The organism is Streptomyces sp. JHA26 (assembly GCF_002005565.1).
In the GTDB taxonomy this organism is placed as follows: Bacteria; Actinomycetota; Actinomycetes; order Streptomycetales; family Streptomycetaceae; genus Streptomyces.
Genome location: NZ_BDJC01000037.1, coordinates 1 through 56,590, shown reverse-complemented (window position 1 = coordinate 56,590; position 56,590 = coordinate 1). Strand labels below are relative to the sequence as shown.

At 72.0% G+C, this 56,590-nt stretch carries 47 protein-coding genes, 1 tRNA gene and 3 pseudogenes (1 of these 51 cut by a window edge); 27 read left to right on the top strand and 24 right to left on the bottom strand.

The window, feature by feature from the left end:
- Both JHAT_RS22205 and JHAT_RS22200 read left to right on the top strand, forming a co-directional pair.
- Positions 1 to 814, top strand: the 3' portion of a protein-coding gene (locus JHAT_RS22205) for an SDR family oxidoreductase (RefSeq protein ID WP_077800004.1). 80 nt of this gene lie to the left of the window's left edge; the window shows 814 of its 894 coding nt (coding positions 81-894); the start codon falls outside the window, past its left edge; its stop codon occupies positions 812 to 814.
- An 86-nt stretch (positions 815 to 900) separates the two neighbouring features.
- The gene (locus JHAT_RS22200) at positions 901 to 1,104 is read left to right on the top strand and encodes a hypothetical protein (RefSeq protein WP_077800003.1); all 204 of its coding nucleotides are present in this window, start codon (positions 901 to 903) and stop codon (positions 1,102 to 1,104) included.
- A 99-nt stretch (positions 1,105 to 1,203) separates the two neighbouring features.
- Here the strand turns inward: JHAT_RS22200 and JHAT_RS22195 are convergent, their stop codons facing one another.
- Positions 1,204 to 4,641 (bottom strand): S41 family peptidase, encoded by a 3,438-nt coding sequence (locus JHAT_RS22195; protein ID WP_077800002.1) that lies wholly within the window; start codon positions 4,639 to 4,641, stop codon positions 1,204 to 1,206.
- A gap of 151 nt (positions 4,642 to 4,792) precedes the next feature.
- Between JHAT_RS22195 and JHAT_RS22190 the strand changes: the two genes are divergently transcribed.
- From JHAT_RS22190 to JHAT_RS22170, 5 genes and pseudogenes are all read left to right on the top strand, one after another.
- Entirely contained in the window at positions 4,793 to 5,392 is a 600-nt protein-coding gene (locus JHAT_RS22190; protein ID WP_077800001.1) for a TetR/AcrR family transcriptional regulator, read from the top strand.
- 123 nt (positions 5,393 to 5,515) lie between these two features.
- Positions 5,516 to 7,747, top strand: coding sequence for an MMPL family transporter (locus JHAT_RS22185; RefSeq protein WP_077800000.1), 2,232 nt, complete (start codon positions 5,516 to 5,518; stop codon positions 7,745 to 7,747).
- Positions 7,748 to 7,878: 131 nt separating this feature from the next.
- The gene (locus JHAT_RS22180; protein WP_077799999.1) at positions 7,879 to 8,391 is read left to right on the top strand and encodes a YbaK/EbsC family protein; all 513 of its coding nucleotides are present in this window, start codon (positions 7,879 to 7,881) and stop codon (positions 8,389 to 8,391) included.
- Positions 8,388 to 9,223, top strand: a pseudogene (locus JHAT_RS22175) (EamA family transporter). Before JHAT_RS22180 ends, JHAT_RS22175 begins: the two are co-directional and overlap by 4 nt.
- 56 nt (positions 9,224 to 9,279) lie before the next feature.
- Positions 9,280 to 9,555 carry a DUF1876 domain-containing protein gene (locus JHAT_RS22170; RefSeq protein ID WP_077800023.1) on the top strand — a complete coding sequence of 92 codons (276 nt, stop codon included), beginning with the start codon at positions 9,280 to 9,282 and terminating at the stop codon, positions 9,553 to 9,555.
- Between the two features lie 39 nt (positions 9,556 to 9,594).
- Here the strand turns inward: JHAT_RS22170 and JHAT_RS22165 are convergent, their stop codons facing one another.
- From JHAT_RS22165 to JHAT_RS22150, 4 genes are all read right to left on the bottom strand, one after another.
- Positions 9,595 to 10,779, bottom strand: a complete 1,185-nt coding sequence (locus JHAT_RS22165; RefSeq protein ID WP_077800022.1) for a serine hydrolase domain-containing protein — start codon at positions 10,777 to 10,779, stop codon at positions 9,595 to 9,597.
- A 100-nt stretch (positions 10,780 to 10,879) separates the two neighbouring features.
- The gene (locus JHAT_RS22160) at positions 10,880 to 11,638 is read right to left on the bottom strand and encodes an energy-coupling factor ABC transporter ATP-binding protein (protein WP_077799998.1); all 759 of its coding nucleotides are present in this window, start codon (positions 11,636 to 11,638) and stop codon (positions 10,880 to 10,882) included.
- A complete protein-coding gene (cbiQ, locus tag JHAT_RS22155; RefSeq protein ID WP_077799997.1) occupies positions 11,626 to 12,387 on the bottom strand; it encodes a cobalt ECF transporter T component CbiQ in 762 nt (253 codons plus the stop codon). Before cbiQ ends, JHAT_RS22160 begins: the two co-directional genes overlap by 13 nt.
- 1 nt (position 12,388) lies before the next feature.
- Positions 12,389 to 13,465: an energy-coupling factor ABC transporter permease gene (locus tag JHAT_RS22150; RefSeq protein WP_077799996.1), complete on the bottom strand. Its 1,077-nt coding sequence runs from the start codon at positions 13,463 to 13,465 to the stop codon at positions 12,389 to 12,391.
- Between the two features lie 191 nt (positions 13,466 to 13,656).
- On the opposite strand from JHAT_RS22150, the gene JHAT_RS22145 reads away from it, so the two are divergent.
- Complete coding sequence (locus tag JHAT_RS22145) at positions 13,657 to 14,031, top strand: SsgA family sporulation/cell division regulator (protein WP_077799995.1); 375 nt, start codon at positions 13,657 to 13,659, stop codon at positions 14,029 to 14,031.
- Positions 14,032 to 14,096: 65 nt separating this feature from the next.
- Here the strand turns inward: JHAT_RS22145 and JHAT_RS22140 are convergent, their stop codons facing one another.
- The 3 genes from JHAT_RS22140 to JHAT_RS22130 all read right to left on the bottom strand — a co-directional run bounded on the left by JHAT_RS22140 (position 14,097) and on the right by JHAT_RS22130 (position 19,551).
- Positions 14,097 to 15,836 (bottom strand): penicillin-binding transpeptidase domain-containing protein, encoded by a 1,740-nt coding sequence (locus JHAT_RS22140; protein WP_077799994.1) that lies wholly within the window; start codon positions 15,834 to 15,836, stop codon positions 14,097 to 14,099.
- A gap of 195 nt (positions 15,837 to 16,031) precedes the next feature.
- Entirely contained in the window at positions 16,032 to 17,669 is a 1,638-nt protein-coding gene (locus tag JHAT_RS22135) for a penicillin-binding transpeptidase domain-containing protein (protein WP_077799993.1), read from the bottom strand.
- A gap of 136 nt (positions 17,670 to 17,805) precedes the next feature.
- Positions 17,806 to 19,551 (bottom strand): dolichyl-phosphate-mannose--protein mannosyltransferase, encoded by a 1,746-nt coding sequence (locus tag JHAT_RS22130; RefSeq protein WP_077799992.1) that lies wholly within the window; start codon positions 19,549 to 19,551, stop codon positions 17,806 to 17,808.
- A gap of 96 nt (positions 19,552 to 19,647) precedes the next feature.
- Here JHAT_RS22130 and rsmI point away from each other — a divergent pair, with 96 nt between their 5' ends.
- The 5 genes from rsmI to JHAT_RS22105 all read left to right on the top strand — a co-directional run bounded on the left by rsmI (position 19,648) and on the right by JHAT_RS22105 (position 24,005).
- Complete coding sequence (gene rsmI, locus JHAT_RS22125) at positions 19,648 to 20,496, top strand: 16S rRNA (cytidine(1402)-2'-O)-methyltransferase (protein WP_077799991.1); 849 nt, start codon at positions 19,648 to 19,650, stop codon at positions 20,494 to 20,496.
- Between the two features lie 242 nt (positions 20,497 to 20,738).
- Positions 20,739 to 21,170: a hypothetical protein gene (locus JHAT_RS22120; RefSeq protein ID WP_077799990.1), complete on the top strand. Its 432-nt coding sequence runs from the start codon at positions 20,739 to 20,741 to the stop codon at positions 21,168 to 21,170.
- A 56-nt stretch (positions 21,171 to 21,226) separates the two neighbouring features.
- The gene (locus JHAT_RS22115) at positions 21,227 to 22,117 is read left to right on the top strand and encodes a TatD family hydrolase (RefSeq protein WP_077799989.1); all 891 of its coding nucleotides are present in this window, start codon (positions 21,227 to 21,229) and stop codon (positions 22,115 to 22,117) included.
- A gap of 126 nt (positions 22,118 to 22,243) precedes the next feature.
- The gene (gene rsmA, locus JHAT_RS22110; protein ID WP_077799988.1) at positions 22,244 to 23,104 is read left to right on the top strand and encodes a 16S rRNA (adenine(1518)-N(6)/adenine(1519)-N(6))-dimethyltransferase RsmA; all 861 of its coding nucleotides are present in this window, start codon (positions 22,244 to 22,246) and stop codon (positions 23,102 to 23,104) included.
- A 7-nt stretch (positions 23,105 to 23,111) separates the two neighbouring features.
- Positions 23,112 to 24,005, top strand: a complete 894-nt coding sequence (locus tag JHAT_RS22105; protein ID WP_077799987.1) for a 4-(cytidine 5'-diphospho)-2-C-methyl-D-erythritol kinase — start codon at positions 23,112 to 23,114, stop codon at positions 24,003 to 24,005.
- 3 nt (positions 24,006 to 24,008) lie between these two features.
- Here JHAT_RS22105 and JHAT_RS22100 read toward each other — a convergent pair whose 3' ends face one another.
- Positions 24,009 to 24,605 (bottom strand): Uma2 family endonuclease, encoded by a 597-nt coding sequence (locus JHAT_RS22100; RefSeq protein ID WP_077799986.1) that lies wholly within the window; start codon positions 24,603 to 24,605, stop codon positions 24,009 to 24,011.
- Between the two features lie 156 nt (positions 24,606 to 24,761).
- Between JHAT_RS22100 and JHAT_RS22095 the strand changes: the two genes are divergently transcribed.
- From JHAT_RS22095 to JHAT_RS22080, 4 genes are all read left to right on the top strand, one after another.
- Complete coding sequence (locus JHAT_RS22095; protein ID WP_077799985.1) at positions 24,762 to 26,576, top strand: ABC-F family ATP-binding cassette domain-containing protein; 1,815 nt, start codon at positions 24,762 to 24,764, stop codon at positions 26,574 to 26,576.
- 242 nt (positions 26,577 to 26,818) lie between these two features.
- Positions 26,819 to 28,567 (top strand): PQQ-binding-like beta-propeller repeat protein, encoded by a 1,749-nt coding sequence (locus JHAT_RS22090; protein ID WP_107481986.1) that lies wholly within the window; start codon positions 26,819 to 26,821, stop codon positions 28,565 to 28,567.
- A gap of 61 nt (positions 28,568 to 28,628) precedes the next feature.
- The gene (locus tag JHAT_RS22085) at positions 28,629 to 30,611 is read left to right on the top strand and encodes a PQQ-binding-like beta-propeller repeat protein (RefSeq protein ID WP_107481985.1); all 1,983 of its coding nucleotides are present in this window, start codon (positions 28,629 to 28,631) and stop codon (positions 30,609 to 30,611) included.
- A gap of 193 nt (positions 30,612 to 30,804) precedes the next feature.
- On the top strand, positions 30,805 to 31,485 hold the full coding sequence (locus JHAT_RS22080; protein WP_077799984.1) for a LuxR C-terminal-related transcriptional regulator: 681 nt from the start codon (positions 30,805 to 30,807) through the stop codon (positions 31,483 to 31,485).
- 376 nt (positions 31,486 to 31,861) lie between these two features.
- Here JHAT_RS22080 and JHAT_RS22070 read toward each other — a convergent pair whose 3' ends face one another.
- Both JHAT_RS22070 and JHAT_RS22065 read right to left on the bottom strand, forming a co-directional pair.
- A complete protein-coding gene (locus tag JHAT_RS22070) occupies positions 31,862 to 32,170 on the bottom strand; it encodes a hypothetical protein (protein WP_077799983.1) in 309 nt (102 codons plus the stop codon).
- 21 nt (positions 32,171 to 32,191) lie between these two features.
- Positions 32,192 to 33,870 (bottom strand): annotated as a pseudogene (locus tag JHAT_RS22065) (sodium:solute symporter family protein).
- A 178-nt stretch (positions 33,871 to 34,048) separates the two neighbouring features.
- Here JHAT_RS22065 and galT point away from each other — a divergent pair.
- From galT to galK, 3 genes are read left to right on the top strand one after another with little or no spacing between them, the layout of a single operon-like run.
- Positions 34,049 to 35,110, top strand: a complete 1,062-nt coding sequence (gene galT / locus JHAT_RS22060) for a galactose-1-phosphate uridylyltransferase (protein ID WP_077799982.1) — start codon at positions 34,049 to 34,051, stop codon at positions 35,108 to 35,110.
- Entirely contained in the window at positions 35,107 to 36,069 is a 963-nt protein-coding gene (gene galE / locus JHAT_RS22055) for a UDP-glucose 4-epimerase GalE (RefSeq protein WP_077799981.1), read from the top strand. The genes galT and galE overlap by 4 nt, the downstream gene beginning before the upstream one ends.
- Before the next feature lie 44 nt (positions 36,070 to 36,113).
- Positions 36,114 to 37,286, top strand: coding sequence for a galactokinase (gene galK, locus JHAT_RS22050; protein WP_077799980.1), 1,173 nt, complete (start codon positions 36,114 to 36,116; stop codon positions 37,284 to 37,286).
- Here galK and JHAT_RS22045 read toward each other — a convergent pair.
- Positions 37,270 to 37,725, bottom strand: a complete 456-nt coding sequence (locus tag JHAT_RS22045; RefSeq protein WP_077799979.1) for an N-acetyltransferase — start codon at positions 37,723 to 37,725, stop codon at positions 37,270 to 37,272. The genes galK and JHAT_RS22045 overlap by 17 nt on opposite strands.
- Positions 37,726 to 38,015: 290 nt before the next feature.
- Between JHAT_RS22045 and JHAT_RS22040 the strand changes: the two genes are divergently transcribed.
- Positions 38,016 to 38,783: a response regulator transcription factor gene (locus tag JHAT_RS22040; protein ID WP_077799978.1), complete on the top strand. Its 768-nt coding sequence runs from the start codon at positions 38,016 to 38,018 to the stop codon at positions 38,781 to 38,783.
- On the opposite strand, the gene tamR is transcribed toward JHAT_RS22040, so the two are convergent.
- Entirely contained in the window at positions 38,742 to 39,239 is a 498-nt protein-coding gene (gene tamR / locus JHAT_RS22035; RefSeq protein WP_077799977.1) for a MarR family transcriptional regulator TamR, read from the bottom strand. The two genes, JHAT_RS22040 and tamR, sit on opposite strands and share 42 nt — an antisense overlap.
- 118 nt (positions 39,240 to 39,357) lie before the next feature.
- Between tamR and JHAT_RS22030 the strand changes: the two genes are divergently transcribed.
- A complete protein-coding gene (locus tag JHAT_RS22030; protein ID WP_077799976.1) occupies positions 39,358 to 40,170 on the top strand; it encodes a trans-aconitate 2-methyltransferase in 813 nt (270 codons plus the stop codon).
- Positions 40,170 to 40,553, top strand: coding sequence for a VOC family protein (locus JHAT_RS22025; RefSeq protein ID WP_077799975.1), 384 nt, complete (start codon positions 40,170 to 40,172; stop codon positions 40,551 to 40,553). The genes JHAT_RS22030 and JHAT_RS22025 overlap by 1 nt, the downstream gene beginning before the upstream one ends.
- A gap of 129 nt (positions 40,554 to 40,682) precedes the next feature.
- Here the strand turns inward: JHAT_RS22025 and JHAT_RS22020 are convergent, their stop codons facing one another.
- Both JHAT_RS22020 and JHAT_RS22015 read right to left on the bottom strand, forming a co-directional pair.
- Positions 40,683 to 41,357 carry a TetR/AcrR family transcriptional regulator gene (locus JHAT_RS22020; protein WP_077799974.1) on the bottom strand — a complete coding sequence of 225 codons (675 nt, stop codon included), beginning with the start codon at positions 41,355 to 41,357 and terminating at the stop codon, positions 40,683 to 40,685.
- Complete coding sequence (locus tag JHAT_RS22015) at positions 41,354 to 42,355, bottom strand: fatty acid desaturase (RefSeq protein ID WP_077799973.1); 1,002 nt, start codon at positions 42,353 to 42,355, stop codon at positions 41,354 to 41,356. The genes JHAT_RS22020 and JHAT_RS22015 overlap by 4 nt, the downstream gene beginning before the upstream one ends.
- 303 nt (positions 42,356 to 42,658) lie before the next feature.
- Between JHAT_RS22015 and ppc the strand changes: the two genes are divergently transcribed.
- Positions 42,659 to 45,400, top strand: a complete 2,742-nt coding sequence (gene ppc, locus JHAT_RS22010; RefSeq protein ID WP_077799972.1) for a phosphoenolpyruvate carboxylase — start codon at positions 42,659 to 42,661, stop codon at positions 45,398 to 45,400.
- 69 nt (positions 45,401 to 45,469) lie between these two features.
- Here the strand turns inward: ppc and JHAT_RS22005 are convergent, their stop codons facing one another.
- The 7 genes from JHAT_RS22005 to JHAT_RS21975 all read right to left on the bottom strand — a co-directional run bounded on the left by JHAT_RS22005 (position 45,470) and on the right by JHAT_RS21975 (position 51,170).
- Positions 45,470 to 45,997, bottom strand: a complete 528-nt coding sequence (locus JHAT_RS22005; RefSeq protein ID WP_077799971.1) for a hypothetical protein — start codon at positions 45,995 to 45,997, stop codon at positions 45,470 to 45,472.
- A 52-nt stretch (positions 45,998 to 46,049) separates the two neighbouring features.
- Positions 46,050 to 46,652 carry an aminoacyl-tRNA hydrolase gene (gene pth / locus JHAT_RS22000; RefSeq protein ID WP_077799970.1) on the bottom strand — a complete coding sequence of 201 codons (603 nt, stop codon included), beginning with the start codon at positions 46,650 to 46,652 and terminating at the stop codon, positions 46,050 to 46,052.
- Positions 46,653 to 46,743: 91 nt separating this feature from the next.
- Positions 46,744 to 47,340, bottom strand: a complete 597-nt coding sequence (locus tag JHAT_RS21995; protein ID WP_077799969.1) for a 50S ribosomal protein L25/general stress protein Ctc — start codon at positions 47,338 to 47,340, stop codon at positions 46,744 to 46,746.
- A gap of 200 nt (positions 47,341 to 47,540) precedes the next feature.
- A complete protein-coding gene (locus tag JHAT_RS21990) occupies positions 47,541 to 48,515 on the bottom strand; it encodes a ribose-phosphate diphosphokinase (RefSeq protein WP_077799968.1) in 975 nt (324 codons plus the stop codon).
- 133 nt (positions 48,516 to 48,648) lie between these two features.
- Positions 48,649 to 50,097, bottom strand: a complete 1,449-nt coding sequence (gene glmU, locus JHAT_RS21985; protein ID WP_077799967.1) for a bifunctional UDP-N-acetylglucosamine diphosphorylase/glucosamine-1-phosphate N-acetyltransferase GlmU — start codon at positions 50,095 to 50,097, stop codon at positions 48,649 to 48,651.
- Positions 50,098 to 50,222: 125 nt separating this feature from the next.
- Positions 50,223 to 50,295 (bottom strand) — tRNA-Gln (locus tag JHAT_RS21980).
- An 8-nt stretch (positions 50,296 to 50,303) separates the two neighbouring features.
- A complete protein-coding gene (locus tag JHAT_RS21975; RefSeq protein ID WP_077799966.1) occupies positions 50,304 to 51,170 on the bottom strand; it encodes a hypothetical protein in 867 nt (288 codons plus the stop codon).
- A 135-nt stretch (positions 51,171 to 51,305) separates the two neighbouring features.
- Here JHAT_RS21975 and JHAT_RS21970 point away from each other — a divergent pair, with 135 nt between their 5' ends.
- Positions 51,306 to 52,625 carry a sensor histidine kinase gene (locus JHAT_RS21970; protein ID WP_077799965.1) on the top strand — a complete coding sequence of 440 codons (1,320 nt, stop codon included), beginning with the start codon at positions 51,306 to 51,308 and terminating at the stop codon, positions 52,623 to 52,625.
- Positions 52,626 to 52,635: 10 nt separating this feature from the next.
- On the opposite strand, the gene JHAT_RS21965 is transcribed toward JHAT_RS21970, so the two are convergent.
- Together JHAT_RS21965 and JHAT_RS21960 are read right to left on the bottom strand one after the other, a co-directional pair.
- Positions 52,636 to 53,136 carry an SUKH-3 domain-containing protein gene (locus JHAT_RS21965; RefSeq protein WP_077799964.1) on the bottom strand — a complete coding sequence of 167 codons (501 nt, stop codon included), beginning with the start codon at positions 53,134 to 53,136 and terminating at the stop codon, positions 52,636 to 52,638.
- Between the two features lie 62 nt (positions 53,137 to 53,198).
- Complete coding sequence (locus tag JHAT_RS21960) at positions 53,199 to 53,726, bottom strand: YwqJ-related putative deaminase (protein ID WP_077799963.1); 528 nt, start codon at positions 53,724 to 53,726, stop codon at positions 53,199 to 53,201.
- A gap of 260 nt (positions 53,727 to 53,986) precedes the next feature.
- Here JHAT_RS21960 and JHAT_RS21955 point away from each other — a divergent pair, with 260 nt between their 5' ends.
- Complete coding sequence (locus tag JHAT_RS21955; protein ID WP_077799962.1) at positions 53,987 to 54,988, top strand: SMI1/KNR4 family protein; 1,002 nt, start codon at positions 53,987 to 53,989, stop codon at positions 54,986 to 54,988.
- A gap of 7 nt (positions 54,989 to 54,995) precedes the next feature.
- Positions 54,996 to 56,590 (top strand): annotated as a pseudogene (locus tag JHAT_RS35400) (hypothetical protein); the annotation flags it as partial.

Below are 56,590 nucleotides of genomic sequence, written 5' to 3'. Positions count from 1 at the left end.
GCTCTCCGCACGCGGGGTGAAGGTGGCCCTGGTCGGGCTGGAGCCGGACGGGCTCAAGCAGGTCGCGGCGCGGCTGCACACCGAGTGCGAGGTCTGGCACGCCGACGTCACCGACCACGAGGTGATGACCCGGGTCGCCGGCGAGGTGCGGGAACGGTTCGGCAAGGTCGACATCGTGGTCGCCAACGCCGGTGTGGCCACCGGCGGTCCGTTCGTCGACTCCGACCCGGCGTCCTGGCGGCGGGTCATCGAGGTCAACCTGATCGGCTCGGCGGTGACGGCCCGCGCCTTCCTGCCGGCGCTGCTGGAGAGCCGCGGTTACCTGCTGCAGATCGCGTCCCTGGCCGCCATCACGCCCGCGCCGATGATGACCGCCTACTGCGCTTCCAAGTCCGGCGTGGAGGCGTACGCGCACAGCCTGCGCGCCGAGGTCGGCCACCGGGGCGTGAAGGTCGGCGTCGGCTACCTGTCCTGGACCGACACCGACATGGTGCGCGGCGCCGACCAGGACGACGTCATGCGGGAGTTGCGGCAGCGGCTGCCGTGGCCGTCGAACAAGACGTATCCGCTGGGCCCGGCGGTGGACCGGCTCGTGGAGGGCGTCGAACGCCGGGCGAGCCACGTCTACGGGCAGTGGTGGCTGCGCGGCATGCAGGGCGTGCGCGGGTACCTGCCGGCCGTCATCGGCACCGTCGGGCAGCGCGAGATGCGGCGCTTCGCGGACCGGCTGGACGGCATGCGCACGGGGCTGGTCGGGGCGGGCGGAGCCGCCGACGAACAGCACCGGACGACCGCGGCTACGGACCGTCACTGATCGACATGCGCAGGGTCACCGCCCGTGTGAATCTGATCGGGCCCGGCCGATCCGGCCGGCCCGAAACACCACAGGAGTGAACCCACATGGGTATCAAGGACCAGTTCCAGGACAAGGCCGAGCGCATGCAGCAGCAGGGCAAGCAGCGTGCCGAGCAGGGCAAGCAGCGCGCCGAGCAGGCCAAGGACCAGATGCACAACCGCGACCGCCGTCGCGACGAGGACGAGATGGACCCGTCCTCGCGCCGCCGGGACGCGGACGAGCGCATCGGGGAGAGCTACGACGCCTGACGCGCCGCGCTGAGTAGAGGAGGCGCCCTCCGCCGCACGGAGGGCGCCTTTCCCGTGCGCCGGGGGTGACGCCCTCCGGCTGTCACCTCCGGGGGGGCGTCACCCCCGGGGCGGCAGCGGCGGCCGGGAGCGGTCCGGTACGTCGTCGTAACCGGGCGGTGTCGCGGACGGGTTGGTCTCCAGCAGCTCCAGCGCGAGCCGCACCGCCTCGTCCAGCACCGGGTAGCGGCCCTCGGCCCAGTCCAGCGGGGTGCGCAGCGCCTCCACGTCGGGGGCGACGCCGTGGTTCTCCACGGACCAGCCGTAGGCGTCGAACCAGGCCGCGTTCATCGGCACCGTGATCACCGTGCCGTCGCCCAGGCGGTGCCGGCCGGTCATGCCGACCACACCGCCCCAGGTGCGCTGGCCGACCACCGGGCCGAGCCGCAGCAGCTTGAAGGCGGCCGTGATCATGTCGCCGTCGGAGGACGTCGCCTCGTCCGCGAGCGCCACCACCGGCCCGCGCGGGGCGTTGGAGGTGTACGACACCGGCTGGGCGTCGCGCGTCAGGTCCCAGCCCAGGATCGTGCGCGTCAGCTTCTCGATGACCAGTTCGCTGATGTGCCCGCCCGCGTTGCCGCGCACGTCCACGATCAGCGCGGGCCGGGACACCTCCATGCGCAGGTCGCGGTTGAACTGCGCCCAGCCGGAGCCGCCCATGTCGGGGATGTGCAGGTAGCCGCAGCGTCCGCCGCTCAACTCCCGCACCACCTCGCGGCGCTTGGTCACCCAGTCCTGGTAGCGCAGCGGACGCTCGTCGATCAGCGGGACGACGGCGACCCGGCGGGCGGGGCCCGGCCCGCCCTCGGCCGGGGAGAAGGTGAGCTCCACGGTCGTCCCGCCCGCGCCGGCGAGCAGCGGGGTCGGTCCCGCCACCGGGTCGACCGGGCGGCCGTCCACGTGGGTGAGGACGGCGCCCTCGCGGATGCCCGTGCCGGCCAGCGGCGAACGGGCCTTGGAGTCGGAGGAGTCGCCGGGCAGGATCCGCTTGACGATCCAGCGGCCGTCCCGGCACACGAAGTTGGCGCCGAGCAGGCCCTGCCAGCGCTGGTAGTGCGCCGGGCCCTCGTTGCGCCGGGCGGCGGCGACGTAGGCGTGCGAGGTGCCCAGTTCGCCGAGGACCTCGCGCAGCAGGTCGGCGAACTCGTCCGGGGTGGCGACCCGTTCGACCAGCGGGCGGTACTGGTCCAGCACCGCGTCCCAGTCGATGCCGCACATGCCGGGGTCCCAGAAGTGGGCGCGGATCAGCCGGCCCGCCTCCTCGTACGCCTGGCGCCACTCGGCGGCCGGGTCGGCCTCGTGCAGGATGCGGCGCAGGTCGATCCAGGTGGTCGAGTCCCCGTCGCCCGCCTCGGTCGCCGGCACGGCGCGCAGGTCGCCCTCGTCGAGCACGACCAGCCGGGTGCCGTCGCCGCTGACCCGGAACCAGTCGAGGTGGTTGACCAGTTCGGACTTCTTCGCCTTGGCGAGGTTGAAGTGCTCCAGGGTGGGGCGCTCGCTCGGGTCGTCCGGGTTGGCGAAGGTCTCGCCGAGCGCGCCCGAGATCGGCCAGCGCAGCCAGACCAGGCCGCCGCCCGCGACCGGGTGCAGCGCCGAGTACTTGGAGGCGGCCACCGGGAACGGCGTCACCCGCGCCTCCAGCCCCTCCGCCTCCACGGTCACCGGGCCGCCCTCGCCGGCCTCGTCCTCCAGCGGGTCCAGACCGCCGGCGGCCGGGCGGCCCTCGGGGTTCAGCGCGAAGGGGGAGGGGGTCGCCGACGACAGCGGCACCAGGTAGGGGCGGCAGCCCAGCGGGAAGGACAGGTCCCCGGTGTGCACGTCGTACACCGGGTCGAAGCCGCGCCAGGACAGGAACGCGAGGTAGCGGCCGTCGCTGGTGAACACCGGGTTCTCGTCCTCGAAGCGGCCGTTGGTCACGTCGACGACGACCGGCCCGTCCGGTCCGTCGATGCGGGCCATCCTGATCTGCCGCAACGAGCGCCCGATCCCGGGGTGGGACCACGTCAGCCACGCACCGTCCGGGGAGAAGGCGAGGTCGCGGACGGGGCCGTTGACCGACCGGATCAACTCGGTGACGACGCCGTCGCCGGCGCCGTCCGCGCCGCCGGTGTCCTCGCCGGTCGCCCCGACGTCCGGGCCCTCTGCCCGCGGCTCCGCCCCGGCGGCCCCCGCGCCGCTCGGCTCCGCCCCGGCGGCCCCCGCGCCGTCGTCCGGGTCGGCTGCGCCGTCACCGGCCGCCTCCAGCGCCTCGGCGGCCTCCGTCTCCTCCGACACGTCGAGCAGCAGCAGCCGCCCGTCGTGCGAGGCGACGGCGAGGCGTCCGCCCGCCGGGTCCGAGACCAGCTCCAGCACCCGGCCGAGCCTGCCCGAGGCCAGTCGCCGGGGCGCGCGGCCGCCCGTCGCCCGCGGCAGGTAGGAGATCTCGACGGCGTCCTCGCCGTCCGCGTCCGTCACGTAGGCGATCCGTCCGCTCGCCCCCAGCATCTCGGGGAGCCGGACCCGTACGCCCGGGGTGTCGGCGAGGGTGCGTGCCGGGCCGTCGCGGTGGGTGAGCCAGTACAGGCTGCCGCGCACGACGACGGCGCTCGCGCGGCCCGTCTCGTCGACGGAGAGGCCGCCCACGTTCTGGGCGGCGGGCACCTGGTACGTGCGCCGTCCCGCGCGCGGCCCGCTCAGCCGGACGTCGAGGCGGCGCGGCACCGAGCCGGGCGAGAGGTCGTCGACGATCCACAGGTCGCCCGCGCACTGGTACACCACACGCGTGCCGTCGCTGGAGGCGTGGCGGGCGTAGAAGGCGTCGTGGTCGGTGTGGCGGCGCAGGTCGGAGCCGTCGTGGGCGCACGAGTAGAGGTTGCCGACGCCTTCGTGGTCGGAGAGGAACGCGATCCGGCCGCCGACGAACATGGGGGAGTCGAGGTGCCCGTCCAGGTCCGCGAGCAGGCGCTGCCCGTGCAGCCACAGCCGGCCGGTGGCGCCGCCCCGGTAGCGCTTCCAGGCGGCGGGTTCGTGCGGCGGGGTGCCGGTGAGCAGGAGCGACCTGCGCTCGCCGGCCAGGTCCGCCACCTGGATGTCGGTGACCGGGCCCCAGGGCAGCTTGCGGCCGGGGTCGCCGTCGAGGGAGATCTTGTAGGCCCAGGTCAGGTGCGAGAAGGGCTCGCCGTGGGAGGCGACGGCCAGGACGGCGCCGGTGCCGTCGGGGCCGGGCGGCGTCCAGCCGCAGACACGGGTGTCGAGGCCTCCCCAGTGGGTGAGCCGGCGTCCGGGCCCGCCGTCCACCGGCACGAGGTGGACCTCCGGCACCAGGGTGCGCCAGCTGGTGTAGGCGATGTGGCGGCCGTCCGGGGAGAAGCGGGGGTGGCCCGCCTTGGTGCGGTCGACGGTGAGCCGCCAGGCGCGGCCCGGACCGTCGAGGTCGGCGAGCCAGAGATCGTCCTCGGCCACGAAGCACAGCCGGTCGCCGCTGAGGTGGGGAAGGCGCAGATAACTCACCCCTCCCATGCTTTGCCGCGCACAGGGCACCGGCAACTTATGGGGAGCTGACAACCGTGACCCACAACACGAACGAAACCGTTTCGTTTCGCTAGCGGAGCGGGGTACATTTCTCATGGACGAAACGGTGTCGTTCTGAACGGAGAGAGGGGAGAGCGAGATGACCGGGACCGCCACCGCGCGTCGGAGTCGGATCACTCCCGAGCGCGAGGCCGAGCTGTACGGCGCCGTGCTCGACCTGCTCCGGGAAGTCGGCTACGACGCCCTCACCATGGACGCCGTGGCCGCCCGCACCCGGTCCAGCAAGGCGACGCTCTACCGCCAGTGGGGCGGCAAGCCCGAGCTGGTGGTCAAGGCCATGCGGCACGGCAAGCCCGGCAGGACCGACGAGGTCGACACCGGCTCCCTCCGCGGTGACCTGCACGCCCTGATGGCCCGCGAGGACGACTGCACCATGGAGCAGAACTCCGCGCTGATGCGGGGTGTGGCCATGGCGCTCCACCAGAACCCGGATCTGCGCCAGGCGTTCCGGGAACAGCTCATCGAACCGGAGATGGCGGAGTTCCGGCGGCTGCTGCAACGCGCGGTCGACCGGGGCGAGGTCAGACCGGACTGCCCGGCGCTGGACTTCCTCGTGCACATGCTGGTCGGCGGTTTCGCCACCCGCACGCTGCTCGACGACCAGCCGCCGACCCGGGCCTTCCTCACCTCCTACATCGACGCCGTGATCCTCCCCGCTCTCGGCGTCCCCGCCTCCTGACACGTCCCTCCGGCAGGCCCCCCGCCTGCACCCCGTTCGAGCCCCACCTGACGTCACCGCTCACGTCGTCGGGCTGATCATCCCTGCCCTGAAGACCAACGACCTGACCGGGAGTACGCCCTCGTGGCCACATTCCTCTACAAACTCGGCCGGCTCGCCTTCCGGCGACGGCACCTCGTCGCCCTGATATGGGTGGCGCTGCTGACGCTCGCCGGTGTCGGCGCGGCCAGCGCCCCGCCCGCCGGCAACTCGTCCTTCTCCATCCCGGGCACCGAGGCCCAGAAGGCCTTCGACCTGCTCGAACAGCGCTTCCCGGGCCAGAGCGCCGACGGCGCGACCGCACGCGTCGTCTTCAAGGCGCCGGCCGGCGAGAAGATGACGGACGCCGGCCACAAGGCGACCGTCGAGAAGACCGTCGACGAGCTCGCGGACGGCTCCGAGGTCGCCTCGGTCGCCGACCCCTACACCGGCAACGCCGTCAGCAAGGACGGCACGATCGCCTACGCCTCGGTGCGCTACGACGTCTCCGGCATGGAGCTGGAGGAGTCCACCAAGGACGCCCTGGAGGACGCCGCGCAGCAGGCGCGCGACGCCGGGCTGACCGTCGAGATCGGCGGTGACGCGCTCCAGGCCGCCCCGGAGACCGGCTCCACGGAGATCATCGGCATCGCGGTCGCGGCCGTCGTCCTCGTCATCACCTTCGGCTCGCTGGTCGCGGCGGGGCTGCCGCTGCTCACCGCGCTGATCGGCGTCGGCATCGGCGTCTCGACGATCACGGCGCTGGCGAGCGCGCTGGAGCTGGGTTCCACGACCTCGATCCTGGCGATGATGATCGGCCTCGCGGTCGGCATCGACTACGCCCTGTTCATCGTCTCCCGCTACCGCGCGGAACTCGCCGAGGGCCGCGAACGCGAGGAGGCGGCCGGCCGGGCCGTCGGCACCGCGGGCTCCGCCGTGGTCTTCGCCGGCCTCACCGTGGTCATCGCCCTGGTGGGCCTAGCGGTCGTCAACATCCCGATGCTGACCAAGATGGGCGTCGCGGCGGCCGGCACGGTCGCCGTCGCGGTCCTGATCGCCCTCACGATGATCCCCGCGCTGCTCGGCTACGCGGGCCGCAGGGTCAAGCCGGCCGGTGAGAAGAGCAAGCTGCTGGGCGGCGCCCGTGCCGCGCGGAAGAAGGAGGCCGGCGAGCCCGCCAAGCCCAACATGGGCACCCGCTGGGCGAGCTTCGTCGTCCGCCGCCCCGTCGCCGTGCTCCTGCTCGGCGTCCTCGGCCTCGGCGCCGCCGCGATCCCCGCGGCCTCCCTGGAGCTGGGCCTGCCCGACGACGGTTCCCAGCCGACGTCCACGACGCAGCGCCGGGCGTACGACCTGCTGTCGGAGGGCTTCGGCGCCGGCTTCAACGGCCCGCTGATGGTCGTGGTGGACGCCAAGGGCAGCGACGCCCCGAAGGACGCGTTCGCCGCCGTCTCCGACGAGATCAAGGGCCTGGACGGCGTCGTGGCGGTGACCCCGCCCGCGCCCAACAAGGCCGGCGACACCGCGACGATCACCGTGGTCCCGGACTCCAAGCCGTCCTCCGTGCAGACCGAGGACCTGGTGCACGCCATCCGCGACGCGGGCGGCGACATCAAGGCGGACACCGGTGCGGAGACCCTGGTCACCGGCGCGACGGCGATGAACATCGACGTCAGCCAGAAGCTCAACGACGCGCTGCTGCCCTACCTGGTCCTGGTCGTCGGCCTGGCCTTCCTCCTCCTGATCGTGGTCTTCCGCTCGGTCCTGGTCCCGCTGAAGGCGGCCCTCGGCTTCCTGCTCTCCGTCATGGCGGCGCTCGGCGCGGTCGTCGCGGTCTTCCAGTGGGGTTGGCTGTCCGGCCTGATGGGCGTCGAGGAGACCGGCCCGGTCATGTCGATGATGCCGATCTTCATGGTCGGCGTGGTCTTCGGCCTGGCGATGGACTACGAGGTCTTCCTGGTCACCCGCATGCGGGAGGCGTACGTCCACGGCGAGAAGCCGAACCAGGCGGTCGTCACCGGCTTCAAGCACGGCGCACGCGTCGTCACCGCGGCCGCGGTGATCATGATGGCGGTCTTCGCGGGCTTCATCGGCTCCAGCGAGTCCATGGTCAAGATGATCGGCTTCGGCCTGGCGACCGCCGTCTTCTTCGACGCCTTCGTCGTCCGCATGGCCATCGTCCCGGCCGTCCTCGCCCTGCTCGGCAAGCGGGCCTGGTGGCTGCCGAAGTGGCTGGACCGCGTCCTGCCCAACGTGGACGTCGAGGGCGAGGGCCTGCGCACGGCCGACGACAGGCGCACCGACCCCGACGAGGACCGGGTACCGGTGCGCACCTGACGCACCGCACCCGACGACAGACCGGCCGGTGAGGGCTCCGCGGGGACGCGGCGGCCCTCACCGGCCCCGTCGTGTGCGGGGCCCGCGAACCGGGTCGCCCGCGGGCTGCGCGTACCGCTACCGTGCCGCCCATGACGACGACCGACGACGCCTCCGGGGCCTTTGCGGCCCACCCCCGTTTCGCCGACGCCCTGCGTGAGCTCGGGCTCGACGACCTCGTCGGGCGGGCGCGGCGGTTCCCCGAGGCCACGCGGACCGCCGCCGAGGCCGCCGCCGCGATCGGGTGCGAGCTGAGCCAGATCTGCAAGTCGCTGGTCTTCGCCGCGGACGGGGTGCCCGTGCTGGTGCTCATGGACGGCGCCTCCCGCGTCGACGTCGAGCGGGTCCGGGAGGAGCTCGGTGCCCGGAAGGTCACGCGGGCCGGGGCCGACGTCGTGCGGGAGACCACCGGGTACGCCATCGGCGGAGTGCCGCCCTTCGGGCACCGCGAGCGGACCCGGGTCCTCGCCGACCGGTCCCTGCTCGCGCACGAGGTCGTCTGGGCCGCCGCCGGCACGCCGTACAGCGTCTTCCCGATGGAGCCCGGGAAGCTCGTCGCCACCGCCGGCGCCACCCTCGTGGACGTGCGCGAGCCGTCCGCGTGACCCCGCTGGTCACCGCCGCCGTCCTGCTCGCCGCGGTCACGCACGCCGGCTGGAACGCCATCGCCCACCGGATCGCCGACAAGCTCACCGGTTTCGCGCTGATCTCCGGCGGCGGGCTGCTCATCGGGGTCGCGCTGCTGCCGTTCACGGCGGTCCCGGCGGCCGGGGCGTGGCCGTACCTCCTCGTCTCCGCCGCGATCCACATCGCGTACTACGCCCTGCTGATGCGCTCCTTCCGGCTGGGCGACTTCGGGCAGGCCTACCCGATCGCCCGCGGCAGCGCGCCGTTGCTGGTCACCGTCCTGGCCGCCGTCTTCGCGCACGAGGTGCCCGACGGGTGGGCGGCCGCGGGCATCGTGCTGTCCTGCGCGGGACTGAGCGGCGTCGCCCTGTGGGGCCTGCGCGGACGCCGGCCCGACTGGGCGGCGATCGGCGCGGCCCTGGCGACCGGGGTGACCATCGCGGCGTACACCGTCGTGGACGGGCTGGGCGTCCGCGCCTCCGGGACCTCCCTCGGGTACATCGCCTGGCTGATGGCGGTGCAGGGGACGGTCATCCCGGGGTACCTCCTGTACCGCCACCGCGCCGCGTCCTGGGCGCTGCTGCGGCCGCGGGCCGGTCTCGGACTGTTCGGCGCCGCGCTCTCCGTGGCCGCCTACGCGCTCGTCCTGTGGGCGCCGAGCTCGCCCCGGTCGCCGCGCTGCGCGAGTCCTCCATCCTGGTCGGCGCGGCGATCGGCGCCCTCTTCTTCGAGGAGAAGTTCGGCGCGCCCCGGATCGCGGCGGCGGGCCTCCTGGTCGTCGGGATCGGGCTGATGCTGCACACCGGATAGTGCGTGCGGCGCCGACGAGGAGCACCCTGGAAGGAGGTGTTCCGGAGGTGATCGTCATGATGCACACCGCTGTGGGATGGCACGTCGAGCTGGAGTTCATGGAGGACGACCAGCACACGCGCGCGGTCGCGATGGTGCGGCTGCCCGACGGCACGGAGGTGCGGGCGCACGGCCACGCCAGCCGTCACCGGGTGGACCCCCAGCAGCCCCGGGTCGGGGAGGAGGTCGCCGGTGCGCGGGCGTTGAACGAGCTCGCGATGCAGCTGCTGACCAAGGCGCACGACGAGATCGACGACGCGTCGGGGAGGATCTCCCACCCGATCCACGTCTGAGCCGGGCCCCGGCGGATCGGCTCCGTCCGCCGCCGGGTCTCAGCCCGCGTCGAGCGACGCCCGCACCGCCCGCACCAGGGCCTGGGCCCGCGGGTCGGCCGTCACGGTCCTGCGGAAGCCGTTGGTGACGTAGCCGAAGGAGATCCCCGTCTCCGGGTCGGCGAAGCCGAGGGCGCCGCCGCGGCCGGGGTGGCCGAAGGAGCCGGGGGACAGGAACGGGGACGCACTGCCGTGCAGCATGTAGCCCAGGCCGAAGCGGGTGCCCACGACCAGGACGCGGTCCGGGCCCGCCGACTCCTCGGCGCGGGCCCGTTCCGTCGTCGCCGGGTCGAACAGCCGCACGCGCCGCGTCACGCCGTCGACCTCGCCGATCAGCGCCGCGTAGAAGCGGGCCAGGGCGTCGGCCGTGGCGATGCCGTTGGTCGCCGGGAGCGCCGACGCCCGGTACGCCGGGTCGTTCTGGTCGGGGAACGGCGTGATCGCGGCGAAGGCGCGGCGGGTGAGCGAGTCCGGGTCCTGGTAGGCGTCGGTGACGGAGCGCTTGGGGCGCAGGCGCAGCCCGCCGGAGGGCTCGGGGTCCTCGATGCGGCCGACCCGGCCGGCGCGGCCCGCGCGCTCCTCCTCGGCGGGCAGGCCGAGCCACAGGTCCAGGCCGAGCGGACCGGCGATCTCGTCGGCGATCCACTCGCCCGCGCTCCGCCCGCCCGTCACCCTGCGCACCAGCTCGTCCAGCAGCCAGCCGTACGTCAGCGCGTGGTAGCCGTGGTCGGTGCCCGGCTCCCAGACGGGCGCCTGGGCGGCGACGGCCTCGGGGCCCCGCAGCGGGTCGAGGGCCTCCTCGGGGGTGAGCGGACGGTCCAGGACCGGCAGTCCGGCCCGGTGGTTCAGCACGTGCCGGACCAGCACCCGTTCCTTGCCGTGCGCCTTGAACTCCGGCCAGTACGCGCCCACCGGCGCGTCCAGGTCCAGTTCCCCGCGCTGGTGCAGCAGCAGCGGTACGGCGGCGGCGACGCCCTTCGTCGCCGAGCGCACGACCTGGGCGGTGCCCCGGCGCCACGGCTCGGTGCCGTCGACGTCGCGCGTGCCGCCCCACAGGTCGACGACCCTGCGCCCGTCCCGGTAGACGGCGACCGCCGCGCCCCGGTCCCCGAGCTCCGCGAAGTTCCGGGCGAACGCCTCCCCGACCGGCTCGAAGCCCTCGGCCACTGTGCCGTGCACGTCCACGCTCGCGTCCACTTCCCCGCGTCCCTTCCCGATGTCCCGGCCTGCCCCGGCCCGTCGCCTGCGACGGTGGGTGCAACAGCCACCGTCCGCCTGCGATTCCTCACGTACGCGTCGTCACCGACCGCGGGTCGAAACCGAAGGGCAGTTCCAGGCGGTGGGCGCGCATCAGCGCGTCGTCCGAGAGCAGGTCGGCGGTCGGGCCGTCCGCCGCGATCACGCCGTCGCTGAGGACCAGGGCGCGGGGGCACAGCTCCAGGGCGTAGGGCAGGTCGTGGGTGACCATCAGGACCGTGACGTCGAGGGAGCGCAGGATGTCGGCGAGCTCGCGGCGGGAGGCGGGGTCCAGGTTGGAGGACGGTTCGTCCAGGACCAGGATCTCCGGCTCCATGGCGAGCACGGTGGCGACCGCCACCCGGCGCCGCTGGCCGAAGGAGAGGTGGTGCGGGGGCCGGTCCTTGAACGCGGCCATGCCGACCAGGTCGAGCGCCCGGTCCACGCGCGCCTCCAGCTCGGCCCCCTTCAGCCCGGCCGCCGCCGGTCCGAAGGCCACGTCCTCGCGCACGGTCGGCATGAAGAGCTGGTCGTCGGGGTCCTGGAAGACGATGCCGACCCGGCGCCGGATCTCCGCCATGTTCCGCTTGTCCACGGGCAGCCCGGCGACGGTGACCGTGCCGGTGCCGCCGGACAGGATGCCGTTGAGGTGGAGCACCAGGGTCGTCTTGCCGGCGCCGTTCGGGCCGAGCAGCGCGACCCGCTCGCCGCGGGCGACGGAGAAGTCCACGCCGAAGAGGGCCTGGTGCCCGTCGGGGTAGGCGAAGGCGAGGCCGGAGACCTCCAGAGAAGCTGTCACAGCACCCATCCCAGCAGACAGACGACCAGTGCCGCACACGGGAGGGCCAGTGCGGACGACCACTGCGCCCGGGACGCGGTCACCTCGTCGATGACCGGCATGGAACCGGCGTACCCGCGGCTGACCATGGCCAGGTGGACGCGCTCACCGCGCTCGTAGGAGCGGATGAACAGGGCTCCGGCGGACTTGGCGAGCACGCCCCAGTGCCGGACGCCCGTCGCCTCGAAGCCCCGCGACTGACGGGCGATCCGCATCCGCCGCATCTCGTCGGTGATGACGTCGCCGTAGCGGATCATGAAGGACGCGATCTGCACGAGCAGCGGCGGCAGCTTCAGCCGTTGCAGGCCGAGCAGCAGTTCGCGCAGCTCGGTGGTGGAGGAGAGCAGGACGGAGGCGGCGACGCCCAGGGTGCCCTTGGCCAGGACGTTCCAGGCGCCCCACAGGCCGCCCACGCTCAGCGACATGCCGAGGACGTCGACCCGCTCGCCCTCGGCCACGAACGGCATCAGCACCGCGAACGCGACGAACGGCACCTCGATCAGCAGCCGCTTGAGCAGGAAGGCGGCCGGGACGCGGGCCGCGTACGCCACCCCCGCGAGCAGCAGCGCGTACAGGCCGAAGGCCCACATCGCCTCGCGCGGGGTCGACACCACGACGACCACGAAGGCGAAGACCGCGGCGAGCTTGGTGTGCGGCGGCAGGCCGTGCACCGGGGAGTGCCCGTGCCGGTAGAGCCGGTGTGCGTGACCCGCGCCCATCTCAGACGCTCGTGCTGCTGGTGGAGGTGCTGGAGGGGGACGTGTCGTCGGCGCGCCGCCTGCGCACCGCCCAGAACACCGCGCTGCCCGCGACGACGGTGACGCCGACGCCGATGACACCCGCGAGACCGCCGGAGACGCGGGCGTTCGCGATGTCCTTCACGCCGTAGTCGGCGAGCGGCGAGTCGGCGCTCGCGTGCTCCTCGGTCTTCTTGTCGATGCCCTTGTCGGCGGCGACCTTCTCCAGGCCGTCGGGGCTGGCGGAGGCGTAGAAGCTGACGAACCCGGCGAGGACCAGGGAGGCGACCAGGCCGGTGATCCACACCGTGCGCGGCGAACGGGCGGCGACGGGCGCGGGGGCCTGCGCCGGGGCCTGCGCGGCGTCGGGGGCGTCGACCAGCTCGCCGTTCACCCGCAGCTTCAGCCGCTGCCGGAGCCCGCGCGCGCCGTACACGAGGTCCGGGCGTACGGCGATGACGGCGCCGACGGTCAGCGCGGTGATCGCGGCCTCGCCGATGCCGATCAGGACGTGCACGCCGATCATCGCGGTGGCGACCTTGCCGAGGGAGACGTCGGTGGTGCCGCCGATCCCGTACAGGAGGGTGAAGGCGAGGGCGGCGGCCGGGACGGAGACGAGCGCGGCGACGAAGGAGGCGACGGTGACCGACCGGCGGGAGCGCGGCAGGACCTTCACCAGGCCCCGGAAGAGGGCGTAGGCGACGACCGTCGTGACGATCGCCATGTCGGTGATGTTCACGCCGAGCGCGGTCAGGCCGCCGTCCGCGAAGAGGATGCCCTGCATGAGCAGGACGACGGAGACGCACAGGACCCCCGTGTAGGGGCCGACGAGTATCGCGGCGAGCGCGCCGCCGAGCAGATGCCCGCTGGTCCCCGCGGCGACGGGGAAGTTCAGCATCTGCACCGCGAAGATGAACGCCGCGACCAGGCCCGCCAGGGGCGCCGTCCGCTCGTCCAGCTCGCGCCGCGCGCCGCGCAGGCTCACCGCGATGGCGCCGGCGGCGACGACTCCGGTCACGGCGGAGGTCGGGGCGTCGATGAATCCGTCAGGTACATGCACGGATCGATGATAGAGGCTTGTTGCGAACCTCTTGCAAGAGCGACGGCATCGTCATCTCACATGTGAGATGGATGACCGTGCGGCGCGGGGGTCACGCACTCCCGAAAGGTGATATTCGGAAAATATGGGACATTAGGGAAGGGGTGGTGGTGCAGCTTCCCCACAGGTGACAGAGCGTGAGGGGCGATCCGATGTCCGTTGTCGAACAGTACGCGCGAGCCCACATCCTGACGGACGCGGACCTCCCCGACGAGGACGGCGGCGCCATACCCGTCGTGCTGCGCTACGACCCCGATCACGACCCGCGCTCGGTGTGCGTGGGCCTGCCCGGCCGGGGCCGGAGCCCCGTCGCGCGCGAGTGGAGGTTCCCCCGCGACCTGCTGGAGCGGGGACTGCGGGCCCCCACCGGGAGCGGTGAGGTGCGGGTGTGGCCCTGCGGGCGGGTGCAGGCCGTCGTCGAGTTCCACTCCCCGCAGGGGTGCTCCGTCGTCCAGTTCGAGACCAAGGCGCTCATCCGGTTCCTGCGCCGCACCTACGCGGCGGCGGCCGAACCGGTCCCGCACTGAACCGCCCGGCCGCCTGTCCGGCCACCGGTCCGCCCGGTCACCCGTCCGGTCACCCGCCCGGCCGTTCAGCCGCCCGCCTTCAGCAGCGCCGCCACGATGGGTCCCGCGGTGTCGCCGCCGTGGCCGCCCTGCTGGACCACGCCCGCCGCGGCCAGGTCGTCCCGGTACGCGGTGAACCAGCCGTTGGGCTTGTCCTGGCCGTCGACCTCGGCGGACCCCGTCTTCGCGCCGATCTGGCCGCTCACCCCGGCCATCGCCCCGGCCGCCGTGCCGTTCGTCGCCGTGTAGGACATCAGCTCGCGCAGCTGCGCCAGCGTGGACGCGGACATCGTGCGGGAGGCCGTGGCCGTCCTGCGCCCGTCGACCGACGGGGCGACCAGGTACGGCTGGTGGAACGTGCCCGTCCGTACGGTCGCCGACACCGACGCCATGTTCAGCGGGTTCATCCGCACCCCGCCCTGCCCGATGAGGGAGGCGGCCATCGGCGCCGCGTCCTGCACCGGCACCGAGCCGTCGAAGGTGGGCACGCCGATCGCCCAGTCGTTCCGGCCCAGGCCGAAGACCTCCTGGGCCTGCTCGGTCAGGTCGTCGTTCTCCAGCTCCGGGGCCTGGCTGATGAAGGCGGTGTTGCAGGACCGGGCGAAGGAGGCCTTGAACGTGCCGTTCTTGATCTCGAACTCGTCGTCGTTCTGGAACTTCCAGCCGCCGTACTCGAAGTACTTCGGGCACGGGTGCGGCTCGTCGGCCGACGCCAGGCCCTTCTCGATGAGCAGCGAGGCGGTGACGACCTTCATCGTGGAGCCGGGGGCGAGGGAGCCCTGGAAGGCGGTGTTGAAGCCGTGACCGCCGTTGGCGACCGCGAGGATCTCCCCCGTCGAGGCGCGCAGCAGCACCACCGACGCCCGCTTCTTGCCCGCCACCTGCCGCTCGGCGGCGGCCTGCAGCTCCGGGTCCAGGGTCGTCCGCACCGTGCCCGGCGTGCCCTCGCTCAGCTCCAGCAGGGTCTTGTCGGACGCCTTCGCCGCCTTGGACTCCTTGCCGCGGACCACGCGCAGCTCGACGCCCGCCGTGCCGCCGGCCTTCTTGCCGTACTTCTCGCGCAACCCGTCCAGGACGGTGCCGAGCGAGGGGTACGCCGCGGCGGTGATCTCCCCGCCGTCCCGGTCCAGGGCCTTGACCGGGGGTGTCCCGGCCTCGCCGGTGACCAGCGTGTCGCCGTCCTTCAGCTCGGGGTGGACGACGGCGGCGTGCCAGTCGACGCGCGGCTCGCCGTCACCGGCCCGGCGGACGACGGTCAGCGCGCTGTCGTAGGCGAGCGGCTTGCTGACCGCCGCGCCCTGCGGCGCCTCCCTCTGCGGCGTCCCGGTCTCGTTCTGCGGCGCCCCGGTCCCGGCCTCGTCGCCGTAGGTCACCGTCGCCCGGACGGAGAACGGCACCTTCGCGCCGGCCGGGGTGCCCGGGGTGAGCGTGACCCGCGTGACGTGGGCGTCCTTCGTCCAGCCGGTGAGCAGCGCGGTGGCCGCCCCGGCGTCGTCGGTCGCGGCGGCCGCGCCGGCGACGTCGCCCCGTTGCCAGGCCGTGAGGAACCGCTGGGCCGCCGTGGTGACCTCGGCCGCCGTGAGCGGGCCGGTCTTCACCTTCTCGCCGGCCGCGGACGTCGTCCGCCCGTTCTCCTCGGCCGCGGCCCCGCCGCCGTACAGCGCCCACGCGCCGATCCCCACGACGCCCACGACCACCGCGGCCGCCCCGCCGATCAGGGCCGGTCTCGTCTTCCGTCGCCCGGCGACGGCCCTCCTGCTGCCCACTCTCGTCCCGTTCCTCCGTACTGCCCGGAATGCCCGGGACCCTGCTGCCGCCCACTTGCCGCGACGGCGACCACCCTAGGGCCTGTTGCGAAAGTGGCCCCAGGTCCTGTCGCCGAACTCCCGTCGCCCGCCCGGAAACCGGGCCGGCGGGAGCTCGACGACAGGGCCTGGGGCGTCCGTCCCGCCGGACCGCGCTCAGCCGCCGGCCCGCAGCACGTCCGCCACGATCGGACCGGCCGCGTCGCCGCCGTGGCCGCCCCCCTGGACCATGGCCGCCGCCGCGACGTCGTCGCGGAAGCCGGTGAACCAGGAGTCCGAGGTCGCGTGCCCGTCGACCTCGGCCGACCCGGTCTTGGCGCCGATGTCGCCGCCGAGCCCGGACATGGCGGGTGCGGCGGTGCCCTGGGTCGCGGTGAGCCGCATCATCTGCCTGAGCTGGTCGGAAGTGCTCCGCGGCAGCCCCTCGGCGGTGGCCAGCCGCCGGTCGTCCAGCTCCGGGGAGACCAGGTACGGCTGGTGGAACTCGCCGGTGATGGCGGTCGCCGTCACCGAGGCCATGTTCAGCGGGTTCATCTGGACCTGGCCCTGGCCGATGGCGTTGGCCGCGCGGTCGGGGCCGCTGACGGCGGGGACGCTGCCGTCGAAGGAGACGATGCCGGTCTGCCAGTCGTCCCGGCCCAGCCCGAACCGCTCCTGGGCCTCCTGCGTCAGGGACGAGTCGCTGAGCGGGTCCTCGTCGATGAGCTTGATGAAGCCCGTGTTGCAGGAGCGCATGAAGGTGTTGGCGAGCGTGGCGCTCATGTTGGCCTTCATGCCGGTGAGGTTCTTGAAGGTCTGGCTCTGCCACATCGCCGTGTCCGGGCAGGGCGCCGGCTCGTTCATCGAGGTCACGCCGTTGTCGATGAGCATGGCCGCGGTGATGATCTTCATGGTGGAGCCGGGGGCGACCCGGCCCTGGAAGGCCGCGTTGAAGCCGTCCGCGCGGTTGTTCGCCACGGCCAGCACCTCGCCGGTGCTGGGCTTGACGGCGACCACCGAGGACTCGTCGTACCGGGCGACCGCCCGCTCGGCCGCCGCCTGCACGCGCGCGCTGAGCGTCGTTCGCAGCTTGCCCGGCCTGCCCTCGGTCAGTGTCAGCAGCGGGGTGTCCGGGGCCTGGGTCGCGGTGTGCCGGACGGCCAGCTCGACGCCGGGCGTGCCGCCCGCCGCGTCGCCGTACTTCTCGCGCAGCGTGGCGAGGACCGGGCCGAGCGAGGGGTACTTCTCCCTCGTCAGCACGGTGCCCTCGCGGTCGACCGCCTGGATCTGCGGGGTCGCCGACTCCGCGGTGACCAGCGTGTCGCCGTCCTTCAGCTGCGGGTGGACGACGGCCGGGTCCCAGTCGACCAGCGCCCGCCCGGTGGTCTGCCCGCGCACCACGGTCAGCTCGCTGCGGTACGTCAGCGGCTTGGACGCGCCGTCGTGGGAGACCTTCGCCTTCACCGTGAACGGCACGGTCATGCCGCTCACGCTCACCTCGCCGGGCGTGATCTCGACGCCGGTGATGTGGGCGTCCTCGCCGTAGGCCGTCAGCAGCGTCCCGGCGGCCGCGGCGTTGTTCGTGTAGGAGGCCGCCGTCGTCGCGTCGCCCTTCTCCCAGGCGGTGAGGAACGCGTCGGCGGTCTCCTTCACTTCGTCACCGCTCGGCGGTCCGCTCTTCGTGGACGCCCCGGCCGCACCGGAGGCCCCGCCCCCGTCCAGCGCCGACACGACGTTGTAGGCGCCGTACCCGGCCCCGCCCACCATCACGGCGAACACGCCGCCCATGACGGCGGCCTTCACCCCCCTGCCCATCGGCAGCCCCTCCCCGTCGACCCCCGCACGCGCTTTCTTGAACGCGTTCAGAAGTAGGTGTGGGTTCACTCTAAGTGCCGGGAGTGGCCAACGGTACGGCTGTGACCGGATGTTGTCCGAATGAGATGCGGCCGGGTCAGACCCAGGTGTCCAGCCACATCCGCGACCGCCACTCCTCCATCGGGATCGCCGTGCCGGTGTACAGGGGCCAGAAGTAGATGAAGTTCCACGCGATCAGCAGCACCAGCACGCCCGCCCCCGTCGCTCCCGCCACGCGCCGGGTGTCGCCGCAGCCCGGCCGGCCCACGACCGCCCCCAGCAGCATCGCCACCGCCAGGCACAGGAAGGGCAGGAAGACGACGGCGTAGAAGAGGAAGATCGTGCGCTCCTGGTACAGGAACCAGGGCAGGTAGCCGGCCGCCAGCCCGCAGGCGACGGCGCCCGCGCGCCAGTCGCGGCGGAAGGCCCAGCGCCACAGGACGTACAGCAGGGCGAAGCAGCCGATCCACCACAGCAGCGGCGTGCCGATCGCCAGCACCTCGCGGGCGCACTTCTCGCCCGCGTCGGCCGGGCAGCCGTCCGTGCCGGCCCCCGGCGACTCGTAGAAGTACGAGACCGGGCGGCCCAGGACGATCCAGCTCCACGGATTGGACTGGTAGGTGTGCGGAGACGTCAGGTGGGTGTGGAACTCGTACACCTGCGTCTCGTAGTGCCACAGGCTGCGCCACCAGTCCGGGAAGAGCCACGACCAGGAACTCGTCCGGCCGTCGGCCGTCGCCCAGTCGCGGTAGTAGCCGCCGGAGCCATCGGTGGCGGAGAGGATCCAGCCGGTCCAGGACGCGAGGTAGGTGACGACGGCGACCGGCACGGTCGACAGGAACGCCCAGCCCAGGTCGTGCCTCAGGACCGCCAGGTACGGCCGGTCGGCGCCCGCGACCCTGCGGGAGCCGACGTCCCACAGCACGGCCATCACGCAGAACGCCGCCATGATGTACAGGCCGTTCCACTTGGTGGCCGCGGCCAGGCCCAGCATCACCCCCGCCGCCAGCCGCCAGGGCCGCCACCCGAGCCGCAGCGTCCCGGCGACGTGCGCGTCCGGGCGGACCCGGCCGTCGGCGTCCACGGGCAGCGCGGCGGCGAGCTTCCCGCGGGCCCGGTCGCGGTCCACGACCAGGCAGCCGAACGCGGCCAGCACGAAGAACATCAGCACGCCGTCCAGCAGCGCGGTGCGGCTCATCACGAAGTGCAGCCCGTCCAGCGCCATCAGCGCGCCCGCCAGGCAGCCCAGGAACGTGGAGCGGAACAGCCGGCGCCCGATCCGGCACAGCAGCAGCACCGACAGCGTGCCGAGCAGCGCCGTCATGAACCGCCAGCCGAACGGGTCGAACCCGAACACCAGCTCGCCCAGCCCGATCACGTACTTGCCGACCGGCGGATGGACGACGTACGCCGCGTCCGTCGGGATCGGGACGTGCCCGCCCGAGCTCAGGATCAGGTCGTTGGCGTTCTTGTCCCAGTCGACCTCGAAACCGCGGTGGATCAGCGCCCAGGCGTCCTTGGCGTAGTACGTCTCGTCGAATATCACCGCCTTCGGGCTGCCCAGGTTCCAGAACCGCAGCACGCCCGCCAGCAGCGTCACCAGCAGCGGACCGCCCCAGCCGGACCAGCGTCCGATCCGGTCGGCCGCCGTCTTCGACAGGCCGAGGAAGGCCCACAGCCGCGGGCCGGGCCGCGTGTACGGCGGCACCAGCCGGTCGCGGACGTCGCCCGCGGGCAGCCCCGCCGTGTAGCCGAAACGGCGCAGGCGCTGCTGCCAGGCGGGTCCCCGGCCGGGCGGGGCCTGGTCCTGCCGGAGGTCCGTGGAGGACGCGGTACTGGTCACCGCGCCATCGTAGGGAACCGTCCCGTGCGCGTCCCGTGCACGGCCCTTCCCGGTCCGGATGCGTCCCCCTCCGTCCGCCCCTGGGAGGATGGAGGGGTGACTGGAACCCTTGTACTGGCGGGCACCCCCATCGGCGACGTCCAGGACGCCCCGCCCCGGCTCGCCGAGGAACTCGCGGGCGCCGACGTCGTCGCGGCCGAGGACACCCGGCGGCTGCGCCGGCTGACCCAGGCGCTGGGCGTCACCCCCAAGGGGCGCGTCGTGTCGTACTTCGAGGGCAACGAGTCCGCCCGTACGCCCGAACTGGTCGAGGAGCTGGTGGGCGGCGCACGCGTGCTGCTGGTGACCGACGCCGGCATGCCCTCGGTGTCCGACCCGGGCTACCGGCTGGTCGCCGCGGCCGTCGAGCGGGACGTCAAGGTGACCGCCGTGCCCGGCCCGTCCGCCGTGCTCACCGCGCTCGCGCTGTCCGGACTGCCGGTCGACCGGTTCTGCTTCGAGGGCTTCCTGCCGCGCAAGGCCGGCGAACGGCTCGGCCGGCTGCGCGAGGTCGCCGGGGAACGCCGGACCCTCGTCTACTTCGAGGCCCCGCACCGCCTCGACGACACCCTCGCCGCGATGGCCGAGGTCTTCGGCGCCGACCGGCGGGCCGCCGTCTGCCGGGAGCTGACCAAGACGTACGAGGAGGTCAGACGCGGCGGTCTCGGCGAGCTCGCCGCGTGGGCCGCCGAAGGGGTGCGCGGCGAGATCACCGTCGTGGTCGAGGGCGCCCCGGAGAGCGGGCCCGAGGAGGTCGGCGCCGAGGAACTGGTGCGCCGGGTGCGGGTACGCGAGGAGGCCGGGGAGCGCCGCAAGGAGGCGATCGCCGCGGTGGCCGCCGAGGCGGGCGTGCCCAAGCGGGAGGTGTTCGACGCGGTGGTGGCGGCCAAACACGCCGGCGCGTGACGACGGGACGCGACGGCGCCCGCGCGGGCGAGCGGAGTCCCCGCGCGCCTGCGCCCCATGGGCGGGCAAACAGCCCGTCCACAAGGCAAAGCCCCGGCCCGCCCACCGGGCACGCTTGGGCAAGGAACGCCCAAAACGGCTCCAATACTCGACAGGACCGGTGCATTCCCGTCAGGTGAGGCGTCCACTGGACGAAGGGGGACGTACCCGTTCCCGACGTCCAGCGGACAGCAGGAGCCGGCATGAGCGAGATCACCGGACGGACCGGCCGACGGGCCGGGGCCACCACCGTCGTCCACGAGTCGTACTCCTTCGCCTGCATGCGGTGCGGGCACGGCTGGGAGCAGTCGTTCGAGATAGAGCACCACAGGGACGCCGACGGCCACGAGTTCGTGCTCTACGTGGCGGACGGCCGCATCGTCCCGTCCCCGCTGAGCCGGCCCACGTGCGCCAACTGCGACAGCCACGTCGTGCGGATCATGCGGCCGGGACGCGTCGCCTCGGTGCGCGGCACCGCGCACGGCGTGCACCGGGTGCCGCCGGCCGGCCCGCTGGAGGTCCCGCGGGTGCCCGGGCAGCCGGGACCGGGAACGCCGGGGGCCCCGTCCGGGCACCGGCACCGGCACCTGTCCGACCTCCTCCAGGCCCTCCACCTCCAGCGCAGGGCGGGCTGACCGCCCGGCGCCCTCGGGCGATCCGCGCAGGCGTGCCCCTTCCGTAGGATCGGGGCATGCCTTCGAACGCCTCGGACCGGACCGACAAGAACGACGCCCCGCCGCTCCCCGAACCCCTGCGGGTACCGGTCGCCGACTCGCACACCCACCTCGACATGCAGGCGGGCACGGTCGCGGAGGGCCTCGCGAAGGCCGCGTCGGTCGGCGTCACCACGGTCGTCCAGGTCGGCTGCGACCTCGCGGGCTCGCGCTGGGCGGCCGAGACGGCGGCGGCGTACGACGCCGTCCACGCCACCGTCGCCCTGCACCCCAACGAGGCGCCCCGCATCGTCCACGGGGACCCCGACGGCTGGTCGCGGCAGGGGGCGCGCGAGCCCGGCGGGGACGCGGCCCTCGACGACGCCCTCGCCGAGATCGACCGGCTGGCGGCGCTCCCGCAGGTCAAGGGCGTGGGCGAGACGGGCCTGGACTACTTCCGCACCGGCCCCGAGGGCAAGGCGGCCCAGGAGCGGTCCTTCCGCGCCCACATCGAGATCGCCAAGCGGCACGGCAAGACCCTGGTCATCCACGACCGCGAGGCCCACGCCGACGTGCTGCGCGTCCTCAAGGAGGAGGGCGCCCCCGAGCGCACCGTCTTCCACTGCTACTCCGGCGACGCGGAGATGGCCGGGATCTGCGCCGAGGCCGGGTACTACATGTCCTTCGCCGGCAACGTCACCTTCAAGAACGCCCAGAACCTGCGCGACGCCCTCGCGATCGCCCCGCTGGAGCTGGTCCTGGTGGAGACCGACGCCCCGTTCCTGACGCCGGTGCCCTACCGGGGCCGCCCCAACGCCCCCTACCTGGTGCCGGTCACGGTGCGCGCGATGGCCGCCGTGCGCGGCACCGACGAGGACACCCTGGCCACGGCCCTCGCGGCGAACACGGCCCGCGCCTTCGGGTACTGACCCCCGCAGCCGTCCCCGCACCGCAGCCGCACGCGACGCGTACGCCGGCCGCACCACGGGGCCCGGTGCGCCGGCCCCGGACGGCGCACCGGCGGCCCGCGGCCCGCCCCCGGCTACCCTTGCGGGGTGAGCAGCCCCACCCCCGACGCCCTCCTGGGCCCCGCCGACGTCCGCGAACTCGCGGCGGCCCTCGGCGTGCGCCCCACCAAGCAGCGCGGCCAGAACTTCGTCATCGACGCGAACACGGTCCGCCGTATCGTCCGCACCGCCGAGGTACGCCCCGACGACGTGGTGGTCGAGGTGGGACCGGGCCTCGGCTCGCTCACCCTGGCCCTGCTCGAGGTGGCCGACCGGGTCACCGCCGTCGAGATCGACGACGTCCTCGCCGCCGCCCTGCCCGCCACCGTCGCCGCCCGGATGCCGCAGCGCGCCGACCGGTTCGCGCTCGTCCACTCCGACGCCATGCAGGTGACCGAGCTGCCGGGCCCCGCCCCGACCGCGCTGGTCGCGAACCTGCCCTACAACGTCGCCGTGCCCGTCCTCCTGCACATGCTCGACACCTTCCCGAGCATCGAGCGCACCCTCGTCATGGTCCAGGCCGAGGTCGCCGACCGGCTCGCCGCCGGGCCCGGCTCCAAGGTGTACGGCGTGCCGTCCGTGAAGGCCAACTGGTACGCCGAGGTCAAGCGGGCCGGCGCCATCGGCCGCAACGTGTTCTGGCCCGCGCCGAACGTCGACAGCGGACTGGTGTCACTCGTCCGGCGCACCGAGCCGCTGAAGACCACCGCGTCCAAGCGCGAGGTGTTCGCCGTCGTCGACGCCGCGTTCGCCCAGCGCCGCAAGACCCTGCGGGCCGCCCTGGCCGGCTGGGCGGGGTCGGCCGCCGCCGCCGAGGCCGCCCTCGTCGCCGCGGGCGTGTCGCCGCAGGCGCGCGGAGAGGCGCTGACCGTGGAAGAGTTCGCGCGTATCGCCGAACACAAGGAGTGACGAGCAAGTGAGCGTGACGGTCCGCGTCCCCGCCAAGGTCAACGTCCAGCTCGCGGTCGGCGCCGCCCGCCCCGACGGCTTCCACGACCTGGCCAACGTCTTCCTCGCGGTCTCCCTGTACGACGAGGTCACCGCGACCCCGGCCGACGCGCTCCGCGTCACCTGCGAGGGTCCGGACGCCGGTCAGGTCCCGCTGGACCGCGGCAACCTCGCCGCCCGCGCGGCGCAGGCGCTGGCCGCGCGGTACGGGCGCTCCGCGGACGTCCACCTGCACATCGCCAAGGACATCCCCGTCGCCGGCGGCATGGCGGGCGGCAGCGCGGACTGCGCCGGCGCCCTGGTCGCCTGCGACGCCCTGTGGGGCACCGGCGCCTCCCGCGCCGAGCTGCTGGAGATCTGCGCCGAGCTGGGCAGCGACGTCCCGTTCAGCCTGGTCGGCGGGGCGGCGCTGGGCACCGGGCGGGGCGAACGGCTGACGGAGCTGGAGGTCGGCGGCGACTTCCACTGGGTCTTCGCGCTGGCCGCGCGGGGGCTGTCGACGCCGGCCGTCTTCCGCGAGTTCGACCGGCTGGGGGAGGGGCGGGACATCCCGGAACCGGTCGCCGACCAGGCGGTCCTCGACGCCCTCGCCAAGGGCGACGTGGCCGCCCTCGCGGTCGCGGTCTCCAACGACCTCCAGCCGGCCGCGCTCTCCCTCTTCCCCGAGCTGTCCGACACCCTCGCGGCGGGCCGGGCGGCGGGCGCGCTGGCGGCCCTCGTCTCGGGCTCGGGCCCCACCACGGCCTTCCTCGCCCCGGACGCCGGGTCCGCCTCCGACATCGCGGGCGTGCTGCGGGCCTCGGGCACGTGCCGGGACGTGCGCACGGCGGTGGGGGCGGCGGCGGGGGCGACGGTGGTGTGAGGGTCAGAGGTTGTCGATGGCGGTCAGGTCGATGTCGATGGAATAGGGCTTGTCGACCTTGATTCGTTCACGGTGCATGCCCACGTGTACGTAAGTCTTGGCCATCGGATCGAGTTCGTAGACGTGAATGACGGGCCTACCGCTGGATCCGCCCTGTTCAACCCGCCAGAAGTTCGCAATTCCCGCAGACGCGTATTTCTGCGGCTTCGTCGTGCGATCACGAGATTCCGAATCCGGAGAGACGACCTCGATGGCGAGGAGGACGTCCTTTGCTTCATAGCTCGTCTGGCCCGGGCCGGTGATGGCATCGGTCCGGATGACGCACACATCGGGTTCGGGGCCGTTGCGTCGGTCGAGGATGACGGTCATCTCTCGTCTGACCCGGAAACCTGGTGGCACGAACTGCCGAAGGCCGTTGACCAGAAGGTCGATCGCATCAGCGTGAAAGGCGCGTTGCGGAGTCACGAAAACCAGGCTCCCGTCGATCAGCTCGGTGTGCGGCGGGAGATCCGGCAACGTGAACAGGTCGTCCACGGTGTATCCGTCCTGCGGCGGCACCGGCCAGCGCGGGCGGCGGTGCTCTACGGACTCGGCGGTCATGGTTCCTCCCATGGACGGGATCCTGCTGCCCGCCCTCCACGTTAGCGGGACGGTCCGACACACGTCACCACAAAGAGTGACCACCCCCGCCCGCGTCCCCCCACCCCCCAGAGGGCCTACGCTTGAAGGCTGATCGATCCCCCAGGCAGGAGAGAAATGGCCGTCAACCTGGTCAATGTCGAGAACGTCAGCAAGGTGTACGGCACCCGTGCACTCCTCGACGGCGTGTCCCTCGGCGTCTCCGAAGGGGACCGCATCGGTGTCGTCGGCCGCAACGGCGACGGCAAGACGACGATGATCCGGATGCTCGCCAAGCTGGAGGAGCCCGACACCGGCCGGGTCACCCACTCCGGCGGGCTGCGGCTCGGCGTGCTCACCCAGCACGACTCCCTCGACCCGAAGGCCACCGTCCGCCACGAGGTCATCGGCGACATGGCCGACCACGAGTGGGCGGGCAACGCCAAGGTCAGGGACGTGCTGACCGGCCTGTTCGGCGGGCTGGACCTGCCCGGCTTCCCGCAGGGACTGGACACCGTCATCGGGCCGCTCTCCGGTGGCGAGCGGCGCCGGATCGCGCTCGCCAAGCTGCTCATCGACGAGCAGGACCTGATCGTCCTCGACGAGCCCACCAACCACCTCGACGTCGAGGGCATCGCCTGGCTCGCCCGGCACCTGCGCGAACGGCGCTCCGCGCTCGTCTGCGTCACCCACGACCGCTGGTTCCTCGACCAGGTCTGCACCCGCATGTGGGACGTGCAGCGCGGCGACGTGTACGAGTACGAGGGCGGCTACTCCGACTACGTCTTCGCCCGCGCCGAGCGCGAGCGCATCGCCGCCACCGAGGAGACCAAGCGGCAGAACCTGGTGCGCAAGGAGCTGGCCTGGCTGCGGCGCGGCGCCCCCGCCCGTACCTCCAAGCCCCGCTTCCGCGTCGAGGCCGCCAACGAGCTGATCGCCGACGTGCCCCCGCCCCGCGACAGCAGCGAGCTGATGAAGTTCGCCTCGTCCCGGCTCGGCAAGACCGTGTTCGACCTGGAGGACGTGACCGTCCAGGCCGGCCCCAAGGTGCTGCTCGAGCACGTCACCTGGCAGCTCGGCCCCGGCGACCGCATCGGCCTGGTCGGCGTCAACGGCGCCGGCAAGACCTCCCTGCTGCGCGCCCTCGCCGAGGCCGCCCGCACCGAGGGCGAGCAGCAGCCGGCGGGCGGACGCGTGCGCGTCGGCAGGACGGTCAAGCTGGCGTACCTGTCGCAGGAGGTCGCCGAACTCGACCCGAACTGGCGGGTGCTGGAGGCCGTGCAGCGCGTCCGCGAGCGCGTCGACCTCGGCAAGGGCCGCGAGATGACCGCGGGCCAGCTGTGCGAGACGTTCGGCTTCGGCAAGGAGAAGCAGTGGACGCCGGTCGGCGACCTGTCCGGCGGTGAGCGGCGGCGGCTCCAGCTGCTGCGCCTGCTCATGGACGAGCCCAACGTCCTCTTCCTCGACGAGCCCACCAACGACCTCGACATCGAGACCCTCACCCAGCTGGAGGACGTCCTCGACGGCTGGCCCGGCTCGATGATCGTCATCTCCCACGACCGGTTCTTCATCGAGCGCACCACCGACCGCGTCTTCGCCCTCCTCGGCGACGGCGCGCTGCGGATGCTGCCGCGCGGCATCGACGAGTACCTGGAGCGACGGCAGCGGATGGAGGAGGCCGCGGCGGCCGGCGCCCCCGCACCGGCCGCCAGGCCGGCCACGGAGGCCGGGGAGAAGAGCGCCGCCGACGTGCGCGCCGCGAAGAAGGAGCTCCAGAAGATCGAGCGGCAGCTCGACAAGATCTCCGAGAAGGAGACCAAGCTGCACGCGCAGATCGCCGAGAACGCCACGGACTTCGCGAAGGTGGCCGAACTCGACGCCGAACTGCGCGCCTTGACCGGACAGCGCGACGAGCTGGAGCTGCGCTGGCTGGAATTGGCGGAGGACGCCTGACCCGCGCGGGGCCGGTGCGCGCACGGGGCGCGCAGCGCGTGAAGGGGGCGTGAAGGCGCGTAACGGAGGCATCACGGGCCGGTCCTCCCTTGGGAACAGGGACGGACGCGGCCCGGTGGGCCGTCGGCACCGGGTGATAGAAAGGGCCGTCTGAAGACTGTCTGAGCGACCGCCCGATGACGACCCCGAGGCCAGCGCGTACCCCGGGGCGTGGCGGAAAAGCAATAAGGGGGAACGCGCTGATGACCCAGCCGCCCAACCAGCCGCCGCAGCCGGGTGGCTTCGGAGCACCGCAGAACCCGCCGCCGGGCGGTGGATTCGGGGCACCGCAGACGCCGCCGCCCCCGCAGGGCCCGCCGCCCGGCGCGCCGCAGCCGGGGTACGGGTACCCGCAGCAGCCCGGCCCGTACGCGCAGCCGGGCCCGTACGCCTCCGGCCCGTACGCCCAGCCCCAGCAGCTGGGCCCGTACGGTCAGCAGCCCGGCTACGGCTACCCGCAGCCCCCGTTCCCCGGCGGCCCCGGCACCCCGCCGCCCGGCGGCTCCGGCTCCCGCAACCCCTTCAAGGGCAAGCCGGCCCTCGTGATCGGCGCCGCGGTCGCGGCCCTGCTCGTCGTCGGCGGCACCGTGTGGGCGGTCACCGGCACCGGGGACGACGGCAAGGACAAGAAGCCGGTCGCCGAGAAGAGCGACGACGCCAAGCCCTCGGCCTCCGGCGACGCCCCGGTCAACCCGGGCGACGGCAGCGGCGACGGCGCCGAGGACCCCCAGGACCTCAACGAGGGCCGCCAGGCCGGCGAGTCCAAGGTGCTCTGGTACAAGGAGGCGCCCGACGCCCCCGGTTCCGGCGCCGACGCCGACGGCATGTGGATCACCGACAAGGCCGCGGTGAAAGCGGCGTACAAGCAGGTCTTTGCCTACAACGTCGACGATGGCAGGCCGACCTGGGACCCGATCACGTTTCCGCAGAAGATCTGCGCGGTCACCCCGGAGAAGACGGCCCAGGACACGATCGTCGTCGCCTACATGAGCGGTTCCAGCGACCGCGCCGAGTGCAACCGGCTCCAGCAGATCGACCTCGCCACCGGCAAGCAGGGCTGGAAGCAGGAGGTCGAGGACGGCGAGCTGTTCGACTCGACGCTCTCGGTCGAACTCACCGTCAGCGGCAACACCCTGATGGTCGGCCGCTCCCAGTCCGGCACCGCCTACGACGTGACCAGCGGCAAGAAGCTGTACGACAAGAAGCGCTACGGCGACGCCTGCTTCCCCGCCGGATTCGCGGGCAGCGCGACGAAGCTCGTCCAGGTCTCCTCCTGCGGCGCCGGCGGCGACAACGAGCACGACGAGGTGCAGGGCCTCGACCCGAAGACCGGCAAGGTCCTGTGGACCTACCGGTACGAGAAGGGCTGGGAGGTCGAGCGGACCTACTCCGTCGACCCGCTCGTCATCTACGCCGGCAACGACGACAAGAAGGCCTGGAACATCTCCGGCTTCACCGCCACCGGCCGGGTCCAGGCCCAGGTCGGCGTCGACGAGGACTTCGCCCCCGAGTGCGACTGGGCCATCCTCGAGCGCGACCTCCAGGGCTGCACGGGCGTCGTCGTCGCCGACAACACCCTCTACCTGCCGACCAAGGCGACCACCGGCGCCAACGAGATCGTCGCGATCAACCTCGCCGACGGCAAGGAGAAGTGGCGCGCGAAGTCCCCCGCGGACGAGTCGATGCTGCCGGTGAAGGCCGAGGGCGGCGCGCTCGTGGCCTACGTGGAGCCGTCGTACGACGCGGGCGGCCAGGTCGTGTCGATCCCGACGGGCGGCGGCAACCACACGCCGGCCAAGCTGCTGCAGAACCCGCAGAGCGTCGCGGAGATCGAGGACAGCTTCTTCTCGCGGGACGTCGACTGGGCCGACGGGCGCCTCTTCATCTCCAGCACCCGCCTGAACGGGAACGACGACGCGAAGGAGAAGTTGATGCTCGCCTACGGCAAGTGACCTTCTTCGCTCCCGCCGTCCGGCCTGATCCGTCGTCCCCGCTCCCCGAGGTACTCACGTCATGACCCAGCCGCCGCCCCACCAGCCCCCGCAGCAAGGGGGTTTCGGTCCGCCGCAGGACCAGCCGCCGCAGCCCGCCCAGCCCCCCGCCCCTCCCGCGGGCGGCGGGCCGGACCTCGGCAAGACCCCCGCGCCCGGATACGGCTACCCCCAGGCCCCGCAGACACCTCCGGCGGCCCCGCAGACGCCTCCGGCGGCCCCGCAGGCACCTCCGGCGGCCCCGCAGCCGCCCGCGGCCGCGCCGACCCCGCCGGCGGGCGCGCCGCAGCCGGGGTACGGGTATCCGCAGCCGCCGCAGACCCCCCAGCCCGGGTACGGCTACCCCGGCCAGCAGCCCGGCCCGTACGGGCAGCCGGCACCGGCGTACGGCCAGCCGCAGCCCAGCCCCTACGGCCAGCCGACACCGGCGTACGGCCAGCCGCAGCCGGGGCCCTACGGCCAGCCCGGCCAGCCGGGCTACGGATATCCGCAGGCGACCGTGCCGATGCAGGCCCCGACCGGAGGCCCGGGCGGCGGCCGGAAGATCAACGCGTCGATGGCGATCATCGTGGCGGCCGTCGTCGCGATCGCCCTCATCATCGGCGGCGGGGTCTGGTACGCGAACTCCGGCAAGGACGACGACAAGAACACCACCGCGGGCACCGGCGGCGGCACCGGCGGCAAGGGCGGCACGGACGAGAAGGGCGGCTCCGGCGGCACCCCCTCCGGCGGCGAGGAGAAGGTGCCCGCGAACCCGGCCGCCAAGGTCCTCTTCCAGGTCCCGGCACCCCCGGTGAGCAAGGACATCAGCACCGTCGTCGTCTCCGGCTCCTGGCTCACCGACAAGGTGTACGCCAAGAGCGGCATCGCCCAGATCGTCGGCTACGACCCCGACAAGGGCACCAAGCTGTGGACGATCCCGCTGACGGGCCCCGTCTGCACCGCCACCCGGCACCTCACCGAGGACGACAAGACGGTCGTCGTCCACGAGCCCGCCATGCCGACCAAGGACAAGCCCACGCACGGCTGCAGCCAGGTGACGCTGATCGACCTGAACACCGGCAAGGCGGTGTGGACGAAGACCGCCAAGACCGGTGACCAGCCGATCTCCTTCGGCAACGTCACGATCAGCGGCGGCACCGTCGCCGCCGGCAGCACCAGCGGCGGCGCCGCCTGGGACGTCGCCAGCGGCAACCTCCTGTGGTCCCCGAAGCAGACCGACACCTGCTACGACGCGGGCTACGGCGGCGGCGAGAAGCTGGTCGCGGTGCGCAAGTGCGGCACGTACGACGCACGGCAGCTGCACATCCAGACCCTCGACCCGAAGACCGGCAAGGTGCTCTCGGAGTACAAGATGGCCAAGGGCATCGAGTACGCGGGCATCGTCTCGACCAACCCCCTGGTCGTGGCCGCCGACGTCGGCGACTCCGCCGGTGACGGCAGCGGCATCTCGGACTTCTTCTCCATCGACAACAAGACCGGCAAGCTGCGCACCCGCATCTCGGCGCCGGGCGAGCAGTACGCCGCCCGCTGCGACACCATCACCAAGCTCGAGCAGTGCTCCGGCCTCGCGGTCGGCAACGACCGGATCTACATCCCGACCGAGGAGCACGAGAGCGGCGGCGACGGCTACTCCGAGACCAACGAGATCGTCGCCCTCGACCTGGCCACCGGCAAGCAGACCGGGCAGCGCGCCGACGCCGGCGAGGACTACACGATCACCCCGCTGCGCATGGACGGCGGCAACCTGATCGCCTACAAGAGCCCGCCCTACGACAAGGGCGGCCAGATCGTCAGCATCGACGGCGGGACGTTCAAGGAGACCAAGCTCCTGGAGAACCCGGCGACCGAGGCGGTGCGGGACGTGGAGGGCAGCATGCTGCCGGAGTACTCCGAGTACCTCTACTCCCAGGGCCACCTGTACATGTCGCAGGTGTACGCCAGCGAGGTGACCAGCGAGGACGAGAAGGAGTACCTGGCCATCGGGTTCGGCACCAGCGGCTGAGCACTCGTTCCCCGTCGTGTCCCCACGGCCCCGCCCCCGTTCGGAGGCGGGGCCGTATTGCGCGGGATTTCGGCGTTCCGGGGCAGTTCTCACCGGTAGGGGCAGCGCGACGTCGCCCTAGCGTGTAGCTTCCGGGGGCATGAGGGCGGGGCCGGGGCCGGGGGGCCGGGCCGGGGGGAATGAGGGTTGCTCTATGGGAGTGCGGCTCATGGTGGTCGACGACCACCGACTGCTCGCCGAGGCACTGGCCTCGGCGCTGAAGCTGCGCGGGCACCGGGTGCTCGCCGCGGCGGCGCCCGCCGCGGGGGCGGCGGAGCTGGTGATCAGCCGGGCGCCGGAGGTGTGCCTGCTGGGCACGGCGGCCCCGGCCGAGCCGGGCACCTTCGACCCGGTGGTGCGGATCAAGCGGGAGCGGCCACAGGTGGCGGTACTGGTGCTGGGACCGGTGCCCAGCCCGCGCGGGATCGCGGCGGCGTTCGCGGCGGGGGCGTCGGGGTACGTCCGGCACGACGAGCGCATCGAGGGGGTCGAGCGGGCGATCATGAAGGCGCGGGCGGGTGAGGCGGCGGTGGCGCCGGCGCTGCTCCAGGGGGCGTTCGGGGAGCTGCTGAACCCGGCGGCCCAGCCCGACGACGAGGGGCAGCGGTTGCTGTCGATGCTCACGCCCCGGGAGGTCGAGGTCCTGGTGCGGGTGGCCGACGGCGAGGACACCCGGCTGATCGCGGCCGGCATGGGGATCGCGCCGTCCACGGCGCGTACGCATGTGCAGCGGGTCCTGATGAAACTCGGCGTGGGCTCCCGCCTGGAGGCGGCGGCGCTGGCCGCGCGGACGGGGCTGCTGGACCGGGCGAGTGCGGGTGCCTCCGGCGGTTGAACGGGGTGCGGGGTGCCTGCGGCGGCCTGTGCGGGGGCGGTGGAGGTGCGGGGTGCCTGCGGCGGCCTGTGCGGGTCCGGCGGTGATGCGGGGTGCCTGCGGCGCCTGTGCGGGTTCGGGGGGTGCGCGTAGCGCCTTGCGTCCGGTGGGGGTCGGGGCCGCGCCGGGGGGTGTCCGTCCTCGGAACGGCGCGGAATCGGTTCCTCGAGAGCAGGCGGGGCGTTGACGCGCCAACCGCTGCGGGCGGACACCCCCCGACACGTCCCCTTCCCGCCGTACGCGGCTGCACGTCGTCGTGCCTCCCCCGTTTGAACGGTCCGGGGGGTCCCCCGCTCGAGCGGCGCCGGGCCGGTCGCCCGGCGTCAGTGCCCGGGCGTCACTCCTTGCCGTCCTCCTCCAGTGGCGGGGCCGGGGGAGCGATGGGGCGCAGCTTCAGCCAGGCCAGGAAGAACAGGCCCAGCACCAGCATCCCCAGCCCGGTCCACAGGTTGATGTTCACCCCCTGGGCCTTGTCGATGTCGTCGTCGGACGCCACGAAGCCCGCGATCGTCACGATGACGCCGTAGACCACGAACAGCCCGCCGATGATCCGCCGGATGTCGAACAGCCGCGCGGCGGTCGCGGACTTGCTCTCCAGCTCGGAGACCTCGTCCTGGACGTTCTTGTCGGAGTAGGAATCGGACATGTTCTCTCAATCCTCCCGCGATCAGAACGAGAACGGGATGTAGCAGGCGGCGGCCAGCACGACCGCGCCCCAGCCCAGCAGCGCCGGCTTGCGGTACCACGCGTCGTCGCCCTCGGCGGGCGCCTCCGCCATGCCCGGGGAGCGGGTGCCGTAGACCAGGCCCTGGAGCTCGGCGACCGGCTTGGGCTTGGTGAACAGGGACACGGCGACCATGACGACCGCTCCGGCGACGAAGCCGGCGATCGCGGAGACGAAGTTGGCGCCCTGGTCGGAGGGGATGTCGATGATGCCCTGCTTGTAGATGACGAAGTAGTTGACCATCGCGGCGGTGTGCCCGCGATCAGGCCCCAGAAGCCGGACTTCATCGACGCCCGCTTCCAGAACATGCCGATGATGAAGACCACGAACATCGGCACGTTGAAGAAGGAGAACAGCGTCTGGAGGTAGCTCATGATGTTCGAGAACGACGAGGCCAGGAAGGCCGTGCCGATCGAGGCCAGGACGCCGATCACCGTGATCAGGCGGCCGAAGCGCACGTAGTACGCGTCGTCGCGGTCCTTCACCACGTACTTCGCCCAGATGTCGGTGGTGAAGACCGTGTTGAAGGAGGAGACGTTCGCCGCCATGCCCGCCATGAAGGCGGCCAGCAGGCCGGTCACGGCGATGCCGAGGACGCCGTTGGGCAGCAGCTGCTGCATCAGGTACGGGATCGCGTCGTTGTACTGCAGGTCCGAGCCGGGCGTGCCGATCTTCGGGACGAGGACCGCGGCGACCAGGCCCGGGATCATCACCAGGAAGACGATGAAGATCTTCGGGAACGCGGCGATCAGCGGCGTGCGCTGGGCCGCGGAGAGGTTCTTCGCCGACAGGGCGCGCTGCACCTCGGCGAAGTTCGTCGTCCAGTAGCCGAAGGAGAGCACGAAGCCGAGGCCGAGGACGATGGTCAGCCAGTTGGCGCCCAGCGGGTTCGCGTTGCCGATGCCCGTGCCGCCCCACGAGGTCATGAAGTCGGCGCCGTGCGACGCGGTGAGGGAGTCGGACAGGCCGTCCCAGCCGCCGACCTTCTTCAGGCCCAGGATGGTGATCGGGATGAGCGCCGCCATGATCACGAAGAACTGGAGGACCTCGTTGTAGATCGCCGAGGAGAGTCCGCCGAGGGTGATGTACGCCAGGACGAAGAAACCGGCGACCACGATGGCCACCCATTCCGGCCAGCCGAGCAGCGCCTCGACGACGATCGCGAGGGCGTAGAGGTTCACTCCGGCGATCAGGACGGCGGCGAAGGCGAACAGGACCGAACTCAGCAGGTGTGCCGCTTTGTCGAAGCGCAGGAGGAGGAACTCCGGGACCGAGCGGACCTTGGAGCCGTAGTAGAACGGCATCATCACCAGGCCGAGGAAGACCATCGCCGGGATGGCGCCGATCCAGTACCAGTGCGTCGTGTAGACGCCGTACTGCGCGCTGTTGGCGGCCATGCCCAGGATCTCGGTGGCACCGAGGTTGGCCGAGATGAAGGCGAGGCCGGTGATCCAGGCGGCCAGGGACCGGCCGGACAGGAAGAAGTCCAGGCTGGTCCTGACCGAGCGGCGGGCGGCGAACCCGATGCCGAGGACGACGACGAAGTAGATCCCGAGGATCGTGTAGTCGAGCCAGTTGGTGGGGAGGCGAAGCTCCGCGGCTAGATATGTGGGGGTATGCATACGAACTCGCTTCGTTGCGCGAACTGATCCGGTGCGGAACCTACGCCTCCGGGTTCAACTTTTGAACACTTTCGATGGCGTTCTTTGTTTGATTGTGATGATCGGGGTTCTGGTTGGTTGTGATGTGTTATGTTTGATTGTGTTGGGTGATTGGGTGTGGGTGTAGAGGAGTGCGGCAGTGAAGAAGACCTCGACCCGGCTGGCCGACGGTCGCGAGCTCATCTACTACGACCTGCACGACGACCGGGTGCGCGACGCCGTGGACCGGCGTCCGCTGGAGCGGACCGTCACCACCTCCGAGATCCGCCGCGACCCGCTGCTCGGCGACTCGGTCGCCATCGCCTCCCACCGCCAGGGCCGCACCTACCACCCGCCCGCCGACGAGTGCCCCCTGTGCCCGTCCGAGGGCGACCGGCTGAGCGAGATCCCCGACGCGTCGTACGACGTGGTGGTCTTCGAGAACCGTTTCCCCTCGCTCGCCGGCGACTCCGGCCGCTGCGAGGTCGTCTGCTTCACCTCCGACCACGGCGCCTCGTTCGCCGACCTGGACGAGGAACAGGCCCGGCTCGTCCTCGACGCCTGGACGGACCGCACCTCGGAGCTGTCGCATCTGCCCTCCGTCGAACAGGTCTTCTGCTTCGAGAACCGCGGCGCCGAGATCGGTGTGACGCTCGGCCACCCGCACGGGCAGATCTACGCCTACCCGTTCACCACCCCCCGCACCGCCCTGATGCTCCGTTCGCTCGCCGCGCACAAGGAGGCGACCGGCGGGGAGAACCTGTTCGACGCGGTGGTGGAGCGGGAGCTGGCCGGCGAGCGGGTCGTCCTGGAGGGCGAGCACTGGGTCGCCTTCGTGCCGTACGCGGCGCACTGGCCGTACGAGGTGCACCTCTACCCCAAGCGGCGCGTGCCCGACCTGCTCGGCCTCGACGAGGCGGCGCGCGCGGAGTTCCCCCGGGTCTACCTGGAACTGCTGAGGCGCTTCGACCGGATCTTCGGGGAGGGTGAGCCTCCGACGCCGTACATCGCGGCCTGGCACCAGGCGCCGTTCGGACAGCTGGAGGACGTCGACGGGGTGACGCGGGACGACGTCGCGCTGCACCTGGAGCTTTTCACGATTCGCCGTACGTCCGGCAAGCTGAAGTTCCTCGCGGGCTCCGAGTCCGGCATGAACGTGTTCATCAACGACGTGCCCCCGGAGCGCGCGGCCGAGCGATTGCGAGAGGTAGCGAGTTCATGAGTGGGAAGTACCTGGTGACGGGCGGCGCGGGCTATGTCGGCAGCGTGGTCGCCCAGCACCTGCTGGAGGCGGGTCACGAGGTCACCGTCCTCGACAACCTCTCCACCGGATTCAGGGAGGGCGTCCCGGCGGGCGCCGCGTTCGTCGAGGGCGACATCCGCGACGCCGCCAAGTGGCTGGACGCCTCGTACGACGGTGTGCTGCACTTCGCCGCGTTCTCGCAGGTCGGCGAGTCGGTCGTGAAGCCCGAGAAGTACTGGGACAACAACGTCGGCGGCACCATGGCCCTGCTGGAGGCCATGCGCGGCGCGGGCGTGCGCCGGCTCGTCTTCTCCTCCACGGCCGCCACCTACGGCGAGCCCGACCAGGTGCCGATCGTCGAGACCGCGCCGACGAAGCCCACCAACCCCTACGGCGCCTCCAAGCTCGCCGTCGACCACATGATCACCGGCGAGGCGGCGGCCCACGGCCTGGGCGCGGTCTCCCTGCGCTACTTCAACGTCGCCGGCGCCTACGGCGCGTACGGCGAGCGGCACGACCCCGAGTCGCACCTGATCCCGCTGGTCCTCCAGGTCGCGCAGGGCAGGCGCGACGCGATCTCCGTCTACGGCGACGACTACCCGACGCCGGACGGCACCTGCGTGCGCGACTACATCCACGTCGCCGACCTGGCCGAGGCCCACCTGCTCGCCCTGGACGCGGCCGTCCCCGGCGAGCACCTGATCTGCAACCTGGGCAACGGCAACGGCTTCTCCGTCCGCGAGGTCGTCGAGACCGTCCGCCGGGTCACCGGCCACCCGATCCCCGAGGTCGTGGCCCCCCGCCGGGGCGGCGACCCGGCCACCCTGGTGGCGTCGGCCGCCACCGCCCGCGAGAAACTGGGCTGGAACCCGTCCCGCGCGGACCTCGCGGGAATCGTCGCCGACGCGTGGGAGTTCGCGCAGCGGCACGCGAAGTAGACCTGCAGGACGCGCAGAAGTACGGAAGGGCGAGGGGTCAGGGCATGAGCGAGGCTGTCGCACAGACGGTCGGGGAGCGGTTCCGCGAGCTGTACGGGGCGGAGCCGCAGGGGGTGTGGGCGGCACCGGGCCGGGTCAACCTCATCGGTGAACACACCGACTACAACGACGGCTTCGTCATGCCGTTCGCCCTTCCGCACACCGCGGTCGCCGCGGTCTCCCGGCGCGACGACGGCGTCCTGCGCCTGCACTCGGCGGACATCGACGCCGCCCCCGTCGACCTGCGCGTCGCCGACCTGGCCCCCGAGACGGACCGGTCCTGGACGGCGTACCCCTCGGGCGTCGTCTGGGCGCTGCGCGAGGCCGGGCACGAGATCACCGGCGCCGACGTCCACCTGGCCTCGACGGTCCCGTCCGGCGCGGGCCTGTCCTCGTCGGCGGCCCTGGAGATCGTCGTCGCCCTGGCCCTGAACGACCTGTACGCCCTCGGGCTGCGCGGCTGGCAGCTGGCCCGCCTGTGCCAGCGCGCCGAGAACGTCTACGTCGGCGCACCGGTCGGCATCATGGACCAGACGGCGTCCGCGTGCTGCGAGGCCGGCCACGCCCTGTTCCTCGACACCCGCGACCTCTCCCAGCGCCAGATCCCCTTCGACCTGGCCGCCGAGGGCATGCGCCTGCTCGTCGTCGACACGCAGGTCAAGCACTCCCACAGCGAGGGCGAGTACGGCAAGCGCCGCGCCGGCTGCGAGAAGGGCGCCGCCCTGCTGGGCGTCGACGCGCTGCGGGATATCCCGTACGCGGAACTGGACGCGGCGCTCGAACGGCTGGGCGACGAGGAGGAGGTGCGCCGCCTGGTCCGCCACGTCGTCACCGAGGACGAGCGCGTGGAGCGGGTGGTGGCGCTGCTGGAGTCCGGCGACACCCGCGCCATCGGCCCGGTCCTCGTCGAGGGCCACGCCTCCCTGCGGGACGACTTCCGCATCTCCTGCCCGGAGCTGGACCTGGTCGTCGACACGGCCCTCGGGGCCGGCGCCCTGGGCGCGCGGATGACCGGCGGCGGCTTCGGCGGCTCGGCGATCGTGCTGGTCGAGGCGGCGGACGTGGACGACGTCACCAAGGCGGTCGAGGAGGCCTTCGCAACGGCCGGCTTCACCGCCCCCCGGGTCTTCGAGGCGGTGCCCTCGGCGGGTGCGCGGCGGCTCAGCCCAGCCGCTTGACCAAGGTGTACTCGGTGATCCCCGGCGGATAGTCGGGGATCGTGCACACCACCTCGTAGCCCCGCCCGCGGTAGAAGTCCGGTGCCTGGAAGTCCCAGGTCTCCACGCGGGCCGCCGCGCAGCCCCGTTCGTCGCGGGCCGCCCGTTCCGCCTCGCCCAGCAGCGCGGTGCCCAGCCCGGCGCCCCGGCACCGGCCGTCCACCCACAGGTAGGTGACGTGGAGCCAGGTCGCCCAGGTGTGCCCGACCAGTCCGCCCGCGAGGCCGCCCCCGTCGTCCAGGGCCCAGACGTGCAGGGGGAATTCGCGTTCGTGAGGGGTGCCGCGCAGGGAACGCAGGACCGAGGAGGCGGCCGTGTTCGTCGCGCGCAGGCGGGTGCGCAGCAGATCGCGCCGTGCTCTGTCCACTTCTGTCACAAGACGAAACATGCGGCTCACCATAAACGCGCCCGGCTGTCAGTTCTGCAAAGAGCCTTCCGCTCCCGACGCCCGCCCGTACTCTGATGGACAGCACCGGTGGGGGCCGGTGCCGATCAGGGGGCGAGACAGCCGGGTACGGGGCCCGGGACGGGGGTAGTGGTGACGCACGGCGGCGGCCGTGCGGCTGCGGCGACCCGTCCCCGGTGCCGAACACGAGGACGCACACGGGGACTTCGGGTCCCGTGCCCGCGCCGGTGCCGTCCTTTGGCGACGTATCCCCCCGCTCCTCGGGAGCTGGGGAAGGGGGTTCCGTGGTGCGCATCCGAGTCCTGGTCGTCGACGACCACCGCATCTTCGCCGAGTCGCTCGCGGCCGCCCTGGCCGCCGAGCCGGACGTCGAGGTCCTGGCGGCCGGCAGCGGCCCGGCCGCGCTGCGCTGCCTGGACCGCGCCGCGGCCGAGGGGCGGCGCTTCGACGTGCTGCTCGTCGACGCCGACCTGGGCGGCCACGTGCCCGGCGCCCGGGCGGCCGTGCCCGTGCGCGACGGCGACGAGGAGGGGCTGGTGGACGGCATCTCGCTGGTCGCCGGGGTGCGGTCGGCGCAGCCCGGGGTGCGGATCGTCGTCCTCGCCGAGAAGGACGACCCCCGGCGGGCCGCCCTGGCGCTGGGCGCCGGCGCCTGCGGGTGGGTCGCCAAGGACTGTTCCCTGTCGCGGCTGCTCAGCGTCATCCGGGGGGTGCTGCGCGGCGAGACGCATCTGCCGCCCGCGCTGCTCACCGGCGTCCTGCGGGAGCTGACCGCCGCCCGCAAGCACCGCACCGAGGGCGAACGGCTGGTGGAGTCGCTGACCCCGCGCGAGCGGGAGGTGCTGCGCTGCATGGTCGCCGGCCTCGGCCGCAAGGCGGTCGCCGAGCGGCTGTACCTGTCCCCGCACACGGTGCGCACCCACATGCAGAACGTGCTGGGCAAGCTGGGCGTCCACTCCACCCTCGCCGCCGTCGCACTGGCGCGCAGGGCCGGGGTGGGGCCCGTCGACCTAACCGGGAATGTTGTCGAACGGGGCGGTCAGCTGGCGTAGCAGCGCGGCCAGTTCACTGCGCTGGGCGCGGGAGAGCTCGGCCAGGATCGCCCGCTCCTGCTCCAGGAGCCCGGCGAGGGCCTGGTCGGCGCGGTCCCGGCCCTCCTCCGTGAGGCGGACCAGCACACCGCGCCGGTCACTGGGGTCGGGCAGGCGCTCCACCAGGCCCTTCTTGGCGAGGCGGTCGATGCGGTTGGTCATCGTGCCGGAGGTGACCAGGGTCTGGGTGAGCAGCTGGCCCGGCGAGAGCTGGTACGGGGTGCCCGCGCGGCGCAGCGCCGTCAGGACGTCGAACTCCCACGGCTCCAGCTGGTGCTCGGAGAAGGCCAGCCGGCGTGCGCGGTCCAGGTGCCGGGCGAGCCTGCTCACCCGGCTCAGCACCTCGAGCGGTTCCACGTCGAGGTCCGGGCGCTCCCGGCGCCACGCTGCGACCAGCCGATCGACCTCGTCCTCCATGACGATCAGTGTAGTGGTTGTGTCGACGTGAAGTCTCTTGATGTCAACCATCTTGACGTCGAGAGAGCTGTGGAGTGATGCTGGGCACCCGCCCCGCACGGCCACCCCTGGAGGCACCATGCCCGTCGCCCCCGACTGGGACCCCGCCCAGTACCTGCGCCACGCGGACCACCGCGCCCGCCCCTTCACCGACCTCCTCGCCCGGATCCCCGAGCTCCCCACCGCCCGCCCCCGCGTCGCCGACCTCGGCTGCGGCCCCGGCAACGTCACCACCCTGCTCACCGACCGCTGGCCCACCGCCCGCGTCACCGGCTACGACAACTCCGCCGAGATGCTCGCACGGGCCCGGGAACACGCCGGCCCCACCCCGGGCGGCGGCCACCTCGGCTTCGCCCGCGCCGACGCCCGCACCTGGACCCCGGCCGAACCGCACGACCTGATCGTCAGCAACGCCACCCTCCAGTGGGTCCCCGGGCACGCCGAACGCTTCGCCGACTGGATCGCCGCCCTCGAGCCCGGCGGCACCTTCGCCTTCCAGGTCCCCGGCAACTTCGACGCCCCCAGCCACCGCCTGATGCGCGACCTCGCCGGCTCACCGCGCTGGCGCGACCGCCTCGCCGGCACCCTGCGCCACGGCGACGCCGTGCACACCCCCGAGGCCTACCTGGAGAGGCTGACCGGCCTCGGCTGCACGGCGGACGTCTGGGAGACGACGTACCTGCACCTGCTGACCGGGGACGACCCCGTCCTCGACTGGGTCGAGGGCACCGGCCTGCGCCCCGTCCTGACCGCCCTCGCCGACGACCCGCGGGCCCGGGACGCGTTCGTCGAGGAGTACCGCACCGCCCTGCGCGAGGCCTACCCGGCGGGCCCCCACGGCACCCCCTTCCCGTTCCGCCGCGTCTTCGCCGTCGCCGTCAGGGAGGCGTGATGCTCACCGCCGTCGACCATGTGCAGCTCGCCGCACCGCCCGGCTCCGAGGAACGGCTGCGCGCGTACTACGTGGATGTCCTCGGCATGACCGAGACACCGAAGCCGGCCGCCCTGGCGGCACGCGGCGGCTGCTGGTTCGAGGCCGGGGACGTACGGCTCCACCTGGGCCTCGAGCACGACTTCCGGCCCGCGAGGAAAGCCCACCCCGGCCTGAGGGTGACCGGCATCGAGGCGTACGCCGCCCGCCTGGCCGCCCACGGCGCCCCGGTCACCTGGGACGCCGACCTCCCGGGCCACAGACGCTTCTACTCCGAGGACCCGGTGGGCAACCGACTGGAGTTCCTGGAACCGTCGGCCGCGGTGCCCGCACCACGCGCATGACCACCGGCGGCGGCCAGGGCGCTCTCCGGATCCTCGATCACCCGAGGAGCGGCCTCGTCGACAACCGTCTCGATCATGCGCGCACCGTCCCGCACAACCGGACGGCCGCGCAGCCCGGACGGCCCGGATTCAGCTCCTCCGGTGCCCGATCAGCCGCGGCTTCGGCTCCAGCCCGTCCAGGCCGTGCCACGCCAGGTTCACCAGGTGCGCCGCCACCTCCGCCTTCTTCGGACGGCGCACGTCCAGCCACCACTGACCGGTCAGCGCCACCATGCCGACCAGCGCCTGCGCGTACAGCGGGGCCAGCTTGGCGTCGAAGCCGCGGTTCTTGAACTCGCGGCCCAGGATGTCCTCCACCTGGGTGGCGATGTCGGAGATCAACGAGGCGAAGGAACCCGTCGACTGCGGGATGGGGGAGTCGCGGACCAGGATGCGGAAACCGTCCGTGTACTCCTCGATGTAGTCCAGCAGCGCGAACGCCGCCTGCTCGCACAGCTCACGCGGATGGCCGGCGGTCAGGGAACTGGTCACCATGTCCAGCAGCCGCCGCATCTCGCGGTCCACCACCACCGCGTACAGGCCCTCCTTGCCGCCGAAGTGCTCGTACACCACCGGCTTGGACACCCCGGCCTTCGCCGCGATCTCCTCCACCGACGTGCCCTCGAAGCCCTTCGCGGCGAAGAGGGTGCGACCGATCTCCAGCAGTTGCTGGCGACGCTCGGCACCGGTCATCCGGGTACGGCGCGCACGCCGCGGCTTGTCATTGCTGGGAGTGCTGGAGTCGGTCGCCACAGCGACCATCATGCCGCCTCGGCGGTCTCCTTCCGGCGGCGGGAGCCTCCTTGGTCCGTGTTGCGACGCGAATCGATACGCGAGCGTGACGGCCACCGCACGTCGTACGCCCACCCCAGCCGCTCGAACCAGCGGATCAGACGGGCGGACGAGTCCAGCTGCCCGCGCATCACCCCGTGCCGCGCCGACGTCGGATCGGCGTGGTGCAGGTTGTGCCAGGACTCGCCGCAGGACAGGATCGCCAGCCACCACACGTTGCCCGAACGGTCCCGCGACTTGAACGGCCGCTTGCCCACCGCGTGGCAGATCGAGTTGATCGACCACGTCACGTGGTGCAGCAGCGCCACCCGGACGAGTGAACCCCAGAAGAACCCGGTGAACGCACCCCACCAGGACATCGTGACCAGCCCGCCGATCAGCGCCGGCAGCGCCAGCGACACCGCCGTCCACAGGACGAACTGGCGGGAGATCGCACGCAGCGCCGGGTCCTTGATCAGATCCGGCGCGTACTTGTCCTGCGGGGTCTGCTCCTCGTCGAACATCCACGCGATGTGTGCCCACCACAGGCCCTTGATCAGGGCCGGAACCGTCTCGCCGTACCGCCACGGCGAATGCGGGTCGCCCTCGGCGTCCGAGAACTTGTGGTGCTTGCGGTGGTCGGCCACCCAGCGGACCAACGGCCCCTCGACCGCCATCGAACCCGCGATCGCCAATGCGATCTTCAACGGCCGCTTCGCCTTGAACGAACCATGGGTGAAGTGACGGTGGAACCCGATCGTGATGCCGTGGCAGCCCAGGAAGTAGAAGAACACCAGCAGACCCAGGTCCAGCCAGCTCACACCCCACCCCCACGCCAGCGGCACCGCCGCCACCAGCGCCAGGAACGGGACCGTGATGAACAGCAGGAGGGTGATCTGCTCGATCGACCGCTTCTGCTCGCCACCGAGGGTGGCGGAGCCTTCGCCAGGAGCCTTCGCAGCGTCGGGGATCACATCGGAACTCGTGGTCATGCGCGTCCTCTGGGGGTCGAGGGTCGTGGCCGTCGCCGGGCCGCGGAAACACGCCACGGAAACCACGCACGGCTTCCTACGGTTCCGTAACCTACGGCCACGTAAGTATGGCAGTGCGTCACCGCGCGGCAAGAGCCCGAGAACCTGCGCGTCCGGCCCGACACCTATCCTGGAGAGCGGTCGGACAGCGCGGTCCGCTCAGTTTTCTTCCCGGACGTCCAGCCCCGTAAGCGGCGCCCGCCGCGCGAGACGCCGTCCGGGTTCCCTCCCAGACGAGCTTCAACACTGCAAGGAGCCGCACCTGTGAGCAGTGCCGACGACCAGACTGTGTCCCAGGCGACCACCAGCGCCGAACTGAGGGCCGACATCCGCCGACTGGGTGACCTCCTCGGAGAGACCCTCGTGAGGCAGGAAGGTCCCGAACTGCTGGACCTCGTCGAGAAGGTACGCCGCCTGACCCGAGAGGACGGCGAAGCCGCGGCGGAACTGCTGCGCGGCACCGAACTGCAGACCGCCGCCAAGCTGGTCCGCGCCTTCTCCACCTACTTCCACCTCGCCAACGTCACCGAACAGGTCCACCGCGGCCGCGAACTGCGCGCCCGCCGCGCCGCCGAAGGCGGACTGCTCGCCCGGACGGCCGACCGCCTCAAGGACGCCGACCCCGAACACCTGCGCGAAACGGTCCGCAACCTCAACGTGCGCCCCGTCTTCACCGCACACCCCACCGAGGCCGCCCGCCGCTCCGTCCTCAACAAGCTGCGCCGCATCGCCGCCCTCCTCGAAACCCCCGTCATCGAGTCCGACCGGCGCCGCCTCGACACCCGCCTCGCCGAGAACATCGACCTCGTCTGGCAGACCGACGAACTGCGCGTCGTCCGCCCCGAACCCGCCGACGAGGCCCGCAACGCCATCTACTACCTCGACGAACTCCACGCCGGCGCCGTCGGCGACGTCCTCGAGGACCTGACCGCCGAACTCGAACGCGCCGGAGTCAAGCTCCCCGACGACACCCGCCCCCTCACCTTCGGCACCTGGATCGGCGGCGACCGCGACGGAAACCCCAACGTCACCCCCCAGGTCACCTGGGACATCCTCATCCTCCAGCACGAACACGGCATCAACGACGCCCTGGAGATGATCGACGAACTGCGCGGCTTCCTGTCCAACTCCATCCGCTACACCGGAGCCACCGAAGAACTCCTCACCTCCCTGCGGACCGACCTCGACAAGCTCCCCGAGATCAGCCCCCGCTACAAGCGCCTCAACGCCGAAGAGCCCTACCGGCTCAAGGCCACCTGCATCCGCCAGAAGCTGGAGAACACCAAGCAGCGCCTCGCCAAGGGCACCCCCCACGAGGACGGCCGCGACTACCTCGGCACCGCCGAACTCCTCGCCGACCTGCGCATCCTCCAGACCTCCCTGCGCGAACACCGCGGCGGCCTCTTCGCCGACGGCCGACTCGCCCGCACCATCCGCACCCTGGCCGCCTTCGGCCTCCAGCTCGCCACCATGGACGTCCGCGAACACGCCGACGCCCACCACCACGCCCTCGGCCAGCTCTTCGACCGCCTCGGCGAGGAATCCTGGCGCTACGCCGACATGCCCCGCGAGTACCGCACCAAGCTCCTCGCCAAGGAACTGCGCTCCCGCAGGCCGCTCGCCCCCACCCCCGCCCCCGTCGACGCCGCCGGCGAGAAGACCCTCGGCGTCTTCCAGACCGTGCGCCGCGCCCTGGAGGTCTTCGGCCCCGAGGTCATCGAGTCCTACATCATCTCCATGTGCCAGGGCGCCGACGACGTCTTCGCCGCCACCGTCCTCGCCCGCGAAGCCGGCCTCATCGACCTGCACGCCGGCTGGGCCAAGATCGGCATCGTCCCCCTCCTGGAGACCACCGACGAACTCAAGGCCGCCGACACCATCCTCGAGGACCTCCTCGCCGACCCCTCCTACCGGCGCCTGGTCGCCCTGCGCGGCGACGTCCAGGAGGTCATGCTCGGCTACTCCGACTCCTCCAAGTTCGGCGGCATCACCACCAGCCAGTGGGAGATCCACCGCGCCCAGCGCCGCCTGCGCGACGTCGCCCACCGCTACGGCGTCCGCCTGCGCCTCTTCCACGGCCGCGGCGGCACCGTCGGCCGCGGCGGCGGCCCCACCCACGACGCCATCCTCGCCCAGCCCTGGGGCACCCTCGAAGGCGAGATCAAGGTCACCGAACAGGGCGAGGTCATCTCCGACAAGTACCTCATCCCGTCCCTGGCCCGCGAGAACCTGGAACTGACGGTCGCCGCCACCCTCCAGGCCTCCGCCCTGCACACCGCACCCCGCCAGTCCGACGAGGCCCTCGCCCGCTGGGACGCCGCCATGGACGTCGTCTCCGAAGCCGCCCACCAGGCCTACCGCAAGCTGGTCGAAGACCCCGACCTGCCCACGTACTTCCTGGCCTCCACACCCGTCGACCAGCTCGCCGACCTGCACCTGGGCTCACGACCCTCCCGCCGCCCCGGCTCCGGCGTCTCCCTCGACGGACTGCGCGCCATCCCCTGGGTCTTCGGCTGGACCCAGTCCCGGCAGATCGTCCCCGGCTGGTACGGCGTCGGCTCAGGCCTCAAGGCCCTGCGCGAAGCCGGCCTCGACACCGTCCTGGACGAGATGCACCAGCAGTGGCACTTCTTCCGCAACTTCATCTCCAACGTCGAGATGACCCTCGCCAAGACCGACCTGCGCATCGCCCAGCACTACGTCGACACCCTCGTCCCCGACGAACTCAAGCACGTCTTCGACTCCATCAAGGCCGAGCACGAACTCACCGTCACCGAGATCCTCAAGGTCACCGGCGAGAACGAACTCCTCGACGCCGACCCCGTCCTCAAGCAGACGTTCGCCATCCGCGACGCCTACCTCGACCCCATCTCCTACCTCCAGGTCGCCCTCCTCAACCGCCAGCGCGAAGCAGCCGCCGCCGGCGAAGAAGTCGACCCCCTGCTCGCCCGAGCCCTGCTCCTCACCGTCAACGGCGTCGCCGCCGGCCTGCGCAACACCGGCTGACACCCCACCACCCCCACACAACGGTGCCCCCGCGCTCACCACGAGCACGGGGGCACCACCCCATCCGCCTCACACCGCCACGAACGCCGCCGTCAACAACGCCACCCCCGACCCGGCCAGCACCCACGCCACCCGCGTCCGACGCAACCCACCCGCCACCACCACCGACGCCAACAGCAACGCACCCCCCAGCGGCACCCACGCGTACAACACCCCCGCCGGACCCGAACGCACCACGTCGTCACCCCCCGGCTTCACCACCACCGCGTACGTCCGCCCCGCCGACACGGCCACCGAATCCTCGAACACGACCCGCTCCCGCGCCCGCGACCCCGCCGACACCGGCACATACGGCCCACTGCACGAACCGCCCCCGCACCGCGCCACCTCGACCGTGCCCCGCTCACGCCCCTTGGTCAGCATCACGTGCTGCGCCGTCCCCCACGACGCCCACACCCCGGCGATCAGGATCAACCCCGTCACCACGCCCATCACCACTACCCGGCCGAACCGCAGCACGGCACGCGAAGCACGCGAGACGACCTGACGGGGACGAGCGGCAGCGGCAGTGACTGAGGCAGGCATGGCCGGGATCATTGGCCATACCTATGCGGACGGTCAACTCACCCGGGTGGCACACACGGACACGTCATGAGTTGTACGTGCTCTGCGCCCGCTCCAGCCCCTCGATCACCAGACACTCCACCGCGTCCGCCGCACGGTCCACGAAGTAGTCCAGCTCCTTGCGCTCCGCCGACGAGAAATCCTTCAGCACGAAATCCGCCACCGGCATCCGCCCCGGCGGCCGGCCGATCCCGAACCGCACCCGGTGGTAGTCCGCACCCAACGACCTCGTGATCGACTTCAGCCCGTTGTGCCCGTTGTCCCCGCCGCCCAGCTTCAGCCGCAGCACGCCGTAGTCGATGTCCAGCTCGTCGTGCACCGCCACGATGTTGCCGACCGGCACCTTGTAGAAGTCCCGCAGCACCGTCACCGGACCGCCCGACACGTTCATGAACGACATCGGCTTCGCCAGGACCACCCGCCGGTTCGCCGGCCCGGGCGGACCGATCCGCCCCTCCACCACCTGAGCCTGCGCCTTGCCGTGCCGCTTGAACCGCGCCCCGATCCGCTCCGCCAGCAGATCCACCACCATGAAACCGACGTTGTGCCGATTCCCCGCATACTCGGGGCCCGGATTACCCAGACCAGCCACCAGCCAGGGCGCACCCACGTCCGCCGTCACGTCCATGCCTCCTCAACCGCCCGTCCGTCCACACATACACGTCGGCCGCTGCCCCGCAAGGGAACAGCGGCCGACCGGAAAAACCCTCGGAAGACGATCAGGCCTCAGCGGCCTCTTCGCCCTCACCCTCACCCTCGGCAGCGGGCTCCTCGGCCTGAGCGGCCAGAACCTGCAGCACCACGGCGTCGTCCTCGACCGCCAGCTTCACACCCGACGGCAGCGCGATGTCCTTGGCCAGAACCGAGGCACCCGCCTCCAGACCCTCCACGGAGACGCTCACGCTCTCCGGAATGTGCGTCGCCTCGGCCTCGACCGGCAGCGCGGTCAGCACGTGCTCCAGCAGGTTGCCACCCGGAGCCAGCTCACCCTCGGTCTGCACCGGGATCTCGACGGTCACCGTCTCACCGCGCTTCACCAGCTGCAGGTCCACGTGCTCCAGGAAACCCTTGATCGGGTCACGCTGCACCGACTTCGGAATCGCCAGCTCGTTCGTCTTGCCGTCGATGTCCAGCGCGATCAGCACGTTCGGCGTACGCAGCGCCAGCAGCAGCTCGTGACCCGGAAGCGTCAGGTGCACCGGGTCCGAACCGTGACCGTACAGAACACCCGGAACCTTGTTGTCACGACGGATACGACGCGCGGCACCCTTACCGAACTCGTTGCGCGTCTCGGCGGCGAGCTTCACCTCGGACATGATCACTCCTCGTAGAGGTAGAAACGGACGTGGTCACCCGGCCACGAACGGCCTGCTACGAAGAGCGCGTCGATAACGGACAACCACACCCGCGAACACGAGTACGGCCTCCCTCGCCGAGCAACTCCAGAAGTCTACTCGGACAGGGAGGCCGCACCCAAAACGATCTCAAGAACCCCAGGGAACCCCCAGGCGAACCCCTACTGCTCGTCGAACAGGCTCGTCACCGAACCGTCCTCGAACACCTCACGCACCGCACGCGCGATCGTCGGCGCGATCGACAGCACCGTGATCTTGTCCAGCTCCAGCTCGCTCGGCGTCGGCAGCGTGTTCGTGAACACGAACTCACTCACCTTCGAATTCTTCAACCGGTCCGCCGCCGGACCCGACAGCACACCGTGCGTCGCCGTCACGATGACGTCCTCCGCACCGTGCGCGAACAGCGCGTCCGCCGCCGCACAGATCGTGCCACCGGTGTCGATCATGTCGTCGACCAGGACACAGATCCGGCCCTTCACATCACCGACCACCTCGTGCACCGTGACCTGGTTCGCCACGTCCTTGTCACGACGCTTGTGCACGATCGCCAGCGGCGCACCCAGACGGTCGCACCAACGGTCCGCCACCCGCACCCGGCCCGCGTCCGGAGACACCACCGTCAGCTTCGAACGATCCACCTTCGCACCCACGTAGTCCGCCAGCAGCGGCAGCGCGAACAGATGATCCACCGGACCGTCGAAGAAACCCTGGATCTGGTCCGTGTGCAGATCCACCGCCAGAATCCGGTCCGCACCCGCGGTCTTCATCAGATCCGCGATCAGACGCGCCGAAATCGGTTCACGCCCCCGGTGCTTCTTGTCCTGCCGCGCGTAACCGTAGAACGGCACGATGACCGTGATGGAGCGAGCCGACGCACGCTTCAACGCATCGATCATGATCAACTGCTCCATGACCCACTTGTTGATCGGAGCCGTGTGGCTCTGGATCAGAAAGCAGTCCGCACCACGCGCCGACTCCTGATAACGGACGTAGATCTCACCGTTCGCGAAGTCGAAGGCTTTCGTCGGGACGACCCCGACACCCAGCTCGTGGGCGATCTCCTCGGCAAGCTCGGGGTGGGCGCGGCCGGAGAAGAACATCATCTTCTTCACGCCGGTCGTCTTGATCCCGGTCACAGCACTTTCTCCTCAGAGGTTTCGCAGCTGAGCCTCTTCAGGCTCGTCCGGCTGGGTGCCGGAGGCGTCTCAGCTGGTGGGGTGCGGATGTGCACTTATCACGGTACGCCGTGTTCGACGCACCGGTTTCCGGTCAGCCCTCGCCACCGGACTCCCGGGACACCGCCTCGGCCGCCTTCGCCGCCGCGCTCCCCGGACGCTTACGAGCCACCCAACCCTCGATATTCCGCTGCTGACCACGGGCCACGGCCAACGAACCAGGCGGCACATCCTTCGTGATCACCGAGCCGGCAGCCGTATAAGCACCGTCCCCGACCGTGACAGGAGCCACAAACATGTTGTCCGAACCCGTCTTGCAGTGCGAACCCACCGTCGTGTGGTGCTTGCTCTCCCCGTCGTAGTTCACGAACACACTCGCCGCACCGATGTTGGTGTACTCACCGATCGTCGCGTCACCCACGTACGACAGGTGCGGAACCTTCGTCCCCTCACCGATCGAGGAGTTCTTCGTCTCCACGTACGTACCGATCTTCGCCTTCAGCCCCAACCGCGTACCCGGACGCAAATACGCATACGGACCCACCGTCGCCTCAGGACCCACCACCGCACCCAACGAAACGGTGTTGTCCACCCGCGCACCCGCACCCACACGCGTATCCGTGAGCCGCGAATTCGGACCCACCTCCGCACCCTCGGCGAGATGCGTGCTGCCGTGCAGCTGCGTACCCGGGTGGACGATGACGTCCTGCTCGAAGGTCACCGTCACGTCGACCCACGTGGTCGCCGGGTCCACGACCGTCACACCGGCCAGCATGGCGCGCGTCAGCAACCGGTCGTTGAGGATCCGGCGGGCCTCGGCCAGCTGCACCCGGTTGTTGATCCCCGCGATCTCCCGGTGGTCCCCGGCCACGGAGGCACCGACGCGGTGCCCGGCCTCGCGCAGGATGCCGAGGACGTCGGTGAGGTACTCCTCGCCCTGACTGTTGTCCGTCCGCACCTTCCCCAGCGCGTCCGCGAGCAGCTGCCCGTCGAAGGCGAAGACACCCGAGTTGATCTCACGGATCGCCCGCTGCGACTCGGAGGCGTCCTTGTGCTCCACGATCGCGGTGACGGCACCGGAGGCCCCGTCCCGCACGATCCGGCCGTACCCCGTCGCGTCCGGCACCTCGGCCGTCAGCACGGTGACCGCGTTGCCGTCGGCGGAGTGGGTGGCGGCGAGGGCCCGCAGCGTCTCGCCGGTCAGCAGCGGAGTGTCACCGCAGACGACCACGACCGTGCCGTCCACGGCACCGCCGAGGGCCTCCAGCCCCATCCGGACGGCGTGCCCGGTGCCCTTCTGCTGCTCCTGCACGGCGGTACGGACATCGGGCGCGACCTCGGCGAGGTGCGCGGTGACCTTCTCGCGGGCGTGACCCACGACGACGACCAGGTTCTCGGGCTCCAGCTCACCGGCCGCGGCGAGCACGTGCCCGACGAGGGAACGTCCGCACAGCTCGTGCAGGACCTTGGGTGTGGCCGACTTCATACGGGTGCCCTCACCCGCTGCGAGAACGACGACGGCTGCCGGGCGAATGGCGCTCACGGGATGCCCTTCGGCTTTGAGGGGGTGGGGGTGGACATCCGCAGGATACCGGGGCGGTTCGTGGGGGACATGAGTGCGGGCCCTGACGGCGGCTTTCACCGACGGTCAGGACCCGAACCGAGCAGCTCCGCCAGCTGGATTCGAACCAGCACTACAGGGCTTCAAAGGCCCGCGGGCTACCAGTTACCCCATGGCGGATGGCTGCGTCAGACCATACCTGAGGCCGACGCGCTGCCGAGAACGATCCCGTTCCACCAGCCCTCGATCCGTCGGTACAGATCAGCGCTCTGCACGACACCGATGACCAGGCAGCCACGGTAGTGGTCACCCACGTTCTTGCGGACCGTCCTGGGGTTGTGTTTCTTGAGCGTCGTCTTCCCGAAGCGCGTGGTGTCCGTGCCCACGAGGGCCGCCCAGTACTGTTCGGCGGCCGCCACATCGGCGTTCTCGTGGATCATCACACGGAAGCGCAGGCGCTCGCGTTCTACTTTGAGCAGCTCGAGCCAGGCGATGAACACTTTGATCATGTCCGGATCGCTGTTGACGAAAAGGACGTACTCGCGGCGGCTGTAGATCTTGTCCTTCGCCCCCTCCGCCCAGTAGAGCCCCACGCCGAGGAGGAAGAGCTCCCGTTCGGTCATGCGGCCGATCTCCTGCAGTGCCGCCGTCTTGGTCTGCTTGCGTACGGCATCGCGCACTGCCAACTCGTGCTCCCACCGCTTCCGTGCCGCAAGCTTCGCCTGCTCCGACGGCTCCCGTCGCTCCGGCTTGGGAAGGTCCCGCACCCAGAGCGAGATGGAACTCTTGCTGCATCCCAGCTCCACCTGGATCTGGTCGTACGTCCAGCCCTGAAGCCGTAGCTCCCGGGCCCGCTCCCTCAGGTCGTCCTTCGCGTTCGGGCGCTTCGTCCACTCGGGAGGCGGTTCGCCCTCCAGGAGGCGGTTGAGGATGTCGTTGTTGTCGACGTGCAGGCGGTCGCGGATCTGGCGTCGGCTGAGCCCCTCGCGCCGCAGCGCGACCGCCCGCTCCCGCAGTCCCTCGAAGTCCGCGTACTTGTTCCGTGAAAGTGCCATGGGCATACCGTCCGGCCGGAACGGTCGGCTCCGGTGCTGGTCGGCGGAGAGTTCACCAGTTCGAGGGATATCGCGACGTATCGCTCGGCAAAAGTCACCGGAAACGGGTCGCCCGGCGCCCGTAGGCTGGAGGGCATGACCACGACGGGGGAAGACCACGTACCGGCCCGGGGTGGGCCTTGGTGGTGGGACAGGCGGCGCGGCGCGGTGCTCGATGTGGGCCTTGCCGTGGTGTCCGCGTTGGAGTGTGCGGCGGAGGGGGTTCCGTTCGCGAGGGACGCCGGGGTTCCGTGGGCGGTGGGGGTCGTCTTCGGGTTGTTGGCCGGTTCCGTGCTGGTGGTGCGGCGGGTGTGGCCCGTGGCGGTGGTGTTGGTGGCGATCGCCGTGACGCCGGCGGAGATGGGTTTTCTGTTGGGCGTCGTCGGCCTGTACACGTTGGCGGCGTCCGAGTTGCCGCGGCGGATCATCGGGTCGTTGGCCGGTATGTCGTTGCTGGGGACGTTGGTCGTCACGTTCGTGCGGGTGCGGCAGGACATGGCGCACGGGGATCTGGAGATCGGTGACTGGTTCATTCCGTTCGCGGCGATCGCCACGTCGTTGGGGGTGACGGCTCCGCCGGTGCTGCTGGGTCTGTATGTGGGGGCGCGGCGGCGGTTGATGGAGAGTCTGCGGGAGCGTGCGGACAGTCTGGAGCGGGAGTTGCAGTTGCTCGCGGAGCGGGCGGAGGAGCGTGCGGAGTGGGCGCGTGGTGAGGAGCGGACGCGGATCGCGCGGGAGATGCATGACGTGGTGGCGCATCGGGTGAGTCTGATGGTGGTGCACGCTGCGGCGTTGCAGGCGGTGGCGCGGAAGGATCCGGAGAAGGCGGTGAAGAATGCCGCGCTGGTGGGGGACATGGGGCGGCAGGCGTTGACGGAGTTGCGGGAGATGCTCGGGGTGTTGCGCGCCGGTGGGGACGGGGGGCGTGCGGAGCGGGCGGCGGTGCCGTTGGCGGCGGTGGGGGTGGCTGCGGCGGCGGCTGCTTCGCGGGCGGTGGGGGACGGTGGGCGTTCTGCGGAGGGGCCGTGCCTGTCGGAGTTGGAGGAGTTGGTCGGGCAGTCGGCGGCGGCGGGGATGGTGGTGGCGTTGTCGGTGGAGGGGGAGGTGCGGTCGTATGCGCCGGAGGTGGAGTCGACGGCGTTTCGGGTGGTGCAGGAGGCGTTGACGAACGTGCACAAGCATGCGGCGGGTGCGAAGACGTACGTGCGGCTTGCGCATCGGGTGTCGGAGATCGCGATGCAGGTGGAGAACGAGGCGCCGCCGGAGGCGTCGTCGGTGTCGTCGGTGCGGTTGCCGTCGGGTGGTAATGGTCTGGTGGGGATGAAGGAGCGGGTGTCCGCTCTGGGGGGTGTGTTCGTGTCGGGGCCGACGGAGGCGGGGGGTTTTCGGGTGTCGGCGGTGATTCCGGCGTCGTAGTGGGGGTGGGTCAGCCGGGGGTGGTGGTGAGGCGGGTGGGTCGGGTGCCGGTGACGAGGGTGGCGAGGGCGTGGTCGATGTCGGGGCCGAGGTACCAGTCGCCGGTGTGGTCGAGGGCGTAGACGCGGCCTTCGGTGTCGATGGCGATGAGGGCCTGGGTGTCGGTTTCGGTGCCGAGGGGGCAGGTCTGGGTGTCGAGGGCGCGGCCGAGGTCGCCGAGGGTGCGGGCCATGTGGAGGCCGTGGAGGGGGTCGAGGTGGAGGGGGGTGGGGGCGATGTGGCGGCCGGGGCCGGTGGGGGTGATGTGGAGGCCGCCGAATTCGGCCCAGGCTTCGACGGCGGCGGGGAAGACGGTGTGGCGGTGTCCTGCGGGTGAGGTGTGTGCGCGGAGGGTGTCGGCCCAGATCTCGGCTTGTTTGATGTCCCAGCGTCCGGGTTGCCAGCCGGCGTCGCGCAGGGCGGCGTCGACGGGGACGGGGAAGCGGGTGGTGGAGGCGCGGTCGGCGTGCATGTGCCTTTGGTCGGTGTCGGTGTCGGTGTCGGTGTCGGCGGGGTGTGGGGTGGGGTGGTGGGTCAGTCGTCGGTGGTGGGGTCGACGATGCGGACGCCGAAGTGGGCGCTGAGGGCGGTGCAGGCGCGGCAGGGGGTGGCGAAGCTGCCGTGGAGGGGGTCGCCGTCTTCGCGGATGCGGCGGGTGGTGAGTTTGGCGTGTTTGAGTGCTTTGCGGGCTTCGCCGTTGGTCATGGGTCTGCGGGCGGCGCGTTTGCTGCGTGCGGCGTCGGCGGTGGTGAGGTGCCGGGAGATGAGGATGGTTTCGGCGCAGCGGCCGGTGAAGCGGTCGCGTTGCCCGCTGGTGAGGGTGTCGAGGAAGTCCTGGACGAGGTGGTGCAGGGCGGGGGGTGTGTCGGCGCGGGTGGGGGTGCCGGTGAGGGTGGTGCCGCGGACGGAGAGGGCGGCGGCGACGGTGGGGAGTATGCCGTCGCGGCGGTGGCGCAGGGTGGGGGCGTGGGAGGGTTCGGCGGCGCTCCAGCCGATGCGGGGGTCGCCGGTCCGGGGGCCGTCGGGCCTGTCGGTGTGTGGTTCCGTCTGCGTGGCGCTCATGGTCGTGTTCCCCTCGTGTGCATCCCCCCGGAGGTCACAGGGTGCCAAATGTGGTGGCGTGTGCGGAAGCTGGGGCGGGGTGATACGCCCGGGGGTGGGCGGTCCGTCACGAGGGGGTGACGGCTGGTCACGGGCGGGGGTGGGGTGGGTGTGCGGGGCCGGTGACCGGTGTCGGTGTACCGCATAGGCTGTCGGCACCGCGTTCGCGTGCGGTGATGGAAGACAGTGCAGACGGACAGACGCCGCAGGGGGCTACCGCCATGACGACAGGTCGGCTCGGGCAGATCGCGCCGCCGAACGCGGCCTACGCCGGGCAGGTCGTGCATTTCCCGGATCCGGTGCGGGCGGCCCGTCACCCGAGAGGGGTGCGGGTGGATGAGCGGGGTTATCCCGTTTTCTCGCCGTATGCCCGTGCGGTGGCGGAGATCGCGGAGCCGCCGGAGGGGTTCGGGGTCGACGAGTTGCGGTTGACGGACTACGTGTCGGCGAACGCGGCGTTGTCGGCGTCGGGGCACGAGTTGTGGGACACGGTGCCGGCGGTGGCGACGCCGCACGGTTGGACGTGGCATCACGTGGTCGGGTCGCGGCGCATGGAGCTGGTGCCGGTCGAGGTGAAGGCGTTGCTGCGGCATCACGGTGGTGTCGCGACGGCTGCGGTGGATCAGTCGAAGCGGGGGACGCGGCCGTTGCAGGAGACGCGTCCGGCGCATTTCGGGTTGCCGAAGTCGGGTGTGGCGGTGACGGAGCAGCAGGTGCAGGGGGTCGAGGAGGATCTCGGGTACCGGTTGCCGGGTGCGTACCGGTCGTTCTTGAAGGCGGCGGGTGGGTGTGCGCCGGTGGGTACGGCGTTGGACGCGGAGCTGGGGTTGTTGGTGGACCAGCCGTTCTTCACGGTGCGTGAGGAGGCGGCGGTCAACGATCTGGTCTATGTCAACAAGTGTCTGCGGGATCACCTGACGAAGGACTATCTGGGCGTCGCGTTCGTCCAGGGGGGTCTGCTGGCGGTGAAGGTGAAGGGCGAGCGGATCGGTTCGGTGTGGTTCTGCTCGTACGACGATGCGCGGGACGTGGATCCGTCGTGGTCGTCGGCGGAGCGGGTGGAGCGGTTGCTGTTGCCGTGCGGTGAGGATTTCGACGCGTTCCTGTCGCGGTTGGCGGGGTCGCCGCCGGAGTTGGAGACGGTGGCGAACCTGATGGTGGACGGTGGTTTCGCGCGTGCGGTGCCCGTGGCGTCGGCGTCTTCGGCGCCGGTAGGGGAGTGAGCTGGCGATGGTGACGTTCGCGCAGGCGCAGGAGCGCGCGGAGGAGTGGGTCAACGGTGACCTGCCGGCGTACCAGCATCGTGAGGTGCGGGTGCGGGAGTTCGGGCTCGGGTTCGTGGTGTGGGCCGAGGACCGTGCGGACGGGCCGCGTTCGGACGGTGGTGCGCAGCGGTTGGTGATCGCGCGGGACAGTGGTGAGGCGACGCTGTGGCCGGCGTTGGCGGTGGGGGAGGTGATCCGCCGCTATGAGGAGGAGTACGGGCGTCCGGAGGGGGTGGACGAGCCGGTGGCCGCTCCTGCGGAGCGGGTGGATCTGAATCAGACGTCGTTCCTGTTGACGCCGCCGGAGTGGTTGCAGGAGGCGGCGGACCGGCTGGGTGTTCCGGACCGGCGGGGTGAGCGGGACGCCGGTGACGGTGCGGCGGGGGGTGGCTCCGGTGAGGGTGCGGGGGCGCTTGCCGGGACGGAGGACGGGGCGCCGTCGGCCGGGTCTTCCGTGTCGTCCGCTCCTGCTGCCGGGGGCAGTGGTGCGCAGTGGCCTGCTGCCGCTGCCGCTGCCGGTGCCGGTGGGGAGGGCGGGGACGCCTCGGGGGCCGGTGGTGGCGTGTCGGGGGCGTCGGGTGCGCCTGCCGGGGCGACGCCCTGGGCGGGGACGGACACCACCGCGGATGCCGGTGAGGACCGTTCCGTGCCGTTGCCCGAGACGGTGTTCGCGCCGCCGTTGAGCGGTGTGGACGACGTGCCGCCGCCCTCGGTGACGCCGGATGCCAAGACGGCGCTGATGTCGGGTGGCAGTCAGCTTCCGCCGACGGCGCTCGCGCCGGCGGTCGACGCCCCGAACGCGCCGGTGACGTCCGCGGGTGCGGGGACGCCGCCGCCTCCCGCGCCTGCCGCGCCTCCCGCGCCTGCCGCGCCTCCCGCGCCTGCCGCGCCTGCCGCGCCTCCCGCTCCGGCGCCGGGCACGCCGCCCGCGGGGGTGCCGCTGCCGCAGGCCGGTCCGAGTACGCCGGCCCGGCCGCTCGCGCCGAACGCCGGGGACATCGCCGACGCCGCGACCAGCAAGGCGGCTCCTCCGCGGCGTGGTGGGGGTTCGACCACGCCGCCTCCGCCGGGTGCTCCGGGTGTGCCGGGCGGGCGGTCGGGGAGTACGCCGCCGCCTGCCGCGCCTGCGGGGGGTTATGTGCCGACGCAGATGGTGTCGTCGCTCGGTCCCGAGGGCCCGGCCGGTCCGGGTACGCCGCCTCCGCCGAGCGTTCCCGGTGGGTCCTCGGACGGGGTGCACCACGCCGCGACGATGCTGGCCGGTCCGGGTGGTACGGGCGGTGGCGGGGTGCCCCTGCCTCCCGCGCCGCCTGGTGCGCCGGGTGTCCCGGGTGCGCCCGGTGTCCCGGGTGCCGGTGGTGGTCCCGGTACGCCGCCGCCTCCCGCCGCTCCGGGTGCGCCCGGATCCGCGGGTGCTTCCGGTGCGCAGGGTTCTTCGGGCGGCGGGCGCGGTGCCGTGCACCACGCGGAGACGGTGCTGGCCGCGCCTCCGGTGGGCGGCCCCGGTGTGCCTCCGCCGCCGCCCGCGTCCGCGCCGGGCGTGTCCGGTCCGCCGCAGCC

Excerpts from the sequence above, each read along its gene's own strand:
- JHAT_RS22095 (WP_077799985.1), top strand. The coding sequence starts at position 24,762 with ATGGCCGTCAACCTGGTCAATGTCGAGAACGTCAGCAAGGTGTACGGC.
- JHAT_RS22190 (WP_077800001.1), top strand. The coding sequence starts at position 4,793 with ATGACCGGGACCGCCACCGCGCGTCGGAGTCGGATCACTCCCGAGCGC.
- cbiQ (WP_077799997.1), bottom strand. The coding sequence starts at position 12,387 with ATGGGCGCGGGTCACGCACACCGGCTCTACCGGCACGGGCACTCCCCG.
- JHAT_RS22115 (WP_077799989.1), top strand. The coding sequence starts at position 21,227 with ATGCCTTCGAACGCCTCGGACCGGACCGACAAGAACGACGCCCCGCCG.
- pth (WP_077799970.1), bottom strand. The coding sequence starts at position 46,652 with ATGGACGTGACGGCGGACGTGGGTGCGCCCTGGCTGGTGGCTGGTCTG.
- JHAT_RS22025 (WP_077799975.1), top strand. The coding sequence starts at position 40,170 with ATGCTCACCGCCGTCGACCATGTGCAGCTCGCCGCACCGCCCGGCTCC.
- JHAT_RS22100 (WP_077799986.1), bottom strand. The coding sequence starts at position 24,605 with ATGACCGCCGAGTCCGTAGAGCACCGCCGCCCGCGCTGGCCGGTGCCG.
- JHAT_RS22180 (WP_077799999.1), top strand. The coding sequence starts at position 7,879 with ATGACGACGACCGACGACGCCTCCGGGGCCTTTGCGGCCCACCCCCGT.
- JHAT_RS21960 (WP_077799963.1), bottom strand. The coding sequence starts at position 53,726 with ATGAGCGCCACGCAGACGGAACCACACACCGACAGGCCCGACGGCCCC.
- JHAT_RS22120 (WP_077799990.1), top strand. The coding sequence starts at position 20,739 with ATGAGCGAGATCACCGGACGGACCGGCCGACGGGCCGGGGCCACCACC.
- JHAT_RS22005 (WP_077799971.1), bottom strand. The coding sequence starts at position 45,997 with ATGATCCCGGCCATGCCTGCCTCAGTCACTGCCGCTGCCGCTCGTCCC.
- JHAT_RS22195 (WP_077800002.1), bottom strand. The coding sequence starts at position 4,641 with ATGGGAGGGGTGAGTTATCTGCGCCTTCCCCACCTCAGCGGCGACCGG.
- JHAT_RS22145 (WP_077799995.1), top strand. The coding sequence starts at position 13,657 with ATGTCCGTTGTCGAACAGTACGCGCGAGCCCACATCCTGACGGACGCG.
- JHAT_RS22170 (WP_077800023.1), top strand. The coding sequence starts at position 9,280 with ATGATGCACACCGCTGTGGGATGGCACGTCGAGCTGGAGTTCATGGAG.
- JHAT_RS22085 (WP_107481985.1), top strand. The coding sequence starts at position 28,629 with ATGACCCAGCCGCCGCCCCACCAGCCCCCGCAGCAAGGGGGTTTCGGT.
- JHAT_RS22030 (WP_077799976.1), top strand. The coding sequence starts at position 39,358 with ATGCCCGTCGCCCCCGACTGGGACCCCGCCCAGTACCTGCGCCACGCG.
- JHAT_RS22015 (WP_077799973.1), bottom strand. The coding sequence starts at position 42,355 with ATGACCACGAGTTCCGATGTGATCCCCGACGCTGCGAAGGCTCCTGGC.
- galE (WP_077799981.1), top strand. The coding sequence starts at position 35,107 with ATGAGTGGGAAGTACCTGGTGACGGGCGGCGCGGGCTATGTCGGCAGC.
- tamR (WP_077799977.1), bottom strand. The coding sequence starts at position 39,239 with ATGGAGGACGAGGTCGATCGGCTGGTCGCAGCGTGGCGCCGGGAGCGC.
- JHAT_RS22080 (WP_077799984.1), top strand. The coding sequence starts at position 30,805 with ATGGGAGTGCGGCTCATGGTGGTCGACGACCACCGACTGCTCGCCGAG.
- JHAT_RS21970 (WP_077799965.1), top strand. The coding sequence starts at position 51,306 with ATGACCACGACGGGGGAAGACCACGTACCGGCCCGGGGTGGGCCTTGG.
- JHAT_RS21965 (WP_077799964.1), bottom strand. The coding sequence starts at position 53,136 with ATGCACGCCGACCGCGCCTCCACCACCCGCTTCCCCGTCCCCGTCGAC.
- JHAT_RS22070 (WP_077799983.1), bottom strand. The coding sequence starts at position 32,170 with ATGTCCGATTCCTACTCCGACAAGAACGTCCAGGACGAGGTCTCCGAG.
- JHAT_RS22020 (WP_077799974.1), bottom strand. The coding sequence starts at position 41,357 with ATGATGGTCGCTGTGGCGACCGACTCCAGCACTCCCAGCAATGACAAG.
- JHAT_RS21955 (WP_077799962.1), top strand. The coding sequence starts at position 53,987 with ATGACGACAGGTCGGCTCGGGCAGATCGCGCCGCCGAACGCGGCCTAC.
- JHAT_RS22045 (WP_077799979.1), bottom strand. The coding sequence starts at position 37,725 with ATGGTGAGCCGCATGTTTCGTCTTGTGACAGAAGTGGACAGAGCACGG.
- JHAT_RS22200 (WP_077800003.1), top strand. The coding sequence starts at position 901 with ATGGGTATCAAGGACCAGTTCCAGGACAAGGCCGAGCGCATGCAGCAG.
- JHAT_RS22160 (WP_077799998.1), bottom strand. The coding sequence starts at position 11,638 with ATGGGTGCTGTGACAGCTTCTCTGGAGGTCTCCGGCCTCGCCTTCGCC.
- galK (WP_077799980.1), top strand. The coding sequence starts at position 36,114 with ATGAGCGAGGCTGTCGCACAGACGGTCGGGGAGCGGTTCCGCGAGCTG.
- JHAT_RS21975 (WP_077799966.1), bottom strand. The coding sequence starts at position 51,170 with ATGGCACTTTCACGGAACAAGTACGCGGACTTCGAGGGACTGCGGGAG.
- JHAT_RS21995 (WP_077799969.1), bottom strand. The coding sequence starts at position 47,340 with ATGTCCGAGGTGAAGCTCGCCGCCGAGACGCGCAACGAGTTCGGTAAG.
- JHAT_RS22135 (WP_077799993.1), bottom strand. The coding sequence starts at position 17,669 with ATGGGCAGGGGGGTGAAGGCCGCCGTCATGGGCGGCGTGTTCGCCGTG.
- JHAT_RS22090 (WP_107481986.1), top strand. The coding sequence starts at position 26,819 with ATGACCCAGCCGCCCAACCAGCCGCCGCAGCCGGGTGGCTTCGGAGCA.